Raw genomic sequence first — 56,594 nt, 5'->3', positions numbered from 1 at the left:
AGGGTGGTTTGTGGGATACCGTCAGCAATTTAAGTGACCATATGGGGAATGTCGGTTTTGCGATTATTGGCGTCTTTATCGGCTGCTGGATTATCTCTGCCGTAAATTACCGTTGGAAAAAATACGACGGGCTGACGTTTAGTTGACACAAAAGAAAGCCTTCCAGCAACAGGAAGGCTTTGATCTTTTTAGGACTGACTAATTCGCGTTCACGGGTTGTGGTTTTTCAGCACTCTTTTTCAGGAGCCTGTTAGCCAGCACGCCAGACATCATCGAACCGTTCACGTTTAATGCCGTTCTGGCCATATCGACGACAGGCTCGATAGCAATGAAAATCCCCACCAGCGCGACCGGGAAGTTCAGTGTTGAAAGGGCGATCAGCGCAGCAAATGTTCCGCCACCGCCTACACCCGCCACCCCAATAGAACCCAGCGCAATCGCAGGTAGCATGGCGAGCAAAAAATGTACTGATAGCGGATCAATCCCAATTGTTGGAGCAATCATCGCCACCATAATAGCCGGATAGATCCCGGCACAGCCATTTTGACCCATGCTGGAGCCGAATGAAGCCGCAATATTGGCAATGGTGTTTTGCACGCCAAATTTTTCTTGTGCGGAAATAGCCAGTGGAATAGATGCTGCACTGCTGCGTGAAACAAATGCAAAGGTTAAAACTGGCCAGACAGTTTTAAAATAGTGAACGGGATTATTACCGCTCAGAACCAGTATCAGTGCGTGGACGATAAACATCATCAGAATCGCAAGGTAACAGGCAGCAATAAAGCCTAACAGACTGGCAAATTGTTCAAATCGATACGCGGAAAATACGCCTGCCATTAATGCCATCACACCATAAGGGGTGAGAGCAATAACGATACGCACCATTTTCATCACCCAAATCTGGATAGCGTTAATGCCAGCACTTAATTTTTCACCTTCTTGCGGGGCGTCCTGTTTGACCTTTAATAATGCCATGCCGGCAAGTAGGGTGAAGATAACAATGCCAATGACGGAAACGCTTCTGGCCCCTGTTAGATCGAGGAAGATATTCGTGGGGATCAGAGATGTAACCAGTTTAGGCAGTGAAATGGCGGCTGTTTTATTTACATCGTCTGCCGTCAGCGTGGACTGCATATGAACAAACGCGCTGGCGTCCAGGCCTAATACATGCGCAGTCAACAGCCCAATAAAACCGGCAACCATTACCAGACAGAGCATGCATCCGACGATGGTTAACGACATTTTCCCAATGCCAGCGCTGTTTTCGAGCTTATTAATGGCTGAGAGAATAGAGATGAAAATCAGCGGTACCGCAACCAGCTTCAGTAAATTCACATAGCCGTTGCCGATAACATTGTACCAGTCGATAACTGTTTTTCTTTCGTCAGCAGCAATGAGATGCAGGGATAAACCGATAAGGGCACCCGTAAAAATAGCGATGAAGACGCTTTTTGAAAGAGAGTGACTTTTTTGGTTGATTCTGAAAATTGCCCATGAACAAACCAAAAAGAACGCGATATACGCGAGCGAAACGAACATATTGTAGCCTCTTGCCTCATTCAGCACCTGAAATGCCGGAAAGAGTTTTGTTAGTGCGAAAAAAACCGATGAACCATAAGGGTTCAGGACCGCGACGGATTATAGGGAGGGGGGAGGGTAACAGCCACACAAAAAGTGTGGAACGGCGTCGGATGGCGTTTGTATGCCTGTTCTGTAGACGATTTTAAGTGACAGTGTAACGTATTGTGAATAATCCAGCCGATCAATGAGATCGGCCCGATGGCATTACTTCTGTGGCTCGTCGTCCCAGGCGTGGGGTGCAAAGAGATAACCTTTGTTGCGCACTGTTTTGATTCGATAAGGTTCAGTCGCGTTATCGAGCAGTTTTTTGCGTAACCGGGAAATCGCGACATCTACGCTGCGATCCATGCCGTCATAGCTTACGCCACGTAGGTTCTTAAGCAACGCATCGCGGTCCATAATCTGCCCGGCATGGGTTGCCAACTCCCACAGTAATTCAAAATCAGCGGTGGAAAGAGAAACTTGCTCGCCGCCGAGCAGCACGGAGCGGTTGGTTGGGTCGATAGTGAGTGTGCCGAAGCGCAGCGTTGTGTGCGGTGTGATGGTCGCCGATTGAATGCCTTTAGACTGGGTAGAGTGCTCATTCTGACGCAGGTGCAGACGCAGGCGAGCCAGCAGCACCGCTGGCGGTGTGGTTTTCAGAATATAGTCACAGGCGCCCATTTCCAGTGCCAGGATATGATTCATGTCGCTGTCCAGCGAGGTGAGCAGGACAATCGGGCCTTGCCAGCGTCCGCGTAAATCTCGGCAGATAGTCATCCCGTCTTTGCCCGGCAGCATGATATCTAATAACACCAGATCGGGTTGAACGTGCAGGATTTTCTCCTCGGCCAAATCACCCCGAGGTTCAAGGATGACCTCAATATCATGCCGGGCCAAATAGGCTGCAATCAGTGAGCCAACTTCGGGATCATCTTCAACAAATACGATGGTGTTCATATCATTAATTTTTGAATATAAAACGCCAACATACACCGCCCTGATTTTTCCTTCCATTAATCTTTTCTAAACAAGAACGCTTCCGTTATGCTAGGGGCTGATGTTATTGATGTGTTAAGGCAGAGTGATGGGACTCGTTATAAAAGCGGCGCTCGGTGCGCTGGTGGTGGTGTTGATTGGCTTGCTGGCGAAAACAAAGAATTACTATATTGCCGGATTAATTCCGTTGTTCCCGACGTTTGCGTTGATTGCCCACTATATCGTAGCCAGTGAGCGTGGTGTCGAGGCGTTACGTACAACCATCATATTCAGCATGTGGTCGATTATTCCCTATTTTGTTTACCTCGTTTCACTGTGGTATTTCACCGGATTTATGCGCTTACCCGTTGCGCTCGGCGGATCAGTGGTGTGCTGGGGCCTGAGCGCGTGGTTGCTGATCTTTTGTTGGATCAAACTGCACTAACGCAGATGACGCCCGCCATCAAGGGCAAAACTACGTCCGGTGACAAAACAGCTGGTTAACAGATAGTCAATTAAATCAATGACCTCTTTTTCACCTGGTGCGGTTTTCATCAGTGATTTGTTCAGTGCCTGCTGGCGATACTCTGCATCATCACCCTCGTTAAACAGGATAAGTGAAGGGGCAATCGCGTTCACTTTCACTTCCGGTGCCAGTTTGCGCGCGAACGAGCGGGTCATATTATCCAGCGCCGCTTTGCTGGCAGCATAAGCAATGTGCTTGTCGCTGCCGCGCTCCACAACATAATCAGTAAAATGGATTATATCGCTGGCCGCGTGTCCATGACCGCGTAGCAACCCTTCCAGTGCATGGTTGAGCAGGTAGGGCGTATTGACATGAATCTGCATCATGGCTGACAGCACATCGGTCAGCGGTGTACCAGGCTTTTCTGCAAGCCAGGCACTGGCATTATGCACAATAGCACGCAAGCCATCCGTCTGAGCTTTGACCTCATCAGCAAAGGCCAGCACGCCTTCATCCGTGGAAAAGTCAGCAGGGATACAAATCGCGCCCGCTTCTCGCAGGCCGTCAATGGCAGGATAGTGCGTACGGTAGCTGACGATAACTGGCTGTTTTTGGTTCAGAAAGTGCCATGCGACGGCGAGGCCGATACGACGACCACCTCCGGTGATAAGAATTGGCAAAGGGTTTTTTTTACCCATCGTAATCTCCATATGTCGCGAACGATGGGTATAACGTTACCCCATCAGCATCCAGGTAGCCGGCACAGCAGCAACAAGCAGCAGGCCGATCAGCGCCATCTCCTGGCGTTTTAATACGTTTTCATGCGCGTGCGTTTTACGGGCATAAAGGAAAACCAGCAGTCCTGGCGCATACAGCACTACGGACAGCAGCAGGTGCATCGGACCTGACGCATACAATAACCATATGCCATAAATACTCGCCCCGATACCGACAGCTTTATGAATCGGACGGGTTGCAATTTTTAACAGAAATGCGCCGACCAGCAAATAGGGCACCAGAATCATCTCTGAGGCGATAGTCAATAACGTATTGTAGTCGGAACCAGTAAGCCAGATCAGCACCAGGCAGAGCTGTACGCAGATGTTGGTCAGCCATAGCGACGCCGATGGCGCGCCTTGCGCGTTCTGTCGCGCAAAAATGCGCGGAAACGCTTTGTGCGTGGAGGCGAGGAACGGCACTTCTGCCGCCATAATCGTCCAGCTTAGATAGGCGCCGCACACGGAAACAATCAGACCTGCGGCAATAATAATTTCGCCCCATGGACCCATCATTTTAACCATCAGACCGGCCATTGACGGGTTACGGATCTCCGCCAGTTCGGGACGTGCGACAACGCCCAGAGATAACAGGGTGACCAGCAGGTAAACGCCCAGCGCGGCAAGTACCGCCAGCAGCGTGGCGCGTCCGACATCGCGTTTGTTTCTGGCACGGGCAGAAACCACCACCGCGCCTTCCACACCGATGAATACCCACAAGGTGATGAGCATGGTGTTTTTGACCTGCTCCCAGACGGGAACGCCCAATGCAACGCCGGTAAAATCGAGAGTAAAGGTGTCGAGCTTAAACAGCATGAACGCCAGCACGATAAACAGACCCAGCGGCAGTAATTTCGCCAGCGTCGCGACCAGGTTAATACTGGCTGCCGTTTGCACACCACGCAGCACAAGGAAGTGTACGATCCACAGCAGCATCGATGCGCCCACAATCGACTGCCAGGTATTACCGTCGCCAAACAGACGTAACTCAGGCGTGTCGGTAAAGAAGCTGAGTGCAGAGAAGACAATGACCAGATACGAAACGTTGGCGATAACGGCACACAGCCAGTATCCCCACGCGGAGCAGAAGCCAATCAGCTCGCCAAAACCTTCACGCGCATAGGTAAAAATACCGCCATCCAGTTCAGGACGGATACGCGTCAGGATCAGCATGGCAAAGGCGAGCAAAAGAATACCCGCACCGGTAATCGCCCAACCAATCAGTAATGCAGCCGGGCTGGCTACTGCCGCCATGTTTTGTGGCAGGCTGAAAACGCCAGCGCCGAGCATTGAGCTTAAAACCAGCGCGGTCAGTGCGCTCAGACCCAATTTCTTTTCCATTTGTATCCAGTTACAAAAACGAGAGTGAGAGAATAATTATTTTGGCAAACCGCATAAAAATGGTGAAAGCCACTAAGGCGCGGGATTTTACGGAGAGAAGAGAATGCATGCAATGGGGATAGAGAGATTTGTGACTAATAGTGTGAAAAGTTGTCTTAATACTGCTGTTTTTGTTTTGTCTGGGAGCAGAACTGCGCGAAATTATCAGGTCTACAAGGACTGTAGACCTGATAATACATTGGGTATTACTTATACAGATCGGCGCTGATTGTCACGTTGTTACCACGTTCTGACCACTGGCGGGTGATGTGATAATACTTCGCGCCTTTTTTCGCTGCGCGTTTTGCTACCTGATAAGAAACTTCCGTCATGTTGCCGTAGTTACCGGTGAACTTGATGCTGTCGAACGGTACCATCATGGCGGCGGTCGCTTTGTTTAGTTCTTCAACTTTGGTTCCATCCGGTAGCGTGACAGTGTAACGTCCGCCTTTGGTGGATTGCGTTTCGAAGAAGCGACCGACTTCAGCACTCGGAGAAGCGGTAGTCGCAACGCCTGGGATCTCAACTTTCTTCGCGGCTTCGCCACCTGCTGCTAATGCGGCGCGTCCGGCATCAGAATCTGCTGGGATTGCATCTGGGCTTTGCACGACGCGTTTTTTCGCATCAGCTTTGTAGATGAATGCGGTAATACGCTGGTTGCCGCCCTGGTTGGCATCGACCTGACGCACGATATAGAAGGAATATGCACCTTTCTCTCTCGCAGCTTTGGTGATTGCATCGTTTACTTCAGGCTGGCTACGGTAGAAACCCTGTACCGTAACGGTATCGTAAGGTTCAATCAGAACGGCCTGATCTTTAGGCAATTCCATAACGCCGTTAATGATACGGTTTTTTGACGCTTCCGCTTTTTCAGCGTCAGCTTTATAGACGTCGGCAACAACGCGCCAGTTACCGCCGCTGCCAAAATCTGAAGTATCAACAACATAAAAGGAGGCTGCACCGTCTTTATCTGCACGGCGTGATACGGCAGCAACTGCATCACCGATAGCATTAAAACGACCGGTGACCACAATGCGGTCATAGGGTTTCAGGGCAGCCGCTTGCTCCGGCGTCAATTCTGTCGCTGCATTGACAGAAAAAGCAGTCGCAGAAATAAGTGCGGACGCCAGGAGAGTGTTCTTAAGCTTCATAAAAATAATCCTTCGCCTTGCGCAAACCAGGTACTGGTATTGTTATTGACTAGAAACGTCGCTGATTATTGCATTTAAATTGCGTCAGTGTCTGCGTCATTTTTCACTCATCGTGCCACCTGGCTTAACAACATCGATAACATTTTGTGATATGCCGAAAAATTCGGCGTTTGGTGACCAAAACTGATAAAGCAGTTGAATTTCATAAGTTAATTTAATGTTAATTAATTGTTTTTGGCAGGTACGTAATCATGTTTTGCCGCTTCGCTTAAGCGAATTATCAGCCTTTGTGGGCTATTTTTAGGGCATTTTATCTGTCTGAGGTTCGATTCATCTCTATTTTGCGAATTTCATAATAAATACTGTTTTTTGGCGCTAGATCACAGGCGTCATTTTCAGTAGGTTATACAGAGTTTGTTACTGTTTTATTTTATTGAGGTAACACTGACCTCTCTCGAGAGTGCGCGCATGCCTCGTGCGAACATTGATAAACCATCATCATAATTACAGATGGAAGGGAACATTATGCGAATTGGCATACCAAGAGAACGGTTAACCAATGAAACCCGCGTTGCAGCCACGCCGAAGACGGTTGAGCAGCTGCTTAAGTTAGGTTTCAGCGTCGCGGTTGAAAGCGGTGCAGGTCAACTGGCGAGTTTTGACGATAAGGCGTTTGTACAAGCAGGCGCAGAAATTGTTGATGGAAATGCAGTCTGGCAGTCAGAGATCATCCTGAAGGTCAATGCGCCGGAGGAGGCGGAAATTCCGTTACTCAATCCGGGCACGACGCTGGTGAGCTTTCTTTGGCCCGCGCAAAACCCTGAACTGTTGCAAAAGCTTGCAGAGCGAAACGTGACAGTTATGGCGATGGACTCCGTGCCGCGTATTTCGCGCGCACAGTCGCTGGATGCTTTGAGCTCAATGGCGAACATCGCCGGGTATCGCGCTATTGTTGAAGCTGCACATGAATTCGGTCGCTTCTTCACCGGCCAGATCACCGCCGCAGGCAAGGTTCCACCTGCCAAGGTCATGGTGATTGGTGCGGGTGTGGCAGGTCTTGCGGCGATCGGTGCGGCAAACAGCCTGGGCGCTATCGTGCGTGCTTTTGATACCCGTCCGGAAGTGAAGGAACAAGTGCAGAGTATGGGCGCCGAGTTCCTTGAACTGGACTTTAAAGAAGAAGCGGGCAGCGGTGATGGCTATGCCAAAGTGATGTCCGAGGCGTTCATCAAAGCCGAAATGGAACTCTTCGCTGCACAGGCGAAAGACGTCGACATTATTGTTACCACTGCGCTGATCCCGGGCAAACCGGCCCCGAAACTGATCACCCGTGAAATGGTCGATTCGATGAAAGCGGGCAGCGTAATTGTCGATCTTGCCGCGCAAAACGGCGGTAACTGCGAATATACCGTGCCTAATCAGGTGACAACCACCGAGAACGGGGTGAAGGTTATCGGCTATACCGACCTGCCTGGCCGTTTGCCAACGCAATCTTCCCAGCTTTACGGCACCAACCTCGTCAACCTGCTCAAACTGTTGTGCAAAGAGAAAGACGGCAATATCACCGTCGATTTTGACGACGTGGTTGTTCGCGGTGTCACGGTGGTTCGCGAGGGTGAAATCACCTGGCCTGCGCCACCTATCCAGGTTTCTGCTCAGCCGCAGGCTGCGCAAAAAGCCGCACCTGCACCGAAAGAAGAGAAAAAACCTGTCTCTCCGTGGCGCAAATATGCACTGATGGCGCTGGTGGTGATTTTGTTTGGCTGGCTCGCTGACGTTGCGCCGAAAGAGTTCCTTGGTCACTTTACGGTGTTCGCGCTTTCCTGCGTGGTGGGTTACTACGTGGTCTGGAATGTGTCACATGCGTTGCATACTCCGTTGATGTCTGTGACTAACGCCATCTCAGGGATTATCGTGGTTGGGGCGTTATTGCAAATTGGCCAGGGTGGCTGGGTGAGTTTCCTGAGCTTTATCGCGGTGCTTATTGCCAGCATTAATATTTTCGGTGGCTTCACCGTGACTCAGCGCATGCTGAAAATGTTCCGGAAAAACTAAGGGGTAACATATGTCTGGAGGATTAGTTACAGCTGCATACATTGTTGCCGCTATCCTGTTTATTTTTAGTCTGGCGGGGCTTTCGAAACACGAAACCTCTCAGCAGGGTAACAACTACGGTATCGCCGGGATGGCGATTGCGCTGATTGCCACGATTTTTGGCCCGGATACCGGCAACGTTGCGTGGATCCTGGTGGCGATGATCATCGGCGGCGCGATTGGTATTCGTCTGGCGAAAAAAGTTGAGATGACCGAGATGCCGGAGCTGGTGGCAATTCTGCACAGCTTCGTTGGTCTGGCAGCGGTACTGGTGGGTTTCAACAGCTACCTGTATCACGACACGGGCCTGGAGCCGATTCTGGTGAACATTCACCTGACGGAAGTGTTCCTGGGTATCTTCATCGGTGCGGTAACCTTTACCGGTTCTGTGGTGGCCTTTGGCAAACTGCGCGGCAAGATCTCCTCTAAACCGCTGATGCTGCCGAATCGTCACAAAATGAATCTGGCGGCGCTGGTTGTTTCTTTCCTGCTGCTGGTGGTATTTGTCCGTACCGAAAGCGTGGGCCTGCAGGTTCTGGCGCTGCTGGTGATGACCATAATTGCACTGGCTTTTGGCTGGCATCTGGTGGCCTCCATCGGTGGTGCGGATATGCCGGTGGTCGTTTCAATGCTCAACTCCTATTCAGGATGGGCGGCGGCGGCGGCGGGCTTTATGCTGAGCAACGATCTGCTGATCGTTACCGGTGCGCTGGTCGGTTCTTCTGGTGCGATCCTGTCTTACATTATGTGTAAGGCGATGAACCGTTCATTTTTCAGCGTTATTGCAGGTGGCTTTGGTTCTGACGGTTCTTCTACTGGATCAGATGAAGAAGTCGGTGAGCACCGTGAGATTACTGCGGAAGACACAGCAGAAATGCTGAAGAACTCGCACTCCGTGATCATCACCCCGGGCTACGGCATGGCAGTGGCTCAGGCACAGTATCCGGTCGCGGAAATCACTGAGAAACTGCGCGCACGCGGCATCAAAGTGCGCTTCGGTATTCACCCGGTAGCAGGGCGTTTGCCCGGTCATATGAACGTACTGCTGGCGGAAGCCAAAGTCCCTTATGACATCGTGCTGGAAATGGACGAGATCAACGATGATTTCGCTGATACCGATACCGTGCTGGTGATTGGTGCCAACGATACGGTAAACCCGGCGGCGCAGGATGACCCGAACAGCCCGATCGCCGGTATGCCGGTGCTCGAAGTATGGAAAGCGCAGAACGTCATCGTGTTCAAACGTTCGATGAACACGGGCTATGCTGGTGTGCAGAACCCGCTGTTCTTTAAAGAAAACACTCATATGCTGTTTGGCGATGCCAAAGCCAGCGTGGATGCGATTCTGAAAGCGTTGTAATCGTCAGTGAAAACTAAGACGGCCTCTGCGGAGGCCGTTTTGCATTTTACTCTTTGTTGAGATCGCTCAGTAACACCGCAATGCTTTGACCGCCAATGGTTTGCTCTAGCGCGATTTTCACAATGATGGTTAGCGGAACAGAAAGCAGCATCCCAACAGGGCCGAGCAGCCAGCCCCAGAAGATTAACGACAAAAAAACCACCAGCGTAGATAGTCCAAGTCCACGCCCCATGATCCGCGGCTCGAGGATATTCCCGAATACCAGGTTGATGACCAGATAGCCTGCCAGAACCACCAGCGCATCGTAAAGGCCGCTAAATACCAGCACCTGAGCAATAGGGGGAATGGCCGCCAATACCGAACCGATATTAGGGATGTAGTTCAGGGCGAAGGCCAGTAATCCCCAGACAAAGGCAAAGCGCACATCCAATGCAGCAAGCATGCCCCAGGCGACCAATCCGGTCACAATGCTGATTGCCGTTTTAAGCACCAGATAGTGAGAGACGCTGTCGATGGCGCGTTGAATCGCCGCCATACCTTCAATGGGGCGACTCATCATTTGTTTTAGTTTGTTGGGCAGTTGCGGTACTTCCAGCAGCATAAAAACTACCGTCAGTAGCAGTAAAAAGATCGATGACATAGCATTCGAAAGCTGCGCCAGCAAATTGGTCACCAGCGTCATTGCCGCGTTTGGATCGATATATTTGACGAGCTCATCCACGGAAACGCCGATCCCTGCGCGTTGTAACCATGGTTCAAGATTTTTTAGTGGAATAACCAGTGAAGAGCGATATTGCGGTAGCGTACGCGCAAGCTCATTTAAGGATGTGCCTAAATACGCTAACAGCAGTACCATTAGCATTACAATAATAACGATGAGCAATGACACCGCAAATACGCGCGGTATGCGAAGCTTGACCATCCGCTGCACCACGGGGTTCAGCACAACGGCTATAAATAACGCCAGAATAAAGGGGACGATGATATCTGCGGCAAAGCGAATGCCGCTCAGGATGATAACCAGCATGCCCAGCATAATGACTATTTTTAGACCGTTAAGCGTGATGATCGGTTTCGCCATGTGTATTCCTGCGTTTTTGATTTTTGAATCTGAATAATAGTGTGATTTGCGTCGAGCCGTTATAACAAAAATCAAACGGGGCAGGTAAAGAAGTGAAAAGACTTTGAGTTCGTATTGAAGCTATGATACAAATCATCTGTGTTTAACTACCGAGGACAATTATCATCCGCGATGATGAGAAGCAACACTGCGGATAATTGTAATATTATGGACAATATGTTCAGGATGTTTTTGCGTTTACCTTCACTTCTTCGTACCTCTTCCACTTTCTTGCTTGCGGGTGAGCAACACTGGCGCAACGCGCTTTAGTCCCTTCTTCTGCCTGAGCTGGCGCTGTGCGCTGAGCTAACTAATTTTATTTTTTGGTTTACTGCATGCAGTAGGCCCAAAGGACTATATTCTCAAGCAGGAGAAGCATCATGTTTTACTGGATATTATTAGGTCTGGCCATCGCGGCTGAAATTACTGGTACGCTTTCAATGAAATGGGCAAGCGTCGGCCATGGTAATTCGGGCTTTATTTTAATGCTGGTAATGATCGCCTTATCGTATATTTTTCTCAGTTTTGCCGTTAAAAAAATTGCCCTTGGTGTGGCCTATGCCCTGTGGGAAGGGATCGGTATTTTATTTATTACGCTGTTTAGCGTTCTGTTATTTGACGAAACCTTGTCCACATTGAAGGTGGCAGGACTGGCTTCACTGGTGGTCGGCATTGTGCTGATTAAATCCGGCACCCGAAAGCCTGTTAAACCGGGCAAAGAGGTGACCCATGCAACAGTTTGAATGGGTTCACGGTGCCTGGCTGGGTATGGCCATCGTGCTGGAAATCGTCGCTAACGTCTTTTTGAAATTTTCCGATGGTTTTCGCCGCAAGATTTATGGCGTGCTGTCGTTAGCTGCCGTGTTAGCAGCCTTTAGCGCGCTGTCGCAGGCGGTAAAAGGTATTGACCTTTCTGTTGCCTACGCCTTGTGGGGCGGATTCGGTATTGCCGCGACGTTAGCGGCAGGTTGGGTGCTGTTTGGTCAGCGCCTGAATAATAAGGGCTGGATCGGCGTGATACTGCTGCTGGCCGGAATGATAATGATAAAACTTGCCTGATATCCATGCTGCCCGTTAATGCGGGCAGCATGTGTTATTCCTGCGCTAACGCTTCCAGCTTCTCGCGAAAACCGGTCACGGATATGGCGCGATTATCTGCCCGCCAGCGATCTTTGGCTGCTGGAGCGGAGCTTTGCACACCAATCAACTGCCAGCCAGACTCTGTCTGCAACATCAATGGCGAACCGCTGTCGCCCGGGAGCGTGTCGCACTGGTGTGACAAGACGGTATTCTGCGCCCAGCCGGTCACCACACAATCCTGATGTGTGTACAGGTCGTCCAGATGATCTTCCGGATAGCCCGACTGCGTGACTTTACGATCTGCAGTTTTTAGCGCCGCGGTTAACGCGTCCTTGTCGCCATCAAACAGTGGCAGCGGTGTGATGCCAGACGGCGGATTACGCAGCACCACCAGACCAAAATCCCACGGGGCTGCGGCAGGCGGTACTATCCAGCCATCACCATCGGCTTTTAAACGTTTGGCAAGTGAGGGCGCAACCCGGCCTTCAATGTCGTGGATTTCATAGCGCCAGAGACCCTTTTTAGACACGAAGCGCAATGCGACGGCTTTGTCCGGCTTACCTTTCGGGGGGGTGAGTAAACAGTGTCCGGCCGTCAGGGCCAGATGTGGCGAAATGAGCGTGGCGGTACACAGGTTACCGCTGGCGGTTTCCAGTTGCCCGATAGCGTCCCACGGCGATTGTGTAGGGTCAGTCACCTTTATGCGATCGTCATGACCAAAAAACAGCGTTTTTATATTTTCTGCTTCAGCGCTGTCCGTTGCAGGCTTGTCCGCATGTGCAACGACAGGAAGTAAACAAAGTGAACCCAGTAATACAGCAATGGTTTTATGCATATCACGCTCTGGTGGGGAATTATGATTATTAACAGCAAACCCTCAGTTAATACTATAGACGGGACGACGTGAAAGTGGGAGTAAAATCAGATAACTACATTCAGGCAAGATAAAAACGCATGGCGATGATGGCGCAAATTATCAGCGTAATAAGAATTAACTCAAAGCGGTAATGTGACACCATTTTACCCTCCGAAAAGGCGGCGCTACATCAGGTCGATCTAGCGCCGTATGCTATGGCGTGGGGGACGCCATAGTGACTACAAATGCGTTATGCTGCAGGTTGAGCTGCTGGTTTAGCAGTGTCGTGTTTTACTGCTTTTTTGGTGTGTTTTTTAGCGGCCTGAGCTTTCTGCTCTGGCGCTTTTTGTTCTGCAGCTGGTTTGGTTGCAGCTTTTTTGGTGTGTTTTTTAGCAGCCTGAGCTTTCTGCTCTGGTGCTTTCTGTTCTACAGCCGGTTTTGTGGTGGATTTTTTAGCGTGTTTCTTGGCAGCCTGTGCTTTCTGCGGCGCTGCTTTGTGCTGTTTTTTATGATGCGTAGTTTTTGCCGGTGCAGCTTTAGTGGTTGCTGCAGCAGCCGGAGCGGTTGTAGCAGTTGTTTCAGCAGCAAATGCAGCAGAAGACAGACCCATAGCAGCGGCAACAACCAGAGCTAATACTTTTTTCATTCTCATACCCTCGATTTGGTTTTTCATTCAACCCCACTGCGGGGCCGTTGAAATAACTATATCGCTGTAATCACAGGGCTTCCGTGAGTCATTGGTATCGGCGTGTAACGATATGTACAATGACTCACGGTATGAGATTACAAATAGCGGGCTTCCAGGTGGGCGCGGAAATAACGGCTGCTAAGCGGCTCTCCGGTGGCCTGGGTAATAAGCTGTTCAGTGGTGAAACGGCTGCCATGCTGCCAGATGTTCTGAAGTAACCAGTCAAACAGGGGACCAAACTCACCTTGCGCAATAGACTGATTCAAATCAGGTAATGCGTGGTTAGCGGCACTGAACAACTGCGCCGCATACATAGCGCCCAAGGTATAGGAAGGGAAGTAGCCAAAGCCGCCGTCGGTCCAGTGAATATCCTGCATACAACCGTTACGATAGTTTCCGATCGTTGACAGCCCCAGCCAGGCCTGCATTTTCTCATTCCACAATGCCGGGATATCATCTACTTCAATATCGCCATTAATGAGCGCACGTTCGATTTCATAACGCAGGATCACGTGAGCGGGATAACTCACCTCGTCGGCATCAACACGGATAAACCCGGGTTTGACCTGCTGGTTCCAGGCGATGAAATTGCTTTCTTCAAATGCAGCCTGATCGCCAAAGTAGCGCGTTACAGCAGGAATTAACCGTGTCAGAAAGGCTTTACTGCGTCCCAGTTGCATCTCAAAGAACAGACTCTGGGACTCATGAATGGCAGTTGAGCGTGCCAGAGCGATAGGTTGCCCTGACCAGTTACGCGGAAGATTTTGCTCATAGCGGGCGTGACCGGTTTCATGGATCACGCCAAACAGCGCACTGAGTAATTCGTTTTCATCATAGCGGGTGGTAATGCGAACATCTTCTGGTACGCCGCCACAGAAGGGATGTGCACTGATATCCAGCCGACCAGCGGTAAAGTCAAAACCTAGCTGTGCCATTGTTTCAAGACCCAACTCTCGCTGTACAGCTGTTGGGAAGGGGCCTACCGGGGCGATGAGCGACTGTTGAGACTGCTTTGCCACTACCTTGTTTAGCAAGTCGGGTAGCCAGCTTTTAACGTCCGCGAAAAGGTTGTCCAACTGCGCGCTGGTCATTCCCGGTTCAAAGATGTCCAGTAACGCGTCATACGGCGAACAACCTTTAGCTTCTGCGCGCAGTCGGGCTTCTTCGCGGCTATACTTCACAACCTCTTTCAGGTTTTCGGAAAATCCTTCCCAGTCATTTGCCGGTCGCTGGCTACGCCAGGCATGCTCGCAGCGGCTTCCCGCAAGTGATTTTGCTTCTACCAACGATTCCGGCAACAAGGATGCCTGGTGATGCAGTCGCGACATTTCGCGCAGGTTCGCCTGTTCTACATCGTTGAGGTCTTCCTGTTGTGCTGCGGAGATCCACATTGCCACTTTCGGATCGGTTAACAGTTGGTGTTCAAGCACGCTCAGCTCGGCCAGCGCTTCGCCGCGGGCTTTGCTTCCTCCCGACGGCATCATGGTAAACATGTCCCAACTGGCGATTGCCGAGAGGTGGGAGAAGCGAGAGAGCCGCTGGAACGTGCGGGTGAGCTGATGGTAATTATCATTGTTACTCATTTTTTGTTCTCGTTCTGTTTAGGTGTGGTTAAGAAGTTTACCGTGATTCACTCACTTTTCATAAACACACCTTTATACCTGGTTTTTCGTAAAAGTTTTTTATAGCGAAAAGCCAACAGAACCACAAAACAGATGCCGTAGATAATAGGGAGCGGTGATAACACTTTTACCGACCACAGGTAATGTAGCGGTAGCAATATGGCGGTCAGGTAGACGTAGTTGTGCAATGTTTGCCAGCGTTTACCCATTTTACGCTGCGCGACTTGCGTGGAGGTCAACGTCAACAGGAATAAGATAATCCAACCGGTCATGCCCAGGGTTAGCCATGGGCGTGAAACCAGTTCACGACCCAACAATCCCAGATTTTGTATACCCAGTTCCAGCAGAGCATAGCTGGCCATATGCAGTGTGGCCCATGCAAAACACCATAAACCTAACAACCGCCGGGTACGAAATAACAAAGGTTGCTTTGCGTAGCGTGCAAGCGGGGATACCAGCAAAGTAGCAAGCAAAAACTTTAGCGCGGTAATGCCCGTAAAGTGCTGGATATCTTTTCCCGGGTCGGCACCCAACCCGCCATGCTGCGCGGCCCAAAAGAGCCATAGCAGGGGTAAAAAACCAGCGAGATGCAGCAGCACTTTCAGGCCGGTTATCTGTTTTGCGGTCAATCTCACTAAAAATACTCCCGAAGATCCATACCCCGATATAACGATGCCACCTCATCGGCATAACCATTAAAAGGTAACGTGGGCTGTCGCTGCACATCAAGAATGCCACCCGAACCGATAAACCGTTCAGTAGCCTGAGACCAACGAGGGTGATCGACCTGCGGATTTACGTTGGCGTAAAAACCGTATTCATTCGGTGCTGACATATTCCAGGTCGTCGGCGGCTGCTCACGCGTCAGCGTAATACTGACTATCGATTTAATGCCCTTGAAGCCGTACTTCCAGGGTACGGTCAGGCGTATCGGCGCCCCATTTTGCGGCGGCAATGCTTTGCCATATACGCCTACGGTCAGCAGTGTTAGCGGATGCATGGCTTCATCCAAACGCAGACCTTCAACATAGGGATATTTTAACCCACCGCCAATGAAGCGATCTTTCTGGCCGGGCATTTCATCAGGGGCGTAGCGAGTTTCAAAGGCGACGTATTTGGCGTGACTGGTTGGCTCAACCAGCGCCAATAATTTATGCAAAGGAAATCCGACCCACGGCACAACCATCGACCATGCTTCAACGCAACGCATCCGGTAAATACGCTCTTCTAACGGAAAGCGAGTGGTCAGCGCATCATGATCCAAGGTTAAAGGTTTGTTGACCTCACCGTTGATCGTCAATGTCCAGGGATCGGTTTTCAGACTACCGGCATTGGCGGCGGGATCTGCTTTATCCAGACCAAATTCATAGAAATTGTTGTAGCCCGTCACCTTCTCTTCTGGCGTCAGAGGCAGGCTGTTTTGCCAGCGCCCGGGCTTTGTAAATTCGAGCGCTTTGCCTGCGGGTGCTGGTGGACGATCGTTGCCTTTAAACCAATCCAACAAATTAGCCTGTGTAGGGGAAGACAGCGTGGCCGCCGCCGCGCCTATCCCAAGTGCTTTGAGGATTTGTCGTCGTTGCATAAAAAAAACTGATTCGGCTGTAACATCAGCTTCCCGAAGTGGACGTTTTTTCTGCATAACTTTTCCTTTTTATTTTCATGTTAAGGAAAACAAAGCGACGTTTCCCTGTTGATGCCTGGTGTGTCTATAACGACATACTGCGCGTATGCGTATCCCTGGATCCTCACGAAAAGTTAAAAATTTTGTGATAACTTCCGCCCCTTGCCTGAGGTAAGCTTTCAGCACGACGAGAGGGGGATGACACTGATGGCAGGCGCGAAAAAGATATTTTTGGTGGAAGATGACAGCGATATTGCCTCACTTTTGCAACTTAGCCTGAAGGATGAGGGTTACGAGATAGTTCATGAAGCGGACGGCACGCGAGCGCTTGAACAACTGGAGAAACACGTTTGGGATGCCGTTATCCTCGATTTGATGCTGCCGGGTGTCGACGGGCTGGAGATTTGTCGTCGCATTCGCCAAATGAGTTTTTATTTGCCCGTCATTATTATCAGCGCCCGCACCAGCGAAACGCACCGTGTATTGGGGCTGGAAATGGGGGCCGATGATTATCTGGCCAAGCCTTTCTCGGTGCTGGAGTTGATGGCTCGGGTGAAGGCGTTGTTTCGCCGTCAGGAAGCGATGAGTCAGAACCTGCGAATGGAGGCGGGGATTATCACCGTTCATGGCGTAGAGATTGACCCTTTAGCCCGGGAAGTTCGGCTGCATGGTAAATCCCTCGATTTGACACCGCGAGAATTCGATCTGCTCTATTTTTTCGCCCGTCATCCAGGCGAGGTCTTTTCGCGCCAGGCGCTGTTAGATCAGGTGTGGGGCTACCAGCATGAAGGGTATGAGCATACGGTGAACAGTCATATTAATCGTCTGCGGACCAAAATTGAAAAGGATGCTGCGGAGCCGGAAATTATTCTCACGGTTTGGGGACGAGGCTATAAGCTTGCTGCGGTTAATGCGGAGCATCAGCCATGATTTATCGCCTGTCGCTGAGCCAGCGTCTGACTCTGGTCTTTACCGCCATTATGCTGATTTGTGCGGTTGCCGTCAGTGCTGTCCAGGTTCGCAGTAGCAAACAATATGGCGACGCGATGGTGCAAAGGCTCTCGCTGGAGCTGGCGAGCAAGATTGTCAAAAGTGAGTCGCTTATTGATGCCAGCGGGCAGGTTAATCGCCAGACCTTAAAAGGATTGTTTAATCACCTGATGACGCTCAACCCCAGCGTGGAGCTGTATCTGGTTTCACCATCAGGTGAAATACTCGCTGATGCCGCACCGCCGGGGCATATCCAGCGGCAGAAAATTAGCGTGCAGCCGATTCAGGATTTCCTTAACTCAGATGCGTTGCCCGTATATGGCAACGATCCGCGCAGCAGCCAGCAAAAGGTATTCAGCGCCGCGCCGGTTTTATATAACGGTGAGCTGCATGGCTATTTGTACATTATTCTGCAGGGCGAAGATCTGAATATGTTGGCGAATACCGCCTGGCAAAAAACGCTCTGGAATACCGTGGCCTGGACGTTAATACTGGTTTTATTAGCCGGCGGAATGGCAGGTTTTCTGGTGTGGCGATGGGTGACGAATCCAGTGAAAAGGTTGACTGGGCAGGTGGTCAAACTGGAACAGGACAGCATTAGCGTCATCAAACAGCTGGCGCAAAAAAATCCCGATCCGGCCCCGGCAAATGAAATTGCGTTGTTGAACAATGCGTTTATCGAGTTAGCGCAGAAAATTGCGCAGCAGTGGGATCTATTAGCGGACAGCGATCGTCAGCGCAGAGAGTTTATAGCCAATATTTCGCACGATTTACGCACGCCGCTGACTTCATTGCTGGGGTATCTGGAAATGCTGTCGCTGAAAGCCGATACGATGACGCCGGAGGAAAACCGGCATTATCTTAGTATCGCGCTGCGCCAGGGACATAAAGTTCGTCATCTGTCACAACAGCTGTTTGAGCTGGCAAGACTGGAGCATGGCGGTATAAAACCGCAGCGTGAACGTTTTGCTATTGGTGAATTGATCCAGGATGTGGCACAGAAATTTGATCTCCCTGTTGCCACGCGTCATTTGCAGTTGCACCTTGACGTAATGGGGCCGTTACCGCTGGTGAATGCCGATTTATCAATGATAGAAAGAGTTGTGACGAATCTGCTGGATAACGCTATCCGTCATACGCCTGACGGAGGCGAAGTGCGGCTAAAAGTCTGGCGTGATGCAGACCGTTTATTAGCCGAAGTTCAGGACAGCGGGCCAGGGGTAGAAGAAGCTGTGCGAAAAGTATTGTTTCAGCGCCCGACCGCGTTAGTTCCCCGTGAGCAGAGGGCTGAGCGCGGCGGCCTGGGCTTACTAATCGTGCGTAGAATGCTCGAGCTGCATGGAGGGGATATCAGCCTGGTTAGCTCAACGGCAGGGGCCTGCTTCCGTTTTTCGTTGCCGCTGGCGGATTCTCCCCTGAGTAGTTGACGGTGAAGTTCCGGAGTAAAGAGGGTTTTGGCATTGTACCAATGGGCATTACGTAAAAGTTGGTAGGTTGTCAGTGATAATGAGAATTTTTATCATGTATCGGTAATTCATCAACTTATCTTCGATGAGCGCAAGGAGATTGTATGTCACAGGATGCCGACAACCTGTATATCGCCAGGACCAAAGCAGTAGCTGGCTGCTTTTCAATGTTTTTACTGATGTTTGGCCTCACGTTTACCCCGTTGTTTTTCCCCGCGAGTCAGGACCTGCTTGCCAAAGGGCTACTTTTCTCGCTGTTGTTTGCATTGGAATTTGTTGTGCTGGTTCCGCTGTATTACTTCTTCTTCAGAAAAAGAGAGGGGCTGGGCAAAGGCATTTTCAACGCCAGGTGGTTTACCATTTTGTTCGCGGTGCTGCTGTTTATTCAGCTTATCCTGCCATTGATTTTGGGTCTCAGACAAACCGAAGCGTGGGTGACCAGCCAAATATCCTTAAGTAGTTACGCATTGTGGTTATCTACGTTGACTCTGATATTTATTGCGCCAGTTTATGAAGAAATTGTTTTCAGAGGCTGTTTATTCAACGCGTTCCAGTACTGGTTCAATAATAAAACCTGGCTGTCGTCAGTGGTGGTATCGGTCATTTTTGCCATCATGCATACGCAGTATGTGGATCTACGGACGTTGCTGATGTTGTTTCTTGTGTCGCAGGTTTTGATCATCGCCAGACTGAAAAGCAACGGCCTGTTGATGCCGATCATGCTGCATATAGTGATGAACGGGACGGTTATTGCTCTGCAAATGGGAGCCCAGACGTTACTACCTGATTCATAAAGGCGATGCCCGGAATCCGGGCATCGGGGATTATACGTGCAGACGATGGTGCAAACGTGCGCCGACCAGCAACGCCAGCACCAGCATCAGGGCGATAAATCCGCCCACACCGTTCCAGCCATAGCTGTGCCAGAATACGCCGCCGAGCGTACCGGCAATACTGGATCCCAGATAATAGCTGAACAGATACAGGGAAGAAGCCTGGCCTTTAGCGCGTTTTGCCCGTGGTCCAATCCAGCTGCTTGCTACGGAGTGCGCGGCAAAAAAACCGGCTGAAAAGAGCAGCATCCCGGCGAAGATCAGCCATAGCGATGTGAACAGGGTCATCAACAGTCCAACCAGCATCACGCCAGTTGAAAAGAGCATTACCGGGCCACGGCCATTACGAGTGGTCATAGAACCTGCTTTTGGCGAACTCCAGGTCCCGGTCAGATACGCCACAGATAACAGACCGACAACCGCCTGGCTGAGCTCCCACGGAGAGAGCATCAGGCGGTAGCCGATGTAATTAAACAGCGTGACAAACGATCCCATCAGTAAAAAACCTTCCGCAAACAGCAGCGGCAAGCCTCTGTCGCGCCAGTGCAAGCGGAAGTTGATAAACAACGTTTTCGGGCGCAGCGACGTTGGTCTGAAATGACGAGATTCCGGCAGGATTTTCCAGAACATCAGCGCAGAGGCAAGGGCAAAACAGCCGATCGCCGCCAGCGCGATACGCCAGTTAAAAAAGTCGGTAAACACGCCGCTGATCAAGCGACCACTCATACCGCCAATCGAGTTACCGCTGATATACAAGCCCATTGAGAAGGCGACGAAACTAGGATGAATCTCTTCACTCAGATAGGTCATCCCTACCGCCGCGACCCCGCTCAGTGAAAGTCCTATCAGCGCCCGCATGATTAAAATACCGTGCCAGCTGGTCATCATTGTTGAAAGGAGCGTACAACAAGAGGCGAGCAGCAGTGCGGTAACCATCACCGGCTTGCGGCCAATAGCATCTGAAAGTGGACCGGTAAACAGTAACCCTATCGCCAGCATCGCCGTTGAAATGGAGAGCGAAATACTACTGCTGGCAGGAGAGACACCAAACTCGTGCGAAAGCACAGGCAGTATGGGTTGTACGCAATAGAGGAGGGCAAAAGTCGCCAGTCCGGCGGAAAACAGCGCCAGCGTGACACGCATAAATGGGGATGTTCCGCGTTTGATAAAACCATCCGGCGGGGTAACTATCTGTTCATCAACATCGCTTGTTGGCGCGGTATCGACAGTTGTTGTACGGCTCACTTGAAATCCTTGCTCATCCAATTACGTCTACAGGACCAGCCTTAAGAGTATGAAAATCACAATATTCTGTCTAATATATTAATAATCTCAAATAATATTTTAAAAATATGAATATCGAACTGCGTCATTTACGTTACTTTGTGGCCGTTGCCGAAGAGTTGCATTTTGGTCGGGCGGCAGCACGATTAAACATTTCGCAACCGCCGCTAAGCCAGCAGATCCAGATCCTTGAACAGCAGGTTGGCGCCCGGTTACTTGCCCGAACCAACCGTAGCGTGGCGCTGACCTCTGCCGGAAAGCAGTTTCTTGCAGACAGTCGGCAGATCCTCGGGCTGGTTAATGAAGCCGCCTCCAGGGCTGAGCGTTTGCATTTGGGAGAAGCAGGGGAATTGCGTATCGGCTTTACGTCGTCGGCGCCGTTTATCAAAGCCGTTTCAGATACGTTATCTCTGTTTCGTCAAAGCTACCCGGCAGTGCATATGCAAACCCGCGAAATGAACACACGTGAGCAAATTGCCCCGCTCAATGAAGGGACGCTGGATTTGGGACTTCTGCGCAATACGCAGCTTCCGGAAACGCTGGAGCGTGAAATCATTCTGCATGAACCACTGATGGCGATGATCCCACGCGCGCATCCGTTGGCGCAAAAACCCGTGGTCACGTTGGCCGAACTGGCGAATGAACCATTTGTCTTTTTTGATCCCCATGTGGGGACAGGGTTGTATGACGATATTCTTGGCCTGATGCGTCGCTATGGACTAAAACCGACGATTGCGCAGGAGGTTGGCGAAGCGATGACTATCATCGGGCTGGTAGCTGCAGGATTAGGGGTTTCTATACTTCCTGCTTCTTTTAAACGGGTGCAGCTATATGAAATGTGTTGGATCCCGATAGCGGAAGAAGATGCTGTCTCGGAAATGTGGTTAGTGTGGCCAAAGCATCATGAGCAAAGTCACGCCGCGCAACGTTTTCGTGAGCAGCTGCTGGCGGCCGTTCAGGCGATTAATTTAGTTTAAAAATGAGTGAAAATGTGCAGTAAATCACAAGGCTAAGTAAAAAGTTGACGGGAGCCATTGAAGTGCTTCACCATAGCCCGCAGATTATTTCGGAGCGCGAAAATAAAGGGAGTAAGTGGTGGTTGCTGATAGTCAGCCTGGGCATATCGATCAAATTAAGCAGACCAATGCTGGCGCGGTTTATCGCCTGATTGATCAGCTGGGTCCGGTATCGCGTATTGATCTCTCTCGCCTGGCGCAATTGGCGCCTGCCAGTATTACTAAAATTGTCCGCGAAATGCTCGAAGCGCACCTGGTGCAAGAGCTGGAAATCAAGGAAGCGGGCAGCCGTGGGCGTCCGGCAGTTGGGCTGGTTGTTGAAACGGAAGCCTGGCACTATTTATCCATCCGTATCAGTCGCGGCGAGATCTTTCTGGCACTACGCGATCTGAGCAGCAAACTGGTGGTAGAAGATTGCCTTGAAATGGAGCTGGTCAGTGAAACACCGCTTCTGGAACGTGTTATTACCCAGGTCGACCAGTTTTTCATCCGCCACCAACAAAAGCTGGAACGCTTAACCTCCATCGCCATCACCTTACCCGGCATTATTGATACTGAAAACGGTATCGTGCATCGCATGCCATTTTACGAAGATGTCAAAGAGATGCCGCTGGGCCAGGCGCTTGAGAACCATACTGGCGTACCGGTCTATATTCAGCATGATATTAGCGCCTGGACCATGGCTGAGGCGCTTTTCGGCGCATCGCGTGGTGCGCGTGACGTCATTCAGGTGGTGATCGATCATAACGTGGGTGCCGGGGTGATCACTGACGGTCATTTACTGCATGCAGGCAGCAGTAGCCTGGTGGAAATTGGCCATACGCAGGTGGATCCGTACGGTAAACGCTGCTACTGCGGTAACCATGGTTGTCTGGAAACGATCGCCAGCGTCGACAGCGTGCTCGAACTGGCGCAGGTGCGCTTGAAGCAGTCAATGAGTTCTTCTTTACACGGGCAACCGCTGACGGTAGACGCACTGTGTCTGGCGGCAATGCAGGGTGATTTATTGGCGAAAGATATCATTAGCGGCGTCGGGACCCACGTCGGCAGAATTCTTGCCATCATGGTGAATTTGTTCAACCCGCAAAAGATATTGATTGGGTCTCCGCTCAGTAAAGCGGCAGATATCTTGTTCCCCACCATCGCTGACAGCATTCGTCAGCAGGCACTTCCGGCTTACAGTCAGCATATAGTCGTTGAAAGTACGCAGTTTACCAATCAGGGGACGATGGCGGGGGCGGCGCTCGTTAAGGACGCGATGTATAACGGTTCTTTGTTGATTCGTCTATTACAGGGTTAACATTTTTTAACTGTTGTACGAAAAATTGCGCTATCTCAAGCTGATCCTGGTCGTCATACCTTAGACTTTCTCCACTGTTTTATTTTCCTGACTTATATTTTCAAAGCATAACGGTGGAGTTAGTGATGCTGAAGCGTTTCTTTATTACAGGTACAGACACTTCTGTTGGGAAGACCGTGGTTTCCCGCGCATTACTACAAGCGTTAGCGTCAGGGGGTAAAAGCGTTGCGGGTTACAAACCTGTAGCCAAAGGCAGCAAAGAGACGCCCGAAGGTCTGCGCAACAAAGATGCGCTGGTGCTGCAAAGCGTGTCCACTATCGAACTGCCTTACGAAGCGGTCAACCCGATTGCGCTCAGCGAAGACGAAAGTAGCGTAGCGCATAGTGGTCCGGTCAATTACACCCTGTTATCCAACGGTCTCGCAAGCCTCAGCGAAAAAGTCGATCACGTTGTCGTGGAAGGCACCGGAGGCTGGCGGAGCTTGATGAACGATCTGCGTCCGTTATCGGAATGGGTGGTGCAGGAACAACTGCCGGTGCTGATGGTGGTGGGTATCCAGGAAGGCTGTATTAATCATGCTATCCTCACCGCACAGGCGATTGCCAGCGACGGACTGCCGCTGATTGGCTGGGTCGCGAACCGAATCAACCCGGGGCTGGCACATTATGCGGAAATCATTGATGTGCTGGGTAAAAAATTACCTGCCCCGCTTATCGGTGAACTGCCTTATCTGCCTCGTGCAGAGCAGCGTGAGCTGTCGCAGTACATCCGTCTGTCAATGCTCGGCAGCGTGCTGTCGGTAGATAGAGTCGTGGCGTAACGTACGCGACAGCACCGACGCCAGGACACAGGCAATCAGTAATCCGGGGAGCAGGCGATACTCCCCGGTCATTTCACAAACCATCAAGGTCGACATTATTGGTGCATGCGTGGTAGCAGCCAGTAGCGTGGCCATCCCCGTTAAGCCCAGCAAAATAGCAATTTCATCCGAGCCCGGAAGCCATAATCCCCATACCTGACCCAGCAGCATGCCCACCGACAAGCCGACAAACAGCGTTGGCGTAAACACGCCACCTGGCGCACCGGATCCACTGCTGGCAAGCACCGCCAGTAATTTGCAGATAAAAATCCCGCTAACTACGGCCAGCAGCGGTGGCGAAAGTAAATATGACTGCACCACGCTGTAGCCATTACCCCAGACCGCAGGCGTGAGCAATGAAAGCAGGCCAACGATCAACCCACCAAGCGCCAGTTGCCACGGCGGCGAGAGTTTTAAGCGCAAAAAACCATTATGGCTGGTGGTCATCAGCCACATGAAGAGCGGTCCGCAGAAGCCAGCAGCCAAACCGGTGCTGACAATCATAACGTATTCCAGAGTATGCAATTCCCGAGACAGGTGAACGGTATACAGCAGCGCATTGCTGTCGCTAAGCAGATTGGTGGTGAGTAATGCGACTACGGCGGACACCACTACCGGTCCCAGTGATGCGAGGATCAGCGTGCCAAACAACACTTCGGCAATAAATAAACTGCCCGCCAGCGGGGCATGATAGGCTCCGGCCATACCCGCTGCGGCGCCGCAGGCAATCCATAACTTCCATTCTGTACGTGGGGTAAAGCGTTGAGCAAAGCAGGAAGCCGCCAGCGCCGCCAGTAAAATCATGGCACCTTCGCGTCCGATAGCGCTCCCGCTGGCGACAACCAGTAACGAGGCCAGCGATTTCACCAGGCTGGCACTGACGTCAAATTGTCCGTCGGTTTGTAGAGCTTCCATATAATCAGTGGGAGCCTGTGGGCGTAAACGGTTAAATTTTTGCCAGCCCCACAGTAGTAATCCTGCCGCCAGACCGCCGAGTGCAGGTGTCAGCATACGCCTTAAAGGCGAAAGGTTTGTCGCAGCGTTGACCAGACTCCCCGTGTTATTGCTCAGAAACAACCATTCGAGAAGCAGCATGGCATGACGAAATCCTGCGACGGCCAGCGCAGCAAGGACGCCAATCAACGCGGCGATCAGCAGACGGCGGAACATGGCGCGCAGGTCAGGATAAGCATGTAAATGATGCATGTGTGGCCAGAGAGGAAGTTTCAGACGTTTTATTTTGCGGCTATTTGACAACAGAAGCAAAAGCTCAGCGTGCGCAACAGGATGCACCACAGGCAGTATGCATCCTGCCTGTGACGAAATTAACGAAACAAAGGCTTATCGGCTACCGGGATCAATAACTGTGATTGCCACTGTGCCAGCGTCAGACGCGCCAACTCACCCAACGCCTGATAGAACGGGTGATCGGCTTTTTCGATAAACACATTAAGGAAGCGCGATGACCATGGGAAAAGATGCCAGGCCAGCAGCTGTTCGCACTCGGTGTGGCGTTCGTTCTCAGCAAGCCAGGCCGTCAGCAACAGTAGTGAACCAAAGTGATCTTCTGGCTCATTTTGCTGCATAGCAAACTGGATACCGTTGTCACGCATCCACTGACGCAGAGCCAGCGTGGAGTCGCCAAACAACACGTTTTCACGATCCAGCCAGACGGATCCCCAGGGCGGAGAAGGGAGCGCATAAGGGCCAACAAACAGACGTTGCCAGGCTTGCGGGAGAGACTCATCGGCCTCAGCCTGAAACTGTGCAACTAACGGCGAAAGCGTTGTCTTTTCAAGCGGCCACTGCGCCTGCCAACCATCGTTGCTTAACGCACTGACCAGTGCCGAAGCTTCGGCACTGTCTGGGGCATAGTAAAACAGCGCGCCGAGCACACGCGCTGCGGTGGAAAAGTTGTCACGTTGTGAAAAATGGGTCATGCAAACAATCCTGAACAGTGCGGGTTGCCCCGCACCCGAAAATTAACCTGCGACAGCCATTCCGACTGTCATATGTAAACCGTAAAACAAGCCGCGGCCAATGATTTCACCGGCGAGGACGGACACTAAGCCCAGCGCCAGTCCGCCGACGGACGGTTCTTTGCGACGGACAAGCGGGCATATCCAGCAGCCCAGCCCCGCAACCAGCAGGAGGATGCGCCAGACCTGCAGGCTTGCGTAGTCGGGCACCAGCGCGCCAGCGTTTTGTACCGAACTGTGGATTTCGCCGAGCGACAGTCCCTGCAGCACAACAACAGCCACGGTCACCAGCAGGGCCAGCACGCTGATACCAGCGAATCTGGCAGGGCTGCAGGAAACACCCGCAGCCCGCAGCAGCAGGGCGGCAAACAGCGGTCCACTGAGCAGCATCGTCATGAAAAACGCCAGTGTAGTATAGCCATTATACCAGGTTGGGACGGTGTCTATCTGGTAGACGTTGGTCATCGCATAGACAAATACCAGGCCCAGCAACATGCTCAACAGCAGCCAGATTTTACCTAACGTTGCGGGCATTTTACCGAGAAACGCCACCAGCCACCACAGGCCACCGACGGCGAAAAACAGCGAACCGCTGGCAATTTCGTTACTCAGCGCCGATGCGCCAATTCGGTTCAGCGAGTTAAACGCGCGCAGCGGCGAACCTAAATGCATGACTGAGGCGAGAAAGGCGATGCCCATCACCAGCCACAGAAAAAACATGCTGCGCACAATACGCTGCTTTACCGCATCGTCTTTAGTGGTTAGCCAGCCGTAGCCACTTACGATCAGCGCCCCGGCTACGCACTGGCCCAGCACCGTGAACAGTACCAGCGGCCATTCATGCCATCCATTTCCCATTTTACACCTCCTTTGGATTAGCCAGAAAACCCGTGGTATCCCCGGTCGGGCGGCAATTGGCGTTTGGTTTGATCACAATACTCGGTCTGGTGAAGTGCGCACCCGGCAGCGGGGCGACGGCTGCCAGCTCACCATGTTTTTCGCGCAGCTCATCAATGGGACCGAAGTCCAGCGCACGCAGCGGACAGGACTCGACGCAGACAGGCTTTTTGCCGTCTGCCACGCGGTCATGACAGCCATCGCACTTGGTCATATGCCCTTTGGCGGCATTGTACTGCGGTGCGCCGTACGGACAGGCCATGTGGCAGTAACGACAGCCAATACACACATCTTCATCAACGACCACAAAACCATCATCACGTTTATGCATAGCCCCGCTGGGGCAAACCTTGGTACAGGCCGGATCTTCACAGTGGTTACAGGCAATGGAGAGGTAGTAGGCGAAAACGTTCTGTCGCCAGACGCCGTTGTCTTCCTGCCAGTCACCTCCGGCGTATTCGTAAATCCGGCGGAAACTGACGTCGGGCGTGAGATCCTTGTAGTCTTTGCAGGCCAGTTCGCAGGTTTTGCATCCGGTGCAACGACTGGAATCAATAAAAAATCCATACTGAGTTGTCATGGGTTAGTCCTTAAACCTTCTCGATCTCGACCAGATTAGTGTGCTGTGGGTTGCCTTTTGCCAGCGGTGAAGGGCGCTGTGTTGTCAGCGTATTTACGCAGGCGCCATGATCAATTTTGTCGCCGGTCATATCGGCATCGTGCCATGCACCCTGGCCCATTGCGCTGACGCCGGGCAGGATCCGCGGCGTCACTTTGGCCGCAATACGTACTTCACCGCGGTCGTTAAAGACCCGCACCATATCGCCATTTGCAATACCACGCTTTTGGGCATCGACAGGGTTGATCCACACTTCCTGACGGCAGGACGCCTGCAGAACATCGATATTGCCGTAGCTGGAGTGCGTACGGGATTTGTAATGGAAGCCAAACAATTGCAGCGGAAATGCGCTGCGTTTCGGATCATCCCACCCTTCAAACGTAGAGGCGTAGACGGGAAGCGGGCTAATTACTTCGTCCTTTTGCAACTCCCAGGTGTTGGCTATTTTCGCCAGTCGACTGGAATAAATTTCAATCTTTCCGGACGGTGTTTTGAGCGGATTGGCCTGCGGATCGTCGCGGAATTTTTTATAAGCGACAAAATGCCCGTTAGGGTCTTTACGTTTATAGATCCCCATTTTTTTCAGCTCGTCATAGGAAGGCAGCGCGGGGTCTTTGGCCAGCATTTTTGCATACAAATACTGGAGCCACTGTTCCTGAGTACGGCCTTCCGTAAAGCGTTGATAGATATCATTGCCAAGGCGTTTGGCGACTTCGCTCATTATCCAGTAGATCGGTTTACGCTCGAACTTCGGTGACGTCGCGGGTTGAATAAAAATGAGGTATCCCATGTTGCCCGCATAGTCGTTAGGAATAATGTCTTCCTGTTCGACGGTCATTAAGTCCGGCAGCAGAATATCGGCATATTTGGCCGAGGATGTCATGAAGTTTTCGATGACCACTATCATTTCGCATTTCGTATCATCCTGAAGGATCTCATGCGTTTTATTGATATCTGAGTGCTGATTAGTAATGGTGTTGCCCGCGTAGTTCCAGATAAATTTAATCGGTACATCGAGCTTATCTTTCCCGCGCACGCCATCGCGGGTTGCGGTCATTTCCGGGCCACGAGCGATGGCGTCGGTCCAGCTAAAGCAGGATATCTGGGTCTTGATGGGATTCTCCGGCAGCGGCATGCGTTCAATCGTGATGGTGTAGGTTGATTCTCGTGCACCGCTATTGCCGCCGTTGATGCCAACGTTGCCGGTCAGGATAGGCAACATCGCGATCGCCCGTGAAGTCAGTTCGCCGTTAGCCTGACGTTGCGGCCCCCAGCCCTGACAAATATATACCGGTTTTGTGCTGCCGATTTCCCGAGCCAGTTTGATAATGCGATCGGCGGGGATCCCGGTGACATGCGAGGCCCATTGGGGCGTTTTAGCGATACCGTCATCGCCGTTGCCAAGTATATAGGCCTTGTAATGTCCGTTAGCGGGGGCATCGGCGGGTAGGGTTTTCTCGTCATAACCGATGCAATATGTGTCGAGGAACGCCTGGTCGACAAGATTTTCGTTAATCATAACCCAGGCAAGTCCCGCCACGAGTGCGGCATCGGTTCCCGGACGGATAGGGATCCACTCATCTTCACGACCCGCAGCGGTATCGGTATAGCGCGGATCAATGACGATCATCCGGGCATTAGATCGCTCCCGGGCCTGTTCAAGGAAGTACGTTATTCCGCCGCCGCTCATGCGCGTTTCGGCAGGATTATTGCCAAACATTACTACCAGTTTCGTGTTTTCGATGTCGGATGTGCTGTTACCGTCATTTGAGCCGTAGGTATAGGGCATTGCTGCCGCGATTTGTGCGGTGCTGTAAGTGCCGTAATGGCTCAGGAAACCGCCATAGCAGTTCATCAGGCGAGCGACCAGCGAGGCATAAGGAGAGGAGCGCGTAATGTTGCCGCCTACAATGCCTGAGGTGTAATTAATATAAACAGCTTCATTACCGTATTTCTCCACGGTATTTTTTAAACTGTCACTGATGGTATCCAGCGCTTCCTGCCAGGTTATACGTTCGAATTTTCCCTCACCACGTTTGCCTACGCGCTTCATCGGATAATTCAGGCGATCCGGATGATTGATCCGTCGGCGGATTGAACGCCCACGCAGACAGGCACGAACCTGGTGCTGACCATAAAGATCGTCTCCGGTCGTATCGGACTCCACCCATACGACTTCGTCATCTTTGACGTGGAGTTGCAGGGCACAACGGCTGCCGCAGTTCACGGAACACGCGCCCCAAACCACTTTCTCTTCAGCCGGTTGTATCGCCCGTTGTACCGCAGCGGCGGCGGTGCGCATTCCAAAAGGTAATGACAGCCCGCCTGCGGCAAGCGCCAGCGAACCGATAGCCGAGGATTTCACTAACGTCCTGCGGCTGATGCCTCCATATTGCTCAGTATCAGACATAACTCACTCCATTATAGTTATCGCTATATATTAATCTCTACAGCGAAATTAATAGCATGCTAATAATGTAGTGAGTTTACCCATTTATGAGTATGTCATCTTAATGCATATCAAACTGGAGTAACCCTCCGCGCACGGAGGGTGAGATTTATTGCGGTTCGGCGACGTGTCCGTCTTGTGCAGATGTGCTATTGGCGGGGGTGTTGCCGCTGTTGGTTCGGGTATAGAGAATTTTGTGCGTATCATTTGCACAATGTCCGACTACCAGTGAGTCAGGTTGATCGGCCTGATCGTTGGGGACAATATTCAGCGTGAAGCTGGATTCAGCAACACCATTATTGATGATGCGTTGTTCGATATCGCTTTTTACGCGTTCGCATGACGCGGGTGCCGCCAGAACCTGCGGGGAAGCGACTACCAATATGATCGCGGCAATTCCTGGTATGTATTTCATCATCAGCTCCTTTATGATCGACTTAAACTAAGATTAGCATTTCTGGTGTAAATAACTGTATTTGCTAATATGATTGAGAATTATCTTCTTATCCCGGTGAAAAATGTGAAGAAACAGACCCTGTTAGGTTTCCTGTGCGTCGTGCTGGTTGGGTGTGATAACGCCAAAGGGCTGGTTTCCTTTACGCCGGAAATGGCCAGTTTTTCCAATGAATTTGATTTCGACCCGCTGCGTGGGCCGGTGAAAGATTTCAGCCAGACGCTGCTCAATGATAAAGGTGAGGTCACTAAGCGTGTCGTTGGTACGCTGTCACAGGAAGGGTGTTTCGATACGCTTGAACTGCACGATATTGAAAACAATACCGGTATGGCGCTGGTCCTGGATGCAAACTACTACCGGGATGCCGAAACGCTGGAAAAACGGATCCGTTTACAGGGCAAATGCCAACTGGCGGAACTGCCTGCAGCAGGAGTGGTGTGGGATACCGACGATAACGGTTTTGTCGTTTCTGCCACGGGGAAAGAGATGAAGGTGCAATATAGATACGATGCGGAAGGCTACCCGCTGGGTAAAACAACCGTCAATAAGGACAATACCTTACAGGTTGATGCCAAACCGTCGGTCGATCCGTTGAAGAAGCTGGATTACACCGCGGTGAGCCTGCTCAACAATCATCCGGTAGGCAACGTCAAACAAACGTGCAAATACGATGAATACGCAAATCCGGTCAACTGCCAGCTCGTTATCGTTGACGAGAGCGTGAAGCCGGCAGTTGAACACCATTACTCAATTGAAAACACCATCGCGTACTATTAGTCAGGCTTTATTGAGCGGTAGGTTGCAGCAGGTTAGGACCTGACGTTTTATGTTCTGCCAGATACTGCTGCTGGAAGATACACATACGTATAGTGTTGCGGTATTGGCCGTTGATAAAGAATTCATGAATCAGTTCGCCTTCGACCATAAAGCCAAGTTTACGGTAGATGTGGATAGCTTTTTCGTTCTCTTTATCAACGATCAGATACAGCTTATATAAATTGAGTACGGTGAAGCCGTAATCCATCGCCAGCTTAGCAGCCCGGGAAGCCAGACCTTTGCCCTGATAATCAGGGGAAATAATGATCTGGAATTCCGCCCGTCGGTGCACATGGTTAATTTCAACCAGTTCCACGAGTCCGGCTTTTTCACCGTCGCATTCCACCACAAAGCGACGTTCGCTTTGGTCGTGAATGTGTTTGTCATACAGGTCTGACAGCTCAACAAACGCTTCGTAAGGTTCTTCAAACCAGTAACGCATTACGCTGGCGTTATTATCAAGCTGATGAACGAATCGTAAATCTTCACGCTCCAGCGGGCGCAACTTAACACTGAGGGCGCTAGTCATATCGTATCCTTTCAATATCCTTCAAAGTGCAATAATTATGGGGCAACGGTGCGGCCAGTCCGGCGATCAAGGCAGCGCAGTGTGTTAGGTTCCCAGTACGCATTAATATTAGCGCTCTGTTCGCATTTATCACGGCTATCAAAGGCTGTATCGGCTTTGTCCCACTCTTTCTCTGCACGTTTGTTGACTTTCTGGCGAAGCTGACGCGTATCGTTCCATTGTTCCTTTTCCATTGCTGCTTGTTGACGACTTTGCGCACTGTCCCCGGATTCAATGACCAGTTTACTGGTTTCAGCAAATGCGGAAGAGGTGTACACAGCCGCAGCCAGCGTCAGCATAGCCGTCAGGCACAGGCGTTTGGTCAGTGTAATTTTCATGGCGAATTCCTTTTATGGGAAAGGGTAAAAACGATAAAACAGGGTTAAATTCTACACTATTCCGGTTTGCGGGCATACCCACCCGGTGGATATGGATACGCTAACGAGATTCTGTCGTATCATAGTTAAACCGAAGGTAACTGAATAACATCAATGCTTAAGACCACATTTCTTTTTTTCGTCACCGCGTTATGCGAAATCATTGGCTGCTTTTTACCCTGGCTTTGGCTAAAGCGAGGGGCTACAGCCTGGTTGCTGATACCCGCCGGGATGTCACTGGCTTTATTCGTCTGGTTGCTGACACTCCATCCGGCAGCCAGCGGGCGTGTATACGCAGCCTATGGCGGTGTTTACGTGGTGACCGCGCTGCTATGGCTACGCATTGTCGATGGTGTAAAACTCAGTTTGTATGACTGGTCTGGCGCGCTGGTGGCGTTGTGCGGCATGTTGATCATTGTGGCTGGATGGGGGCGCGTATAGCGCCTTTTTTGTGATCAAACAGAGTTTTTTTGATCTCTATACTTGTATGGTAGTAGCTCAGTTGGGTAAATTTCATGCATCACAAGAACAGATGTAGGGAATAAGAAATGAAGATTGTTGGGGCTGATGTTTTTGTTACCTGTCCTGGGCGTAATTTTGTGACGTTGAAAATTACGACAGAAGATGGGATCACCGGGCTGGGAGATGCCACGTTAAATGGACGCGAGCTGTCCGTGGCGTCGTATCTGAAAGATCACGTGTGTCCGCAGCTTATTGGTCGCGATGCGCATCGTATTGAGGATATCTGGCAATTTTTCTACAAAGGCGCGTACTGGCGTCGTGGGCCGGTCACCATGTCGGCGATTTCCGCAGTGGATATGGCATTGTGGGACATCAAAGCGAAAGCAGCCAATATGCCGTTGTACCAGTTACTCGGCGGTGCTTCTCGTGAAGGAGTTATGGTTTATTGCCACACCACTGGCCATACCGTTGATGACGTACTGGAAGATTATGCGCGTCATAAAGAAATGGGTTTTAAAGCGATTCGCGTGCAGTGTGGCGTACCGGGCATGAAAACCACTTACGGTATGTCTAAAGGCAAAGGACTGGCCTATGAACCTGCCACAAAAGGGCAATGGCCGGAAGAACAGTTATGGTCAACGGAGAAATATCTCGATTTCACACCAAAACTGTTTGAAGCCGTGCGCGATAAATTCGGTTTCAACGAACATCTTCTGCACGACATGCATCACCGTCTGACGCCAATTGAAGCGGCGCGTTTTGGCAAAAGCATTGAGCAATATCGTCTGTTCTGGATGGAAGACCCAACCCCTGCTGAAAACCAGGAGTGCTTCCGCCTGATCCGCCAGCATACCGTCACGCCGATTGCGGTAGGGGAAGTGTTCAATAGCATCTGGGACTGCAAACAGCTGATCGAAGAACAATTGATCGACTATATCCGCACCACCATCACCCATGCGGGGGGTATCACCGGTATGCGCCGGATTGCTGATTTCGCGTCGCTGTATCAGGTACGTACCGGTTCACATGGACCTTCCGATCTATCGCCTGTGTGCATGGCCGCCGCGCTGCATTTTGATCTGTGGGTGCCGAACTTCGGCGTACAGGAATATATGGGCTATTCCGAGCAGATGCTGGAAGTGTTCCCACATAACTGGACCTTTGATAACGGCTATATGCACCCAGGAGACAAACCCGGCCTTGGGATCGAGTTTGACGAAAAACTGGCGGCGAAATATCCGTATGACCCTGCATATCTGCCTGTTGCTCGCCTGGAAGATGGCACGCTGTGGAACTGGTAAATATAAATTTTACGTACGAAAGATGTTGATTAACCCAATACCCTACAGAAGGTTAAACTTATGGTTAGTTCAGTCGATATTAAAAACAACGTAGATAATAAGCCCATTATTCGCCGAGTGGCTTCAGCATCCGCAATTGGTACTGCTGCTGAGTATTATGATTTTTTTGCATATGGCACAGCAGCTGTACTCTTTTTTGGCCATTTATTTTTCCCAAGTGATGATCCGTTAATTAGTACACTCGCGGCTTTTGCTACCTATGCTGTTGGTTTCCTCGCAAGACCATTAGGCGGAATTGTCTTTGGACATATTGGCGATAAAGTTGGACGCAAAAAAGCTCTGGTGATTACGATATTAATCGTTGGCTTAGGGACATTCTGTATTGGCTTGTTACCTACATACGAAAAAATAGGTGTATGGGCCCCAGCTTTACTTATTTTTATTCGTGTATTACAAGGCTTTGGTGTTGGAGGTGAACAAGCCGGTGCAGTACTGATGACTGCTGAATACTCTGAACCCAAGCATCGTGGTTTTTTCTCCAGTTGGGTTCAAATCGGCGCTCCGGTTGGCTTCCTTCTGCCTTTGGCACTCTTTGCGTTGTTGAATGCCACGCTTTCTCCAGAGGCAATGATGGATTATGGGTGGCGTATACCGTTCCTGTTAAGCCTGCTACTGGTTATTGTTGGGCTGTTTATCCGCTTAAAAATTGATGAGTCACCAGTCTTTGCTCAGATTAGGGAGACAAAAGCAGAAGAATCGCGACCATTAGTCGAAGTCATTCGTGATTTCCCTGGTATTGTTGTTAAGGGAGTGTGCGCTAAGCTTATTGAAGCTTGCACATTTGCTATGTTTACTGTGATTGTCCTTGCTTACGGTAAAGCAAATAATCTTGATGCAAATATCTTGATGGAGACAATGATTGTCGCAGTGATAATAGAAATTGTTGCCATACCTCTAATGGGATCGCTGTGTGACAGAATTGGGCGTAAACCCGTCTATATTATGGGTGCGCTTCTTCAGGTTGTTATGATTATTCCATTCTTCCTGGCAATTAATCAGGATAATTTCTGGCTAACACAGCTTGTGATGATTCTGGTTCTGAGTTTTGGACATAGTATGTGCTATGCGCCTCAGGCCTCTTATTTCCCGGAGCTTTTCCCTACGCACATTCGCTGTAGCGGTATTGCATTAATTTGGCAGTTAGGATCGCTGATAGGCAGTGGGATCCTGGGGCTGGTGGCTGTGAAGATTCTGCAGGTCACTGGTGGGCATTATTATGGACTGGCAACCTACGTGATTGTACTAGGCGTCATCTCAGTCATTGGTTTGCTAATGATGCCTGAAACCGCGCCGCAGAGACTAAAACGTGAATACCAGCAGTGGCAGAAACACTAATCTTCTTTGGCGGCAGTGTGCCGCCATATTCATCTTTCAGGTGGTATATAGCTTAGATATTGATGTCATACCAATCATAAAAAGCTTAATGCAAATCAAAACATACAACCATACAGGCGTTACTCTGGAACAGTCCTGATTTCATTTATAAGTAGGCCATACCATGCAAAACAAGCTCTTAGCGGCAAAGGCTGCACTTCCTGACTACGATCGTACAAAACTGGTTCCGCGTATTGTTCATCTGGGGTTTGGCGCGTTTCACCGCGCACATCAGGGGGTTTACGCTGACATTTTGGCTGCAGATCACGGCAGTGACTGGGGCTACTGCGAAGTGAATCTGATTGGCGGCGAGCAGCAGATTTTCGATCTGAAACAGCAAGATAATCTGTATACCGTTGCAGAGATGTCTGCTGATGCCTGGACTGCGAGAGTCGTGGGCGTGGTGAAAAATGCATTGCATGCACAGGTTGATGGTCTGGAAAGCGTACTGGCAGCGATGTGTGAACCACAGGTCGCGATCGTTTCCCTGACCATAACGGAGAAAGGATACTGCCATTCTCCGGCGACCGGTGAACTGATGTTAGACAATCCAATGATTGCCGCCGATCTGCAAAACCCAAAACAGCCAAAAACTGCGCCAGGCGTAGTGGTTGAGGCTTTGGCACGCCGCAAAGCGGCAGGTTTAGCCGCCTTTACTGTGATGTCCTGCGACAACATGCCTGAAAACGGTCATGTAATGCGTAATGTTGTCACCGCGTATGCCAGAGCGGTGGATGAAGAACTGGCTGCGTGGATCGAACAACATGTGACGTTCCCGTCGACTATGGTTGACCGAATTGTCCCGGCAGTTACCCCAGAGACTCTGGACAAAATTGAACACATCACTGGCGTACGCGACCCGGCAGGTGTGGCATGTGAGCCTTTCCGTCAGTGGGTTATCGAAGATAACTTTGTTTCCGGTCGTCCTGAATGGGAGAAGGCAGGAGCGGAGCTGGTAGCAGATGTCATTCCGTTTGAAGAGATGAAACTGCGTATGCTCAACGGCAGCCACTCTTTCCTGGCTTATCTTGGTTATCTGGCCGGTTATCAACACATTAATGATTGTATGGACGATGAAAGCTATCGTCTTGCAGCTCGTGCGCTGATGTTGCAGGAACAAGCACCCACGCTGAAAGTAAAAGGTGTAGATCTACAGCGTTATGCCGATCTGTTAATTGAGCGTTACAGCAACCCGGCACTGCGTCATCGTACCTGGCAGATTGCTATGGACGGAAGCCAAAAATTGCCGCAGCGTATGCTTGATTCCGTTCGTTGGCACATTGTAAACGGCAGTCACTTTGATTTACTGGCGCTGGGCGTGGCGGGCTGGATGCGCTACGTCGGCGGTGTGGATGAGCAGGGCCAGGCGATTGAAATTAGCGATCCGCTGTTGCCCGTGATCCAGAATGCGGTGCGTAGCAGTAACGAGGGCGAAGAGCGCGTTCGGGCGCTGCTGGCGATCGATGCTATCTTTGGTCGTGAACTGCCGCAGGTTGAATTGTTCAAAAACCAGGTTACACAAGCATATCTTGCTTTACTGGCTGAAGGGGCGAAGGCGACGGTTGCGAAGTATGCAGCAAAACTGAAGTAACGAAGATTATGTTTTATTTCGCCATCTGGCTTTCAACGGGCCAGATGGCGCTGTGTTTTCTGGCATTCACACCAATTAGTTCATGCCTAAACGAATCAGCTCGAGGGGGGCATATTTGCCTTCACACCCTTCGATTTCCACTGTTTTTCCGCGGCGAATCTGCTCAGCGGTCAGGCCATCGGTATCTATCGCTGTAATGCGGCCTGTGAGCCCGGTGTCGCTGATCATGACGCGGCTGCCAGTGGTGATTGCGTTACGGTTACGATCGTATGTTTTCATGGTGTTTTCTCCTTTCCAACTTACCGTCAAAGCCCGTGGGCTTTTAGTCCCACGTAACGGGCGCAATATAAATACGCTTCTCGTTAAGGATTTTTTTTGTTTTCGATCAAAATCACAGCTTTTTTTATGCAGTTATGCAGGCGAGGGGAAAACGCAGGAGAAACTCACCCCGGTGTGAGGCGAGCGTAGTATTAATCTTCGCTGAACCAGTCGCTATTTTCCTGACGAATAAGCTGAACGGACTCACCAATTTCCTGGAGATGGAGCATCATTGCGTGCTCGACCGCATCGCCATCATGCTTCTCAAGGGCGGCAAAGATATCGTGATGCTGGCGTAACAGCATTTCAGGTGGGGAAATATGATCCAGGCTCATATAACGAACGCGGTCAATTGTAGCCTTTATATTCTCAACGGTATCCCAGGCGAGTTGGCACTCGGCGATTAAAGCCAGTTTCTGATGAAACTCATCATCAAGCTGGAAGAAATCATTGATCTGTTTTCGGTCAATTGCGATGCGCTGCTGATGCAAATTTTGTTCAAGCTGATAGCACTGTTGGTCGTTGATCAGCGATGCGGCGCGGCGTACCACGGCACATTCAATCGCCTGGCGGACAAAACAACCATTTTGCACCTGCGACAGCGAAATTTTGTTCACATAGCTGCCACGCTGTGGGCGGATCTGAATCAGACCGTTTTCTGCCAGTTTGATGAATGCTTCTCGTACCGGCTGGCGTGACACATTAAAGCGTACGGAAACCTCTTTCTCAGACAGCGGTGTACCGGGTGCTATCAGACAATGCACGATATCACGGCGAAGAATACGGTAAATCTGTTGATTTACTGGCTGTGTAGGGTTGAGCTGCGTTTCTACGGTCATTCATTCTTACTTTTTAGAGAGTTAACCCGGATATTTTATCACTTCTTTCAGGCTATCTATACCCGGCGCAAGGCCGGGCAGATAAATTAGCTCCGATGAATACTCAGCCCGGCAAAAGACTGTGTGACAGGCATCATTTCAAGGGTGTTGATATTGACATGAGCCGGTAAAGAAGCCACCCACCATACCGCTTCTGTGACATCTTGCGGGGTCAGCGCCGTGGTATTTTCGTAGGTTTTTTCAGCTTTGGCATCATCACCTTTGAAACGGACATTAGAGAATTCCGTACCGCCAACCAGACCCGGTTCGATGTCGGTAACGCGAATGGCAGTGCCGTGTAAATCAGTACGTAAATTCAGGCTAAACTGGCGAACAAATGCTTTGGTCGCACCGTAGACGTTACCGCCAGCGTATGGCCAACTGCCTGCTGTAGAACCGATATTGATAATATGACCGCGGTTGCGTTCAACCATGCCTGGCAGAACGGCACGGGTCATATAAACCAGCCCCTTGTTGTTGGTGTCGATCATATTTTCCCAGTCTTCAACGCTGGCCTTATGGGCAGGCTCAAGGCCCAGCGCCAGACCTGCGTTGTTGACCAGAACATCAATATTGCGCCATTCAGCAGGGAGGGCGTCCAGCATCTCTTCAATTGATGCACGATTACGTACGTCCAGTTGCGCGGTATAGAGGCGGTCACCCAATTCCTCTTTCAGTTCCTGCAGGCGCTCCTGGCGGCGTCCGGTGGCAATAACTTTATGCCCATTCTCAATAAAACGACGCGTAATGCACTCACCAAAACCTGCGGTTGCTCCGGTTACTAAAACGATCATCTCACTGTTCCTCAACGCTTTTTATGTAGTACTACCATAGCACGTCATTTCCGTTCAGAGCTATTCCTGCGTAACGCGATTGCGGTTGATTCCTGGGAAGTCTACTCTGGTAAACAAATCGTTTTCAGGAGTGAAAGATGTCGTTAACGAATCCTTTTTTACGTCACAGCACGTTGCCGTACCAGGCCCCGCAGTTTGATCAGATAGAGGTGCAGCACTATCGCCCGGCGTTCGATGAAGGCGTGCGGCAAAAACGTGCAGAGATCGAGGCGATTGTGCAAAACCCGCAAGCCCCTGATTTTGCCAATACGTTGCTGGCGCTTGAACAAAGCAGCGCTTTGCTGACACGCGTAACCAGCGTTTTCTTCGCGATGACGGCGGCGCACACCAACGATGAACTACAGCACCTTGACGAAGAGTTTTCCGCAGAACTGGCGAGCCTTGCCAATGATATCTATCTCAATGAAGCACTCTTCTCGCGCGTTGACGCTGTCTGGCAACGGAGAGGTTCTCTGAGGCTGGAAAGTGAATCATTACACTTGCTGGAGGTCATCCACCAGCGTTTTGTACTGGCCGGCGCATGTCTGAATGAGACTGATAAAGCGAACCTTAAAGCGCTCAATACAGAGTCCGCCACGCTGACCAGCCAGTTTAACCAACGGCTGCTGGCAGCGAACAAGTCCGGTGCTCTGGTGGTGGATGAAGCACGTTATCTGGAGGGACTCAGCGCTGAGGAAATTGCCGTTGCCGCTGAAGCTGCAAGGGAGAAAGGGCTCGACGCGCGTTGGGTTATCCCGCTATTGAACACGACTCAGCAACCGGCGCTTGCGGCGTTACGCGATCGCCATACCCGTGAAAGTCTGTTCACCCGCGCATGGAAGAGAGCAGAAAACAATGACGCTAACGATACTCGGGCTATTATTCAGCGACTGGTCGAGATCCGGATGCAGCAGGCGAAACTACTCGGTTTTGCCAATTACGCTGCATGGAAAATTGCCGACCAGATGGCAAAAACACCGGAAGCTGCACTGACTTTCATGCGGGCGATTGTTCCTGCCGCGCGAGCTCGGGCACTAGATGAACAGGCCGAAATCCAGAATGTTATCAATCACGAACAGGGGCAATTTAACGTCGAGGCCTGGGACTGGGCATTTTATGCTGAGCAGGTTCGTCGTGAGAAATATGCTCTGGATGAGGCGCAGCTCAAACCTTACTTTGCCCTTGATACGGTGCTGAACGAAGGCGTTTTCTGGACGGCAAATCAACTCTTTGGCATAAAATTTATAGAACGGTTCGATATTCCTGTTTATCACCCGGATGTTAGGGTATGGGAAATATTTGATCACGATGGCGTAGGTCTGGCGTTATTTTACGGTGATTTCTTTGCCCGGGAATCGAAAAGCGGTGGTGCCTGGATGGGCAATTTTGTTGAGCAATCGCAACTCAATGAAACCCGGCCGGTTATTTACAACGTGTGTAATTATCAAAAACCGGCAAAAGGTCAGCCTGCATTGTTATTGTGGGATGATGTTATTACGTTATTTCATGAGTTTGGGCACACGTTGCACGGTCTGTTCGCCACTCAGCGTTACGCCACGCTTTCAGGGACCAACACTCCGCGTGATTTTGTTGAATTTCCTTCGCAGATTAACGAACACTGGGCGAGTCATCCGCAGGTCTTCGCTCGTTTTGCTCGTCATGTTGTTACCGGGGAGCAAATGCCGCAGGCGTTGCGAGATAAAATGCAGCAGGCCAGCCTGTATAACAAAGGTTACGACATGACCGAACTGCTCAGTGCTGCATTGCTGGATATGCGCTGGCACGGTCTGGAAAATAGCGCGTTATCTCTTTCGGTCGATCAATTTGAACAGCAGGCGCTGGCAGCAGAAGGTTTGGATCTCAAGGCCGTGCCACCACGATATCGCAGCAGTTATTTTGCCCATATCTTCGGCGGCGGTTATGCCGCGGGTTATTACGCCTATCTGTGGACGCAAATGCTGGCCGATGACGGCTATCAGTGGTTTGTAGAGCAGGGCGGATTAACCCGTGAAAACGGGCAGAAATTCCGCGAAGCGATTTTGTCCCGCGGAAATAGCACTGATTTAGCTGAACTCTATCGGCAGTGGAGCGGACGCGATCCACGAATGGAGCCAATGCTGGAGCATCGAGGTTTGAGCGCGTAAGGTTTGTTCAGATAGTGAGAAGAACCGGGTTTGATGCCCGGTTTTTGCGGGTTTAAATATCTGACTTTTTTTATTGCCTTTCCCTAATGGTATTGGTCCAGGCAGTCAGTTAATAATGTCAGGATACTATTTTTTACCTGATGCTGAAAATATTGCTACAGTACCGGTTACTTGCGTATTAACATGTTCGAAATGCGCTGACAGAATCTGTTTCAGTCCTTCTTCAGAATCATCTGAGTTCGAGAAAATACCTTTCTTATTGTAGATGCCCATGAGTTTTTTTCCGAAAGTGTTGTGTATAACACCATCGCCAAGAATAGTTGCGCCATACAGCGTACCCGTGTCTGTTAAAGCCCGTGCGGCATTCTCTATCACACAGGCTTTTGCTGATATATTGCCAGGCAAGCAGTGCAGGAGATAAAACATGGAAATGGAATCAAACTCATTGTGCAAATCCGTAGGGTAAGATTCGAACACATCATGCTTAATTTTGCGCTGAATTTTCGCTTCCCCGATTCTTGATGCTGCAGCGTCCAGGCTGGCTTCATTCAAATCCATTAGCGATATTACACAGTCGTCAGGTGCGTGATAGAGGTAAAATCCTGTTCCAACGCCAATATCCAGATGTGATTTACTCAAATGCTGGAGAAAATGGGGAAGAAGGTGTTCCCTGGTCGGACACTTCCAGGCATATTGATTCGATACTCCTAGCACCCACCAGTCATAAAGTTTTAGCGTCATTGGTGTGTAAATTTTAGCGCCATCATCAGTTATTTTATTCATTAGTTTCTGTCTGTTATTGTTTTGATTGGGGATTAAATCAATTATTACGATAAATGGCAAGTGCTATAACGCCATTGATTTCTATAACTAAATTTACATAAATTTTCTTTTTTATGGTTAAAATTCCGGTTCTAAGTGTTCATTCAGGGAAGGAAACCGTGATGATGAAAAACACAGCGGAAATAGATGCAATCATAAATGAGTTGAACAACTCAATTGATGCCCACTACAAATGGCTGGTAAAAATTTTCCGCTGCGCTGTGTCCTCAGATGTTACTCATCCCGATATTACGGGTGACAACGCTCATTCTGTTTGTCGATTTGGGAAATGGATAAATGATCAATCGCTGAACAATGAGGATGGTAGTAGTTATGTGAGCAAGATTTATTCTGCTCATGAAAAAATGCATGTAATAGGAAAGGAGTTGCTATTGGCAATAGTGGAGAATCGTAGCCATCCATGGCATTTCGACAACTTCCAGGACGCGCTATTGGCATTTACGTCTGCTGTAATGGACTACAAGATATATTTATTGAATATCCGCAGTAATATCGATGTATTAACAGGTTTACCTGGCAGAAGAATGCTCGATGAGTCTTTTGAGCGGCAGTTGCTCGATGCCGAACCGCTTAATCTCTATATATTGTTGTTAGATATCGATCGTTTTAAATACGTTAACGATACCTACGGCCATTTGGTTGGTGACGTTGTATTGCGGGCTCTGGCATCAAATTTATTGTCATGGACGCGATATGATGAGGTGGCGTACCGCTACGGTGGAGAAGAGTTCATTATCATCATCAGAACAAAAACGGACGAGCAGGCATGCCAGGCGGGTTTGAGACTTTGTCGTTTGATTGGTCAGAAAAAAATTCCCTACTCTGATGGAGAGATCGCTATCACGGTAACGGCTGGCATAACCCGGGTTCAACCGGGTGAAACGCTGGATACCGCGCTTGGTCGGGCTGACAGGGCGATGTATCAGGGGAAACAGACCGGCAGAAATCGCTGTATGTTTATGGATGAAAATGAGCAGATCGCGTTGGTGGACACCAATGACGGGACCTCGTATCCCCTCAGTGCGTGAGTTTTCGAAAACGCTTTGAGGTAGTTGCGTTTCGTTTAACTTTCATTGGGGTTGTTGATGATAGGTTAGCTGACTATCCGTTATCTTCGCAGGGAATTGCCAGATAGCGTATAAAAGCAAAACACAAATCTATCCATGCAAGCATTTACCGCTGGTTTATCCGGCGGTTTTTTTTATCTGTAAATCAGGAAAAAGGTACCACGAGCGCGATTTGGGCAAAAAAATGGCCCCTTGTGCAGCTACGCAACAAGGGGCCGGGTCGGTGCAGGACTATCTCCGTTCATCAATCATCCCATCTGTGGCTAAAATACGCGGCCAGGAAACCGGAAAATAAAATAATTCCCAGAACAGCCATAAAAATATTCATATTACCCAGCATAGTAAATGCTCCTTTATCTGTGAGTTTCCTCTCTTACCTTAAGTTCACCTCGCTTATGACTATAGTAGCAATTCAATCTTAAACAAAGGCTGAACTGTGTGATTATTTCGGCTGAAAAGTAAATTTTTGACATGAGCACGTCGAATAAAATAAATAATAGTGACGAGACACATTTATCTGCGCACAAATAATCCTGTTTTTAAACCCTGAGACGCTGCTATGACAGTGTGCTGCTGACACAGATTGTTGCACGTTTATAATGCAGAGTTGTCTCATGGTGGTTCAATTTTTCCTTTGATTAACCCGTTTGGTGGGAAAATGTAATACTGATTTTTGTGCGCGAGATGCTAATTTATTGATTTTATATGATGTTTTAATATCTGGCATCGTTTTTGCCTTATCACTTCTGAACACCTTTAATTTGCACCGTTTTGTCTGCCCGGCTGCACCGGAGCTTTCAGCAAGTTTAATTTCAGGAGTGAAACTATGCAGCGTCGTACATTTTTAAAAGCTTTTGCACTTTCTGCCTCTGTTGTAGCAATGGGCGTGAGTTTTAGCGTTCAGGCAGCTGACACCATCAAGGTTGGCATCATGCATTCTTTATCCGGCACGATGGCCATATCCGAAACGCCGCTAAAAGATGTGGCGTTGATGACCATCGATGAAATTAATGCTCAGGGCGGGGTGTTGGGTAAAAAGCTGGAACCGGTGGTGGTTGACCCGGCCTCGAACTGGCCCTTATTTGCTGAAAAAGCAAGGCTGTTGCTGAGTCAGGATAAGGTAGCGGCAGTTTTTGGCTGCTGGACATCGGTTTCGCGTAAATCGGTTCTACCAGTATTTGAAGAATTGAACGGTCTGCTGTTTTACCCAGTGCAATATGAAGGTGAGGAGATGTCGCCTAACGTCTTCTATACCGGCGCAGCCCCCAACCAGCAGGCGATCCCTGCGGTTGAGTATCTGATGAGTGAGGACGGCGGCAGCGCGAAACGCTTCTTCCTGCTGGGCACGGATTATGTTTATCCACGCACGACCAACAAAATTTTACGCGCCTTTTTGCACTCAAAAGGAGTTGCCGATAAAGACATCGAAGAGGTGTACACCCCATTCGGACACAGCGATTACCAGACCATTGTCGCCAGTATTAAAAAATTCGCCGCAGGGGGAAAAACGGCGGTGGTATCAACCATCAACGGCGATTCTAACGTTCCATTCTATAAAGAGTTGGCCAACCAGGGCCTGAAAGCTACCGATGTTCCTGTGGTGGCATTCTCCGTGGGTGAGGAGGAGTTACGCGGTATTGATACCAAACCGCTGGTGGGCAACCTTGCAGCCTGGAACTACTTTGAGTCCGTCGATAACGCTGCCAACAAGAAGTTTGTCGCGGATTACCGGGCGTATGCCAAAGCGCACAAATTACCAAATGCTGAATCGGTGGTGACAAACGACCCCATGGAAGCTACGTATGTTGGCCTCCATATGTGGGCGCAGGCGGTAGAAAAAGCCGGAACGACCGATGTGGATAAAGTTCGCGCTGCAATGGCGGGGCAATCCTTCGCTGCGCCATCAGGCTTTACCCTGACCATGGATGCGACCAACCATCACCTGCATAAACCCGTCATGATTGGCGAGATTGAGGGCAATGGCCAGTTTAACGTGGTGTGGCAAACCGATGAGCCAGTCCGCGCCCAGCCGTGGAGCCCGTACATCGCTGGTAATGATAAAAAATCTGAACAGCCTGTGAAAACCGCCAGCAACTGATCGTGTGCCCTCCTGCGGGAGGGTAACGCTTTGGAGAACGCTCATGAAAGCTATGCGCTTTATTCGTGGTGTGTTGTTGCTGACGTGGTTTTTGCCGTGGATAGCGCAGGCATCAGATGCCGATACCTTTACAGCCGCAAATCGAACTCAGCAGGCCGCCTTGCTCGAACAGTGGTCGATCAATCCCGACATTCAGCGTTTGCCGATGCTCAACGCGTTGCGCGAGGAGCATCTGCTGACTGATAACGCGAAAAATACCTTCATCATGAACGGCTCGCACGCACAGCCGTTAGGAACAGCGACAACCCCAAACGGCGAGCTAAAAAAAATTCGCCTGACTAACCGCCTGCGCAATCTGGTTGCCGGAACGCAGGCCGTTCATCAGCTTTTAAGTGACAGTGTCACATTAAGGTTAGAGGCAGCTCGTACATTACAGCGTGAGGCACAGCCGGGTATGCTGCCGTTTTTACAGCAACGACTGGCTCAGGAGTCAAATGGTGATGTGAAATCCGCGCTGGCTATTGCACTGGCAAATCTGCAGCTGAACAGTTCCTCGCCGGAGGTCAGACGTCAGGCAATCGAACTATTAGGGGCGTCAAATGATCCTGAAACTCAGGCGCGCCTGCAACCATTCACCCGGGCTGAACATGAACCCGATACCCGCGTGCGTGCTGCCGCTGGCGAAAGCCTGAATTCCATCGCACATCGTATGAAGGTTGGGGACCTTCTTGGACAGGCCTTTATGGGGCTATCGCTGGGTTCTATTTTGCTGCTGGCGGCATTGGGTCTGGCTATAACCTATGGATTACTTGGCGTCATTAATATGGCGCATGGCGAGATGTTAATGCTCGGGGCTTACTGTACCTGGATGGTACAACAACTGATGAGCCAGTTTTTCCCGCAATGGCTAGCCTGGTATCCGGTTATTGCGCTGCCGGTTGCCTTTTTACTTACCGCGGCGGTGGGAATGCTGCTTGAGCGCGGGGTGATCCGCCATTTATACGGGCGTCCTCTCGAAACGCTGCTGGCGACCTGGGGGATCAGCCTGATGCTCATCCAGTTGGTGCGTATGTCCTTCGGCGCGCAAAACCTGGAAGTCGCCAATCCGGCATGGCTTTCAGGGGGGATTCAGGTTTATGCCAATCTGATTTTACCGTGGAACCGAATTGTGGTGCTTGGCTTTGCCATTCTGGTGCTGTTTTTCACCTGGCTGTTGTTGAATAAAACGCGTCTGGGGCTGCGCGTACGTGCCGTGACGCAAAATCGCAATATGGCGGCCTGCTGCGGCGTACCTACCGGACGCGTCGATATGCTGGCCTTTGGCCTTGGTTCAGGCATTGCCGGGCTGGGGGGCGTAGCGCTCTCGCAGTTGGGCAACGTAGGACCGGAATTGGGGCAAAGCTACATTATCGATTCGTTTCTGGTTGTGGTGCTGGGCGGCGTGGGACAACTCGCCGGGAGCGTGGCCGCGGCGTTTGGACTGGGGATCTTCAATAAAATTCTGGAGCCTCAGGTGGGGGCGGTTCTAGGCAAAATCATGATTCTGGTGCTGATTATTCTGTTTATTCAGAAACGTCCGCAGGGGTTGTTCGCGCTAAAAGGGAGGGTTATTGACTGATGACGATGCCAATGACATTAACGCTGGCGCGTAAAGCGCCACGCGCGACGCGCATCCTGGGGCTGGGGTTATTGCTGGCGTTGATTACTCTGCCGTTTCTTGCGCTGTTACCTGCGGACCATCCGCTGGCTATATCGGTGTGGACGCTAACGCTGGCCGGGAAAATTCTCTGTTATGCCATTGTCGCGGTCGCGCTGGATCTGGTGTGGGGCTATGCCGGCATGCTCTCGCTGGGACACGGTATTTTCTTTGCGCTGGGAGGGTATGCGATGGGAATGTACCTGATGCGCCAGGCCTCTGGCGAAGGATTACCGGCCTTCATGTCATTCCTGTCGTGGAGCGAGTTGCCGTGGTTTTGGTGGGGGACGCAACATTTTATCTGGGCGCTCCTGCTGGTCGTTCTGGTTCCTGGCCTGCTGGCGCTGGTATTCGGTTGGTTTGCCTTTCGGTCAAAAATCAAAGGGGTCTATTTCTCTATCATGACCCAGGCCCTGACTTTCGCAGGAATGCTGCTGTTTTTTCGCAACGAAACGGGTTTTGGGGGAAATAACGGTTTTACCGGCTTTACCACCATTCTGGGATTCCCGGTAACCGCCACCTCAACCCGTATCGCGCTGTTTCTGGCGACGGTCATGCTGCTGGTGCTGGCATTATGGCTGGGACTGGCGCTGGCCCGCAGTAAGTTCGGTCGTATTTTGACTGCCGTGCGGGATGCAGAGAACCGTCTGATGTTCTGTGGTTACGATCCGAAAGGTTTCAAGTTACTGGTGTGGACGCTTTCCGCTGTACTGTGCGGCCTGGCAGGGGCGCTGTATGTTCCGCAGGTGGGGATCATTAACCCCAGCGAAATGTCGCCGACCAACTCGATTGAAGCGGCGATTTGGGTTGCCCTCGGCGGACGTGGAACCCTGATCGGCCCGGTATTCGGCGCCGTGTTGGTGAACGGTGCGAAAAGCCTGTTTACGGTGATTATGCCGGAATACTGGCAGCTGTTTCTTGGCCTGATCTTTATTGGCGTTACGCTGTTTTTACCCCGAGGGGTAATTGGTCTGTTTCGCAAGGGAGACAAATAATGCAACCAGATGAAGGGCTATTTACTCGCCAGATGCCGGGGGATCGGTTTCGCAACCAGACTGATCCGGTGCTACAGCTGGAAAAAATTAACGTTAACTTCGATGGATTTCAGGCGCTAACCGATCTCACGCTCAATATTGGGGTTGGGGAACTGCGTTGCATCATCGGGCCCAACGGCGCCGGAAAAACGACGTTAATGGATGTCATTACCGGCAAAACCAGGCCGCAAAGTGGTCGTGCGATATACGATCAGTCGACCGACTTAACGACGCTGGATCCCATTGCCATTGCGCGTCAGGGGATTGGTCGGAAATTTCAAAAGCCCACGGTATTTGAAGCATTAACGGTGGAAGAGAACCTGGAGCTGGCGCTGAAAAATGATAAATCTGTCTGGGGTTCTCTACGGGCACGACTCTCAGGCGAACAACGGGATCGTATTGATGAAGTACTGGCGCTGTTGCGGCTGGGTAATGAGCGGGCCCGCCGCGCCGGTCTGCTTTCGCATGGGCAAAAACAGTTTCTCGAAATTGGCATGCTGCTGGTACAGGAGCCGCATTTACTGCTACTGGATGAACCCGCGGCGGGGATGACGGATGCGGAAACGGAATACACGGCGGAGCTGTTTCGCCAGCTTGCCGGTAAGCACTCTCTGATGGTTGTTGAGCACGATATGGGATTTGTCGAAACCATTGCCGATCGCGTCACAGTATTACATCAAGGACGTGTCCTGGCTCAGGGGAGTCTGCGTGAAGTGCAGGCCAACGAGCAGGTTATTGAAGTTTATCTCGGGCGTTAAGGAGTGCAGATGCTGCAGGTGAAAGAACTCAATCAATATTATGGCGGCAGTCATATTCTGCGCGGGGTGAACTTTGAAGCGCGTATCGGTGAGGTGACATGTCTGCTGGGGCGTAACGGCGTGGGGAAAACAACGCTACTTAAGTGTCTGATGGGGCTTATTCCGGCCCGCAGCGGAAGCGTGCTCTGGCAGGAGAAAAATGTCACTCACTGGAAGCCGCATCAGCGGGTCAGGGCCGGTGTGGCGTATGTCCCGCAGGGGCGTGATATTTTTCCTCGTTTGACGGTAGAAGAGAATCTGCTGCTCGGCCTTTCCCGTTTTTCAGCACCGGAGGCACGACATGTGCCGGATGATATTTACGCGCTCTTTCCGGTTTTACAGGAAATGAAGCATCGGCGGGGCGGAGATTTGTCCGGCGGGCAGCAGCAGCAACTGGCGATTGGACGAGCACTGGCAAGTCGCCCACAATTGTTGATCCTTGATGAGCCTACCGAGGGGATCCAGCCGTCGGTGATTAAAGAGATTGGTCAGGTGATTTCCCAACTGGCGCATCGCGGCGATATGGCCATTTTGCTGGTGGAGCAGTTCTATGATTTTGCCGAGCAGCTCGCCGACAAATACCTGTTGATGTCGCGGGGCAGCATTATTCAAAGCGGCGACGGTAAAAATATGGAGGCCGAGGGCGTTCGGGGACTGGTTGCTATCTGAGGTATGCGACAGAGCGACTGTGGCTCTGTCGCGAACATAATAACTAGCAGACCGCCGTCTGGCCCCAGGGTTTGGCGCGCATGCCTTTTATCATTAGCGCCCAGGCAAGAACGATCGCCACTATCAGCGCCACAAACAGCGACCATGGTGGCAATGTGGTTAAAATGACGCCGCTGACTAATGGGTTAACCGCTGCGCCAAGCCAGCCTAACGACTGGGCGGAAAAATAGCTGGCTTTCATACCTGCTGGTGCGATGTTGTCGATAAGCATGTATTCACCCGGTGCGTAAATGACTTCGCCGATAGTGAAAAAGGCAGCAGAAATTCCCCATAACAACAGACTGTTGCCGGAGAAAGCGAAACCGACCAGGCCAACGACAAAGAAGACTGTACCCATTGTCATTAACGGGCGGATATTCGTGGCGGTGAGCCTGCGACCAAGTGCGTATTGCAGTGATACTACGATGGCGGCGTTAACGGGCAGGACCACCGCGACGACTTTCTCGGCAAAATCGCCATCGGCGACCACCATAACGTATTGCGAAATACAGGATGCAAAGGCGCCGCCAACGAATGATGCCAAAAATGCTGACAGCGTAAACCAGAATAATGCTCTGTCGCGCAGCAGTACTGAAGGGGACCAAACAGCGGCATTTACACCTTCTGCGGTTGCCGGTGAACGTTTTACCCACGTCTGGATAAACACCAGAGGTAGCGCAGAACAGGCGGCAGCCAGCCAGAACGGCAGGTTAATGCTTTGCATAACCAGCAGCGTGCCCAGCGGCGGACCAACGGTCCAGCCGATGTTCAGCACGGTATAGTTAAGTGAGAAAATTTTCGTTTTGTTGGTCGCAGACAAGTTATCGGCAAACCAGGCTTTCAGCACCGTGGCGAAGACGGAGTAGGCGCAGTTGATCAGGGCAAAGAGCAAAACCACTATCACGACGTTATGCACCAGCGGAATAGCAATAAAGCCGGAGGCAAAGCCGCAGATAGCCAGCAACATATAGCGTTTTTTATCGAACTTGTCGGCCAGAATACCAAAGCCAAGGCTGAAGACGACGCCTATGGTCAGTGCAACCGTCATCGCATAACCGATCAGGTCGACGCTCAGTTGATACTGTCGACTGAGGTAAATCGTCATAAATGGCAGCGTGGCGCCACGACCAATGGTTAATAACAAAGATGACGCGAGTAACGCGAGAGTGGACCTTCTCAGAGAGATATTCATTTTCCTGCCCGACAATGCATGTTGTTATGTTTTTTTTAGATATCAGAAACAAATAGCATGCTAAAAGTGTGATGTACACCCAATAAGTTGTCCGAAAATGCCCTGTGTAGCCTACCTGAATTAATGATCTGTTACGGTACAACGATTTCCGTTACTTTAACTTGTTTACAAAAATTTAATATTTGCAGGGGCGGTGGTATGTCGCGTAAAGACGGGTTATTGGCGTTACTGGTCGTTGTGGTTTGGGGACTGAACTTTGTTGTCATTAAAGTGGGTTTGCACAATATGCCGCCGTTGATGTTGGCAGGGTTACGCTTTTTGTTGGTGGCGTTCCCGGCGATTTTTTTTGTTGCCCGCCCGAAAATTCCGCTTTCGCTTTTACTCGGCTACGGCCTGACAATTAGTTTTGGACAGTTCGCGTTTCTCTTCAGCGCCATCAAATTCGGTATGCCTGCCGGGTTAGCTTCTCTGGTATTACAGGCTCAGGCGTTTTTCACCATCATTCTGGGGGCATTCGCCTTTGGCGAACGTCTGCAGGGTAAACAGCTGGTAGGAATTGCGCTGGCGGTATTTGGTGTGCTGGTACTGATTGAAGCCAGTCTGAACGGTCAGCATGTTGGCATGCTCGGTTTTATGCTGACGCTGGCGGCGGCGCTAAGCTGGGCCTGCGGCAATATTTTTAACAAAAAAATCATGCAGCATACATCGCGTCCGGCCGTTATGTCGTTGGTGGTATGGAGCGCGTTAATCCCCATTGTTCCGTTCTTCCTGGCCTCATTACTTCTCGATGGTCCAGCGCAAATTACCCAAAGTCTGGTGGCGATAGATTTGACGACCATTCTGTCACTGGTGTATCTGGCGTTTGTGGCGACCATTGTGGGTTATGGCATCTGGGGTTCGTTACTCGGACGCTATGAGACCTGGCGGGTAGCGCCGCTATCGCTGTTGGTGCCGGTTGTCGGTCTGGCGAGTGCGGCCGTACTGCTGGACGAAACGCTTAGCGGATTACAGCTACTTGGCGCGCTACTGATCATGGCTGGGCTGTATATCAATGTGTTTGGTTTTCGGTTGCGTAAAATTGCGTCGGTGAGGGGCTAAAAAAAGCCCCGCGGTTGCGGGGCAATATAATTATAGGTTGCGCAGATTGTAATAAGGCACACCTAATTCGTCGGACTTGTCGCTGCCTGCACCCATATGATTAAAATCGAACGGGGACTGATCGTGCGCAGGGGGCATAATCATCGCGTCGCGACTGTTCTGTGTGGCAGGTTGCGCGGTCTGTTCCGCCATGCTCTGACCCGAAACAACAAACAGCAGGGCCAGCATCGCATAAGACAGAAGTTTCATGATTTCCTCGGTTACGTCGTTAACTGGCGATTAGCAATTACATTGATTGAGTGGAAGCAAATAGCGCGATTCGCCATGCATATTCGTCATACGGTATTTGTGCGGCGGAACATCAAAATAATTTTTGAATGTCCGGGTCAGCGTCTGCTGAGACTCAAAACCGTAACGCTCTGCCAGATAAAGAATGGGCTCGTTACTCTCTTTTAATTTTTGCGCTATTTCAGTCATTTTACGGCTGCGAATGTATTGACCCAGTGAATGACCGGTTTCTTTTTTAAACATCCGTTGCAGGTGCCATTTGGAGTAACCTGAACGCTCAGACACTTTTTCCAGCGAGAGCGGCGATTCAAGGTTATTTTCGATCCAGTCCAAAATGCTATGAATAGTGATTGTGTCAGTATTGCGTCTGGACATCGTCATACCTCTTTCTGTTTACGGCAGGATTCTCTTAAGCAAGTGCTCAAGTGTGGCTACTTCATCCGCCGTTAAGTTTTTTGTTAGTTCCTGGTGCAGGTCTTGCCCTACTAATTGATGACACTGCTCGCAAATTGCTGCGCCATGATCGGTGAGTTTCACCAGCACGCCACGCTTATCATGTGGATTCGGAAGCCTTTCTATCCAGCCTTTACAGGCCAGTCTGTCCAGCATCCGCGTCAGGGCGCCAAGGTCGACAGACAGCACTTTTTTCAATTCGACAGGGGTGATGCACACCGCGCAACGGATGGAGCAGAGCACCTTGAACTGCGATGCCGTGATATCCAGCGGTGACAGATAGTCGTTTAGCAAACGATCTTTTTTCTGATTAACCATATAGATCAAACGACCCAGTGGGATGATTTCGTTAAACAGATCACTGGTGTTTTTCACAATGGTTGCCCTGGCAAGTAGTTAGTCACGGCTGATATTATTGCTTAGGCAAATATAAGTCAAACGAATGGATCCGCAAATGCCACGTTTTGCTAAATCATCAGACTCAATACCTGGCAAGTGGAATTTTAACGGTTTGATAATTATGGTTTATACGTGCGGATGAAAAATGAATCCTTACATCACGAAAATGGCTTATCTCGCGGATTTCACCGTATACTTGCCGCTGACGATTAACGCACAGGAAAGATGACATTATGATGGACTTGTTTAAAGCAATAGGACTGGGGCTGGTAGTCCTGTTACCGTTGGCAAACCCGTTAACCACCGTGGCGTTGTTCCTTGGCCTAGCCGGCAATATGAACAGCGCAGAGCGTAACCGTCAGTCACTCATGGCATCTGTCTATGTATTTGCCATTATGATGGTGGCGTACTACGCCGGGCAGGTGGTAATGAATACGTTCGGGATTTCGATTCCCGGGTTACGTATTGCGGGTGGGTTAATCGTTGCGTTTATCGGCTTCCGGATGCTGTTTCCACAGCAGAAGGCGCATGATTCTCCGGAAGCGAGAAGCAAGTCTGAAGAGCTGGAAGACGAACCGACGGCCAATATCGCTTTTGTACCGCTGGCTATGCCAAGCACTGCCGGTCCGGGGACGATTGCGATGATCATCAGCTCCGCGTCAACCGTGCGTCATGGCTCCGAATTTCCGGACTGGGTGATAATGATCGCGCCGCCGATTATTTTTGCGGTTGTCGGGATTATCCTGTGGGGCTGTTTGCGCAGTTCCGGGGGGATCATGCGGCTGGTCGGTAAAGGTGGTATCGAAGCGATTTCTCGTTTGATGGGCTTCCTGCTGGTGTGTATGGGCGTGCAGTTTATTATTAACGGCGTGCTGGAAATTATCAAAACCTACGCTTAAAACACTATGCCCGGTAATATTTACCGGGCATATTTTTTATGAATGCTGAGGCTGTTCTTCCAGTGATACCGGCCATTTACGAAAGATAATCACCGACCATATCAACGCGGCAACGGCAGGCACTGCGCCGACGTAACCAATCGTAGACATCGACCAGTGCAAACTCACCTGATTGCCTACCAGTGCGCCAGCGCCAATACCGATATTAAAGATTCCGGAGAACAGCGCCATTGCGACGTCAGTCGCATCCGGAGCAAGTGCCAGCACTTTCACCTGCATACCCAGGCCTATCAGCATGATGGCGACGCCCCAGAAAATACTCAGGATGGCAAGGTGCATTTCGCTGTCAGCGGCGGGAAGTAACAGTACCAGGCATATCGTCAACAGGGCAATGGCACTGCTAATCAGTACGGACGCATGCAGATTACCCAGCTTACCGAAAATGACGCTACCGACAATTCCCGCACCACCCAGAACCAGCAACAGGACAGTAGCAAAGTTTGCGCTCAGGCCCGCGACGGTCTGCACAAACGGTTCGATATAGCTATAGGCCGTATAGTGCGCGGTGACCACAATCACCGTCAGTAGATACAGACTCATCAATGCCGGGCGATGGAATAACACGGGCAGGCTTTTTAAAGAGCCGGAGTGCTCACTGGGTAGTTTGGGCAGGAGCTTAATCAGGCAAAGCAGGGTAACTAACGCCCCCATACCGATGGCGAAGAAGGTTGTGCGCCAGCCAAAATACTGACCGACGATACGCCCGATGGGCAGCCCCAATACCATCGCCAGCGCAGTGCCAGTGGCAATCAGGCTGAGAGCCTGTGCACGTTTCCCGGCAGGAGCCAGGCGAATTGCCAGCGATGCGGTGATCGACCAGAAAATAGCGTGCGCAAAGGCAATACCAATACGGCTAATTACCAACACGGTAAAATTCCATGCCAGGAAAGAGAGCACATGGCTGGCGATAAACACAACAAACAGACAGATCAGAAGTTTTCGGCGCTCCACCTGACTGGTAAGTAACATGAAGGGGAGCGACATCAAGGCAACAACCCAGGCGTAGATCGTCAGCATGATCCCGACCTGAGCGGTCTGCATATTGAAGCTTTGCGCGATGTCGGAAAGCAAACCGACAGGGACAAACTCTGTGGTATTGAAAATAAAACCGGCAATGGCAAGCGTAACTACCCGTAGCCACGCGACCTTGCGGGAAACAGTGTCTGTTGTCATATCAAATAAGAGGATTAGCTGCGAAAAGGTAAGGCCACGATCTTAAAACGTTTGCTGGCGAAAATACAATCATTTTGTGATGCGGATCTCATTTCATTGGTAGGGCGCTATAATTTACTGCCGAACATTCCTCATATTTTTAAGTATTTCAATAATAATGAAATTCCGGGCGTATGACTTCACCCGGATATACAGTTATTCATGTTCTTTGAGGATCGCCAGTTACTCCGGGCTTTGTGATAACTGAGGGTTCAACACCTCAATAAACGCTTCTAACTGCCGCGTCATTGCACCTCTGCGCCAGACCAGCCATGTATTCAGCCAGCGCCAGTTCTCGCTTAGCGGCCAGGCGTTGACCTGATGATGCCCTGGCATGCTCTCCAGCATCGAACGCGGGATCAGTGCGATACCCGCTCCGGCAATGACGCAGGCCAACATACCGTGATATGACTCCATTTCGTGAATGGTGCCGGGCATGGCGCGATCGGCATGAAACCAGCTTTCAAAATGGCGGCGATAGGAACAGTTGGCGCGAAAGGCGTAAATACTGCAACCGTTGACGTCGCTGGCCCGCTGAATGGGGGGATGACCGTTAGGAGTGACAATCATCATCTCTTCACGGTAGACCGGCATTCCTTCAAGGCCTGGATGGGTAATTGGGCCATCGACAAAGGCAGCGTTCAATGTACCGTCGAGCACGCCGTCCAGCATTGTGCCAGAAGGACCTGTCGCTAACGCGAACTGAATTTTGGGGTAACGCTGGTTATATTCAGCCAGCGTGGCGGGGATGCGTACTGCTGCCGTACTTTCAAGCGAGCCGAGAGAGAAGAGTCCTTGCGGCTCATCCCCGGCGACGACCATCCTGGCTTCCTCAACCAGCGCGAGGATCCGCTGGCTGTAGCGCAAAAAGTTGTGCCCGGATGGGGAAAGCCGCAGACGCTGGTTTTCACGAATAAACAGATCAACACCCAGGTCGGCTTCAAGCTGACGTATACGGGTGGTGAGATTAGATGGCACGCGATGAACCTTCGCAGCGGCCTGCGTAATACTGCCAGTTTCCGCGACGGCATTAAACATTTCCAGCTGCGTCAGATCCATGATTTTCTCTATTCGTGAATGGTATGGTTAATATTATTCATTTTTCAGAAAGAGTAAATATGCTCATGAT

59 protein-coding genes (1 of these 59 cut by a window edge) are annotated in these 56,594 nt (G+C 50.7%); 27 read left to right on the top strand and 32 right to left on the bottom strand.

Going from position 1 to position 56,594, the window contains the following annotated elements; all coding sequences use genetic code 11:
* Positions 1 to 146, top strand: partial view of a HoxN/HupN/NixA family nickel/cobalt transporter gene (locus OGV98_RS09875; RefSeq protein ID WP_061549078.1) — the end only. It extends 883 nt beyond the left edge of the window; 146 of the gene's 1,029 nt are visible here — the last part of the coding sequence; its start codon lies off the left edge, out of view; the stop codon is at positions 144 to 146.
* 52 nt (positions 147 to 198) lie between these two features.
* Here the strand turns inward: OGV98_RS09875 and OGV98_RS09870 are convergent, their stop codons facing one another.
* Entirely contained in the window at positions 199 to 1,539 is a 1,341-nt protein-coding gene (locus OGV98_RS09870) for an L-cystine transporter (protein WP_202580471.1), read from the bottom strand.
* 246 nt (positions 1,540 to 1,785) lie between these two features.
* On the bottom strand, positions 1,786 to 2,529 hold the full coding sequence (gene rstA, locus OGV98_RS09865; RefSeq protein WP_170926231.1) for a two-component system response regulator RstA: 744 nt from the start codon (positions 2,527 to 2,529) through the stop codon (positions 1,786 to 1,788).
* Positions 2,530 to 2,647: 118 nt separating this feature from the next.
* On the opposite strand from rstA, the gene OGV98_RS09860 reads away from it, so the two are divergent.
* A complete protein-coding gene (locus OGV98_RS09860; protein WP_044712364.1) occupies positions 2,648 to 2,983 on the top strand; it encodes a GlpM family protein in 336 nt (111 codons plus the stop codon).
* Here OGV98_RS09860 and folM read toward each other — a convergent pair.
* The 3 genes from folM to ydgH form a co-directional block, all read right to left on the bottom strand.
* On the bottom strand, positions 2,980 to 3,702 hold the full coding sequence (gene folM, locus OGV98_RS09855) for a dihydromonapterin reductase (RefSeq protein WP_016150208.1): 723 nt from the start codon (positions 3,700 to 3,702) through the stop codon (positions 2,980 to 2,982). The genes OGV98_RS09860 and folM overlap by 4 nt on opposite strands.
* A 36-nt stretch (positions 3,703 to 3,738) precedes the next feature.
* Positions 3,739 to 5,121, bottom strand: coding sequence for an amino acid permease (locus OGV98_RS09850; RefSeq protein ID WP_003843569.1), 1,383 nt, complete (start codon positions 5,119 to 5,121; stop codon positions 3,739 to 3,741).
* Positions 5,122 to 5,366: 245 nt separating this feature from the next.
* The gene (gene ydgH, locus OGV98_RS09845) at positions 5,367 to 6,311 is read right to left on the bottom strand and encodes a DUF1471 family protein YdgH (protein WP_003028946.1); all 945 of its coding nucleotides are present in this window, start codon (positions 6,309 to 6,311) and stop codon (positions 5,367 to 5,369) included.
* A gap of 525 nt (positions 6,312 to 6,836) precedes the next feature.
* Between ydgH and pntA the strand changes: the two genes are divergently transcribed.
* On the top strand, positions 6,837 to 8,366 hold the full coding sequence (pntA, locus tag OGV98_RS09840) for a Re/Si-specific NAD(P)(+) transhydrogenase subunit alpha (RefSeq protein ID WP_016150210.1): 1,530 nt from the start codon (positions 6,837 to 6,839) through the stop codon (positions 8,364 to 8,366).
* A gap of 10 nt (positions 8,367 to 8,376) precedes the next feature.
* Positions 8,377 to 9,765: a Re/Si-specific NAD(P)(+) transhydrogenase subunit beta gene (gene pntB / locus OGV98_RS09835; protein ID WP_032935797.1), complete on the top strand. Its 1,389-nt coding sequence runs from the start codon at positions 8,377 to 8,379 to the stop codon at positions 9,763 to 9,765.
* 46 nt (positions 9,766 to 9,811) lie between these two features.
* On the opposite strand, the gene OGV98_RS09830 is transcribed toward pntB, so the two are convergent.
* Entirely contained in the window at positions 9,812 to 10,846 is a 1,035-nt protein-coding gene (locus OGV98_RS09830; RefSeq protein WP_149911648.1) for an AI-2E family transporter, read from the bottom strand.
* 138 nt (positions 10,847 to 10,984) lie between these two features.
* Between OGV98_RS09830 and OGV98_RS23630 the strand changes: the two genes are divergently transcribed.
* From OGV98_RS23630 to mdtI, 3 genes are all read left to right on the top strand, one after another.
* Positions 10,985 to 11,155 carry a protein YdgV gene (locus OGV98_RS23630; RefSeq protein WP_085951052.1) on the top strand — a complete coding sequence of 57 codons (171 nt, stop codon included), beginning with the start codon at positions 10,985 to 10,987 and terminating at the stop codon, positions 11,153 to 11,155.
* 107 nt (positions 11,156 to 11,262) lie between these two features.
* Complete coding sequence (gene mdtJ, locus OGV98_RS09825; RefSeq protein ID WP_161799268.1) at positions 11,263 to 11,628, top strand: multidrug/spermidine efflux SMR transporter subunit MdtJ; 366 nt, start codon at positions 11,263 to 11,265, stop codon at positions 11,626 to 11,628.
* Positions 11,615 to 11,944 (top strand): multidrug/spermidine efflux SMR transporter subunit MdtI, encoded by a 330-nt coding sequence (mdtI, locus tag OGV98_RS09820; protein WP_003028939.1) that lies wholly within the window; start codon positions 11,615 to 11,617, stop codon positions 11,942 to 11,944. The genes mdtJ and mdtI overlap by 14 nt, the downstream gene beginning before the upstream one ends.
* A 34-nt stretch (positions 11,945 to 11,978) precedes the next feature.
* Here the strand turns inward: mdtI and OGV98_RS09815 are convergent, their stop codons facing one another.
* From OGV98_RS09815 to msrP, 6 genes are all read right to left on the bottom strand, one after another.
* Positions 11,979 to 12,800: a trypsin-like serine peptidase gene (locus OGV98_RS09815; protein ID WP_003836367.1), complete on the bottom strand. Its 822-nt coding sequence runs from the start codon at positions 12,798 to 12,800 to the stop codon at positions 11,979 to 11,981.
* A 100-nt stretch (positions 12,801 to 12,900) separates the two neighbouring features.
* Entirely contained in the window at positions 12,901 to 12,984 is an 84-nt protein-coding gene (gene ydgU, locus OGV98_RS23625; RefSeq protein WP_085954017.1) for a small membrane protein YdgU, read from the bottom strand.
* Positions 12,985 to 13,071: 87 nt separating this feature from the next.
* Complete coding sequence (gene asr, locus OGV98_RS09810; RefSeq protein ID WP_003028934.1) at positions 13,072 to 13,467, bottom strand: acid resistance repetitive basic protein Asr; 396 nt, start codon at positions 13,465 to 13,467, stop codon at positions 13,072 to 13,074.
* 137 nt (positions 13,468 to 13,604) lie between these two features.
* Positions 13,605 to 15,092 (bottom strand): carboxypeptidase M32, encoded by a 1,488-nt coding sequence (locus OGV98_RS09805; protein WP_202580470.1) that lies wholly within the window; start codon positions 15,090 to 15,092, stop codon positions 13,605 to 13,607.
* A 47-nt stretch (positions 15,093 to 15,139) separates the two neighbouring features.
* Entirely contained in the window at positions 15,140 to 15,766 is a 627-nt protein-coding gene (msrQ, locus tag OGV98_RS09800; protein ID WP_200018130.1) for a protein-methionine-sulfoxide reductase heme-binding subunit MsrQ, read from the bottom strand.
* A complete protein-coding gene (gene msrP / locus OGV98_RS09795) occupies positions 15,766 to 16,770 on the bottom strand; it encodes a protein-methionine-sulfoxide reductase catalytic subunit MsrP (RefSeq protein WP_044699866.1) in 1,005 nt (334 codons plus the stop codon). Before msrP ends, msrQ begins: the two co-directional genes overlap by 1 nt.
* Positions 16,771 to 16,959: 189 nt before the next feature.
* Here msrP and OGV98_RS09790 point away from each other — a divergent pair, with 189 nt between their 5' ends.
* The 3 genes from OGV98_RS09790 (at position 16,960) to OGV98_RS09780 (ending at position 20,002) form a co-directional block, all read left to right on the top strand.
* Positions 16,960 to 17,682 (top strand): winged helix-turn-helix domain-containing protein, encoded by a 723-nt coding sequence (locus OGV98_RS09790; protein WP_003028928.1) that lies wholly within the window; start codon positions 16,960 to 16,962, stop codon positions 17,680 to 17,682.
* Positions 17,679 to 19,169, top strand: a complete 1,491-nt coding sequence (locus OGV98_RS09785; RefSeq protein WP_149911645.1) for a sensor histidine kinase — start codon at positions 17,679 to 17,681, stop codon at positions 19,167 to 19,169. The genes OGV98_RS09790 and OGV98_RS09785 overlap by 4 nt, the downstream gene beginning before the upstream one ends.
* A 143-nt stretch (positions 19,170 to 19,312) precedes the next feature.
* Complete coding sequence (locus OGV98_RS09780; RefSeq protein WP_171862743.1) at positions 19,313 to 20,002, top strand: CPBP family intramembrane glutamic endopeptidase; 690 nt, start codon at positions 19,313 to 19,315, stop codon at positions 20,000 to 20,002.
* Positions 20,003 to 20,032: 30 nt separating this feature from the next.
* Here the strand turns inward: OGV98_RS09780 and ynfM are convergent, their stop codons facing one another.
* Positions 20,033 to 21,286 carry a multidrug efflux MFS transporter YnfM/SxtP(Kp) gene (gene ynfM, locus OGV98_RS09775; RefSeq protein WP_202580469.1) on the bottom strand — a complete coding sequence of 418 codons (1,254 nt, stop codon included), beginning with the start codon at positions 21,284 to 21,286 and terminating at the stop codon, positions 20,033 to 20,035.
* Positions 21,287 to 21,393: 107 nt separating this feature from the next.
* Between ynfM and ynfL the strand changes: the two genes are divergently transcribed.
* The 3 genes from ynfL (at position 21,394) to bioD (ending at position 24,462) form a co-directional block, all read left to right on the top strand.
* Positions 21,394 to 22,302 carry a multidrug efflux transcriptional activator YnfL/SxtR(Kp) gene (gene ynfL, locus OGV98_RS09770; RefSeq protein ID WP_061549085.1) on the top strand — a complete coding sequence of 303 codons (909 nt, stop codon included), beginning with the start codon at positions 21,394 to 21,396 and terminating at the stop codon, positions 22,300 to 22,302.
* Between the two features lie 118 nt (positions 22,303 to 22,420).
* Positions 22,421 to 23,641, top strand: a complete 1,221-nt coding sequence (mlc, locus tag OGV98_RS09765; protein ID WP_003028923.1) for a sugar metabolism global transcriptional regulator Mlc — start codon at positions 22,421 to 22,423, stop codon at positions 23,639 to 23,641.
* Positions 23,642 to 23,766: 125 nt separating this feature from the next.
* A complete protein-coding gene (bioD, locus tag OGV98_RS09760) occupies positions 23,767 to 24,462 on the top strand; it encodes a dethiobiotin synthase (protein ID WP_003028922.1) in 696 nt (231 codons plus the stop codon).
* Here the strand turns inward: bioD and clcB are convergent.
* The 6 genes from clcB to OGV98_RS09730 all read right to left on the bottom strand — a co-directional run bounded on the left by clcB (position 24,418) and on the right by OGV98_RS09730 (position 30,863).
* Positions 24,418 to 25,707, bottom strand: coding sequence for a voltage-gated ClC-type chloride channel ClcB (clcB, locus tag OGV98_RS09755; protein WP_032941314.1), 1,290 nt, complete (start codon positions 25,705 to 25,707; stop codon positions 24,418 to 24,420). The two genes, bioD and clcB, sit on opposite strands and share 45 nt — an antisense overlap.
* Positions 25,708 to 25,826: 119 nt before the next feature.
* Positions 25,827 to 26,441, bottom strand: a complete 615-nt coding sequence (gene dmsD / locus OGV98_RS09750) for a Tat proofreading chaperone DmsD (RefSeq protein WP_003028918.1) — start codon at positions 26,439 to 26,441, stop codon at positions 25,827 to 25,829.
* Between the two features lie 42 nt (positions 26,442 to 26,483).
* Positions 26,484 to 27,338, bottom strand: a complete 855-nt coding sequence (locus OGV98_RS09745) for a dimethyl sulfoxide reductase anchor subunit family protein (RefSeq protein ID WP_003843594.1) — start codon at positions 27,336 to 27,338, stop codon at positions 26,484 to 26,486.
* Between the two features lies 1 nt (position 27,339).
* Complete coding sequence (locus OGV98_RS09740) at positions 27,340 to 27,957, bottom strand: DMSO/selenate family reductase complex B subunit (protein WP_016150219.1); 618 nt, start codon at positions 27,955 to 27,957, stop codon at positions 27,340 to 27,342.
* 10 nt (positions 27,958 to 27,967) lie between these two features.
* Positions 27,968 to 30,406 (bottom strand): selenate/tellurate reductase subunit YnfE, encoded by a 2,439-nt coding sequence (gene ynfE / locus OGV98_RS09735; protein WP_248890809.1) that lies wholly within the window; start codon positions 30,404 to 30,406, stop codon positions 27,968 to 27,970.
* Between the two features lie 148 nt (positions 30,407 to 30,554).
* Entirely contained in the window at positions 30,555 to 30,863 is a 309-nt protein-coding gene (locus tag OGV98_RS09730) for a DUF1161 domain-containing protein (protein WP_088902325.1), read from the bottom strand.
* 102 nt (positions 30,864 to 30,965) lie between these two features.
* Between OGV98_RS09730 and OGV98_RS09725 the strand changes: the two genes are divergently transcribed.
* Positions 30,966 to 31,676, top strand: a complete 711-nt coding sequence (locus OGV98_RS09725) for a YnfC family lipoprotein (RefSeq protein ID WP_003843601.1) — start codon at positions 30,966 to 30,968, stop codon at positions 31,674 to 31,676.
* Between the two features lie 7 nt (positions 31,677 to 31,683).
* Here OGV98_RS09725 and speG read toward each other — a convergent pair whose 3' ends face one another.
* Positions 31,684 to 32,244 (bottom strand): spermidine N1-acetyltransferase, encoded by a 561-nt coding sequence (speG, locus tag OGV98_RS09720; RefSeq protein WP_003032379.1) that lies wholly within the window; start codon positions 32,242 to 32,244, stop codon positions 31,684 to 31,686.
* 35 nt (positions 32,245 to 32,279) lie between these two features.
* Positions 32,280 to 32,621, bottom strand: coding sequence for a DUF1283 family protein (locus OGV98_RS09715; RefSeq protein WP_003032382.1), 342 nt, complete (start codon positions 32,619 to 32,621; stop codon positions 32,280 to 32,282).
* A 153-nt stretch (positions 32,622 to 32,774) separates the two neighbouring features.
* On the opposite strand from OGV98_RS09715, the gene OGV98_RS09710 reads away from it, so the two are divergent.
* From OGV98_RS09710 to OGV98_RS09695, 4 genes are all read left to right on the top strand, one after another.
* Positions 32,775 to 33,101 (top strand): YnfA family protein, encoded by a 327-nt coding sequence (locus tag OGV98_RS09710; protein WP_060855336.1) that lies wholly within the window; start codon positions 32,775 to 32,777, stop codon positions 33,099 to 33,101.
* Between the two features lie 107 nt (positions 33,102 to 33,208).
* On the top strand, positions 33,209 to 34,423 hold the full coding sequence (gene rspA, locus OGV98_RS09705) for a starvation-sensing protein RspA (protein WP_003032386.1): 1,215 nt from the start codon (positions 33,209 to 33,211) through the stop codon (positions 34,421 to 34,423).
* Between the two features lie 60 nt (positions 34,424 to 34,483).
* A complete protein-coding gene (locus OGV98_RS09700; RefSeq protein ID WP_003836325.1) occupies positions 34,484 to 35,818 on the top strand; it encodes an MFS transporter in 1,335 nt (444 codons plus the stop codon).
* 163 nt (positions 35,819 to 35,981) lie between these two features.
* Positions 35,982 to 37,448 carry a mannitol dehydrogenase family protein gene (locus OGV98_RS09695; protein ID WP_200024669.1) on the top strand — a complete coding sequence of 489 codons (1,467 nt, stop codon included), beginning with the start codon at positions 35,982 to 35,984 and terminating at the stop codon, positions 37,446 to 37,448.
* Positions 37,449 to 37,523: 75 nt separating this feature from the next.
* On the opposite strand, the gene ydfZ is transcribed toward OGV98_RS09695, so the two are convergent.
* The 3 genes from ydfZ to ydfG all read right to left on the bottom strand — a co-directional run bounded on the left by ydfZ (position 37,524) and on the right by ydfG (position 39,438).
* A complete protein-coding gene (ydfZ, locus tag OGV98_RS09690; RefSeq protein WP_003032393.1) occupies positions 37,524 to 37,727 on the bottom strand; it encodes a putative selenium delivery protein YdfZ in 204 nt (67 codons plus the stop codon).
* Positions 37,728 to 37,918: 191 nt separating this feature from the next.
* Complete coding sequence (locus tag OGV98_RS09685; protein WP_121540057.1) at positions 37,919 to 38,605, bottom strand: GntR family transcriptional regulator; 687 nt, start codon at positions 38,603 to 38,605, stop codon at positions 37,919 to 37,921.
* Positions 38,606 to 38,691: 86 nt separating this feature from the next.
* Positions 38,692 to 39,438 (bottom strand): bifunctional NADP-dependent 3-hydroxy acid dehydrogenase/3-hydroxypropionate dehydrogenase YdfG, encoded by a 747-nt coding sequence (ydfG, locus tag OGV98_RS09680; RefSeq protein ID WP_202580467.1) that lies wholly within the window; start codon positions 39,436 to 39,438, stop codon positions 38,692 to 38,694.
* A gap of 137 nt (positions 39,439 to 39,575) precedes the next feature.
* Between ydfG and dcp the strand changes: the two genes are divergently transcribed.
* On the top strand, positions 39,576 to 41,621 hold the full coding sequence (gene dcp / locus OGV98_RS09675) for a peptidyl-dipeptidase Dcp (RefSeq protein ID WP_286551347.1): 2,046 nt from the start codon (positions 39,576 to 39,578) through the stop codon (positions 41,619 to 41,621).
* A 126-nt stretch (positions 41,622 to 41,747) separates the two neighbouring features.
* On the opposite strand, the gene OGV98_RS09670 is transcribed toward dcp, so the two are convergent.
* Positions 41,748 to 42,404 (bottom strand): class I SAM-dependent methyltransferase, encoded by a 657-nt coding sequence (locus tag OGV98_RS09670; protein WP_202580465.1) that lies wholly within the window; start codon positions 42,402 to 42,404, stop codon positions 41,748 to 41,750.
* Between the two features lie 161 nt (positions 42,405 to 42,565).
* Here OGV98_RS09670 and OGV98_RS09665 point away from each other — a divergent pair, with 161 nt between their 5' ends.
* A complete protein-coding gene (locus OGV98_RS09665) occupies positions 42,566 to 43,492 on the top strand; it encodes a diguanylate cyclase (protein ID WP_202580464.1) in 927 nt (308 codons plus the stop codon).
* Positions 43,493 to 43,775: 283 nt separating this feature from the next.
* On the opposite strand, the gene mgtS is transcribed toward OGV98_RS09665, so the two are convergent.
* Positions 43,776 to 43,871 (bottom strand): protein MgtS, encoded by a 96-nt coding sequence (gene mgtS, locus OGV98_RS09660; protein ID WP_003032406.1) that lies wholly within the window; start codon positions 43,869 to 43,871, stop codon positions 43,776 to 43,778.
* A 486-nt stretch (positions 43,872 to 44,357) separates the two neighbouring features.
* Between mgtS and urtA the strand changes: the two genes are divergently transcribed.
* Genes urtA through urtE form a run of 5 tightly spaced genes read left to right on the top strand, consistent with a single transcriptional unit; the run spans position 44,358 to position 49,825 of the window.
* A complete protein-coding gene (urtA, locus tag OGV98_RS09655) occupies positions 44,358 to 45,629 on the top strand; it encodes an urea ABC transporter substrate-binding protein (RefSeq protein ID WP_279278947.1) in 1,272 nt (423 codons plus the stop codon).
* 43 nt (positions 45,630 to 45,672) lie between these two features.
* Positions 45,673 to 47,247, top strand: coding sequence for an urea ABC transporter permease subunit UrtB (gene urtB, locus OGV98_RS09650; RefSeq protein ID WP_044712395.1), 1,575 nt, complete (start codon positions 45,673 to 45,675; stop codon positions 47,245 to 47,247).
* Complete coding sequence (gene urtC, locus OGV98_RS09645; protein WP_016150227.1) at positions 47,247 to 48,320, top strand: urea ABC transporter permease subunit UrtC; 1,074 nt, start codon at positions 47,247 to 47,249, stop codon at positions 48,318 to 48,320. Before urtB ends, urtC begins: the two co-directional genes overlap by 1 nt.
* A complete protein-coding gene (urtD, locus tag OGV98_RS09640) occupies positions 48,320 to 49,117 on the top strand; it encodes an urea ABC transporter ATP-binding protein UrtD (RefSeq protein WP_032935768.1) in 798 nt (265 codons plus the stop codon). Before urtC ends, urtD begins: the two co-directional genes overlap by 1 nt.
* Before the next feature lie 9 nt (positions 49,118 to 49,126).
* A complete protein-coding gene (gene urtE / locus OGV98_RS09635) occupies positions 49,127 to 49,825 on the top strand; it encodes an urea ABC transporter ATP-binding subunit UrtE (RefSeq protein ID WP_003032416.1) in 699 nt (232 codons plus the stop codon).
* Positions 49,826 to 49,868: 43 nt separating this feature from the next.
* Here urtE and ydeE read toward each other — a convergent pair whose 3' ends face one another.
* Positions 49,869 to 51,056, bottom strand: coding sequence for an efflux MFS transporter YdeE (gene ydeE / locus OGV98_RS09630; protein ID WP_003843627.1), 1,188 nt, complete (start codon positions 51,054 to 51,056; stop codon positions 49,869 to 49,871).
* 198 nt (positions 51,057 to 51,254) lie between these two features.
* Here ydeE and eamA point away from each other — a divergent pair, with 198 nt between their 5' ends.
* The gene (eamA, locus tag OGV98_RS09625) at positions 51,255 to 52,154 is read left to right on the top strand and encodes an O-acetylserine/cysteine exporter (protein WP_003032420.1); all 900 of its coding nucleotides are present in this window, start codon (positions 51,255 to 51,257) and stop codon (positions 52,152 to 52,154) included.
* A gap of 30 nt (positions 52,155 to 52,184) precedes the next feature.
* Here eamA and marB read toward each other — a convergent pair whose 3' ends face one another.
* Genes marB through marR form a run of 3 tightly spaced genes read right to left on the bottom strand, consistent with a single transcriptional unit; the run spans position 52,185 to position 53,270 of the window.
* The gene (gene marB, locus OGV98_RS09620) at positions 52,185 to 52,403 is read right to left on the bottom strand and encodes a multiple antibiotic resistance protein MarB (protein ID WP_003032422.1); all 219 of its coding nucleotides are present in this window, start codon (positions 52,401 to 52,403) and stop codon (positions 52,185 to 52,187) included.
* Between the two features lie 30 nt (positions 52,404 to 52,433).
* Positions 52,434 to 52,817 carry an MDR efflux pump AcrAB transcriptional activator MarA gene (marA, locus tag OGV98_RS09615; protein ID WP_003032424.1) on the bottom strand — a complete coding sequence of 128 codons (384 nt, stop codon included), beginning with the start codon at positions 52,815 to 52,817 and terminating at the stop codon, positions 52,434 to 52,436.
* 18 nt (positions 52,818 to 52,835) lie between these two features.
* Positions 52,836 to 53,270, bottom strand: a complete 435-nt coding sequence (gene marR / locus OGV98_RS09610) for a multiple antibiotic resistance transcriptional regulator MarR (RefSeq protein WP_003032426.1) — start codon at positions 53,268 to 53,270, stop codon at positions 52,836 to 52,838.
* A gap of 257 nt (positions 53,271 to 53,527) precedes the next feature.
* Between marR and OGV98_RS09605 the strand changes: the two genes are divergently transcribed.
* A complete protein-coding gene (locus OGV98_RS09605) occupies positions 53,528 to 54,193 on the top strand; it encodes a MarC family NAAT transporter (protein WP_003032428.1) in 666 nt (221 codons plus the stop codon).
* Between the two features lie 36 nt (positions 54,194 to 54,229).
* Here the strand turns inward: OGV98_RS09605 and OGV98_RS09600 are convergent, their stop codons facing one another.
* A complete protein-coding gene (locus OGV98_RS09600; protein ID WP_003032430.1) occupies positions 54,230 to 55,426 on the bottom strand; it encodes a sugar transporter in 1,197 nt (398 codons plus the stop codon).
* A gap of 222 nt (positions 55,427 to 55,648) precedes the next feature.
* On the bottom strand, positions 55,649 to 56,524 hold the full coding sequence (gene ptrR / locus OGV98_RS09595; protein WP_003032431.1) for a putrescine utilization regulator PtrR: 876 nt from the start codon (positions 56,522 to 56,524) through the stop codon (positions 55,649 to 55,651).
* Positions 56,525 to 56,594: the final 70 nt, after the last annotated feature.

This window comes from Citrobacter sp. Cf136 (assembly GCF_030333815.1).
In the GTDB taxonomy this organism is placed as follows: Bacteria; Pseudomonadota; Gammaproteobacteria; order Enterobacterales; family Enterobacteriaceae; genus Citrobacter; species Citrobacter freundii.
The sequence above is the reverse complement of the archived record's forward strand: the minus strand, read 5'-3'. Positions and strand labels throughout refer to the sequence as shown.

Bases quoted from the DNA above. Each gene is read 5' to 3' on its own strand.
- urtB (WP_044712395.1), top strand. From the start codon at position 45,673: ATGAAAGCTATGCGCTTTATTCGTGGTGTGTTGTTGCTGACGTGGTTT.
- OGV98_RS09600 (WP_003032430.1), bottom strand. From the start codon at position 55,426: ATGACAACAGACACTGTTTCCCGCAAGGTCGCGTGGCTACGGGTAGTT.
- OGV98_RS09685 (WP_121540057.1), bottom strand. From the start codon at position 38,605: ATGACCGTAGAAACGCAGCTCAACCCTACACAGCCAGTAAATCAACAG.
- speG (WP_003032379.1), bottom strand. From the start codon at position 32,244: ATGACTAGCGCCCTCAGTGTTAAGTTGCGCCCGCTGGAGCGTGAAGAT.
- ydeE (WP_003843627.1), bottom strand. From the start codon at position 51,056: ATGAATATCTCTCTGAGAAGGTCCACTCTCGCGTTACTCGCGTCATCT.
- asr (WP_003028934.1), bottom strand. From the start codon at position 13,467: ATGAAAAAAGTATTAGCTCTGGTTGTTGCCGCTGCTATGGGTCTGTCT.
- clcB (WP_032941314.1), bottom strand. From the start codon at position 25,707: ATGCATCATTTACATGCTTATCCTGACCTGCGCGCCATGTTCCGCCGT.
- OGV98_RS09670 (WP_202580465.1), bottom strand. From the start codon at position 42,404: ATGAATAAAATAACTGATGATGGCGCTAAAATTTACACACCAATGACG.
- ydgU (WP_085954017.1), bottom strand. From the start codon at position 12,984: ATGGTGTCACATTACCGCTTTGAGTTAATTCTTATTACGCTGATAATT.
- urtE (WP_003032416.1), top strand. From the start codon at position 49,127: ATGCTGCAGGTGAAAGAACTCAATCAATATTATGGCGGCAGTCATATT.
- OGV98_RS09745 (WP_003843594.1), bottom strand. From the start codon at position 27,338: ATGGGAAATGGATGGCATGAATGGCCGCTGGTACTGTTCACGGTGCTG.
- OGV98_RS09780 (WP_171862743.1), top strand. From the start codon at position 19,313: ATGTCACAGGATGCCGACAACCTGTATATCGCCAGGACCAAAGCAGTA.
- urtD (WP_032935768.1), top strand. From the start codon at position 48,320: ATGCAACCAGATGAAGGGCTATTTACTCGCCAGATGCCGGGGGATCGG.
- pntB (WP_032935797.1), top strand. From the start codon at position 8,377: ATGTCTGGAGGATTAGTTACAGCTGCATACATTGTTGCCGCTATCCTG.
- ydgH (WP_003028946.1), bottom strand. From the start codon at position 6,311: ATGAAGCTTAAGAACACTCTCCTGGCGTCCGCACTTATTTCTGCGACT.
- ynfL (WP_061549085.1), top strand. From the start codon at position 21,394: ATGAATATCGAACTGCGTCATTTACGTTACTTTGTGGCCGTTGCCGAA.
- eamA (WP_003032420.1), top strand. From the start codon at position 51,255: ATGTCGCGTAAAGACGGGTTATTGGCGTTACTGGTCGTTGTGGTTTGG.
- urtA (WP_279278947.1), top strand. From the start codon at position 44,358: ATGCAGCGTCGTACATTTTTAAAAGCTTTTGCACTTTCTGCCTCTGTT.
- mgtS (WP_003032406.1), bottom strand. From the start codon at position 43,871: ATGCTGGGTAATATGAATATTTTTATGGCTGTTCTGGGAATTATTTTA.
- mdtI (WP_003028939.1), top strand. From the start codon at position 11,615: ATGCAACAGTTTGAATGGGTTCACGGTGCCTGGCTGGGTATGGCCATC.
- OGV98_RS09830 (WP_149911648.1), bottom strand. From the start codon at position 10,846: ATGGCGAAACCGATCATCACGCTTAACGGTCTAAAAATAGTCATTATG.
- OGV98_RS09805 (WP_202580470.1), bottom strand. From the start codon at position 15,092: ATGAGTAACAATGATAATTACCATCAGCTCACCCGCACGTTCCAGCGG.
- OGV98_RS09715 (WP_003032382.1), bottom strand. From the start codon at position 32,621: ATGAAAATTACACTGACCAAACGCCTGTGCCTGACGGCTATGCTGACG.
- bioD (WP_003028922.1), top strand. From the start codon at position 23,767: ATGCTGAAGCGTTTCTTTATTACAGGTACAGACACTTCTGTTGGGAAG.
- OGV98_RS09730 (WP_088902325.1), bottom strand. From the start codon at position 30,863: ATGATGAAATACATACCAGGAATTGCCGCGATCATATTGGTAGTCGCT.
- OGV98_RS09815 (WP_003836367.1), bottom strand. From the start codon at position 12,800: ATGCATAAAACCATTGCTGTATTACTGGGTTCACTTTGTTTACTTCCT.
- OGV98_RS09790 (WP_003028928.1), top strand. From the start codon at position 16,960: ATGGCAGGCGCGAAAAAGATATTTTTGGTGGAAGATGACAGCGATATT.
- dmsD (WP_003028918.1), bottom strand. From the start codon at position 26,441: ATGACCCATTTTTCACAACGTGACAACTTTTCCACCGCAGCGCGTGTG.
- OGV98_RS09785 (WP_149911645.1), top strand. From the start codon at position 17,679: ATGATTTATCGCCTGTCGCTGAGCCAGCGTCTGACTCTGGTCTTTACC.
- OGV98_RS09695 (WP_200024669.1), top strand. From the start codon at position 35,982: ATGCAAAACAAGCTCTTAGCGGCAAAGGCTGCACTTCCTGACTACGAT.
- ydfG (WP_202580467.1), bottom strand. From the start codon at position 39,438: ATGATCGTTTTAGTAACCGGAGCAACCGCAGGTTTTGGTGAGTGCATT.
- ynfE (WP_248890809.1), bottom strand. From the start codon at position 30,406: ATGTCTGATACTGAGCAATATGGAGGCATCAGCCGCAGGACGTTAGTG.
- OGV98_RS09850 (WP_003843569.1), bottom strand. From the start codon at position 5,121: ATGGAAAAGAAATTGGGTCTGAGCGCACTGACCGCGCTGGTTTTAAGC.
- ptrR (WP_003032431.1), bottom strand. From the start codon at position 56,524: ATGGATCTGACGCAGCTGGAAATGTTTAATGCCGTCGCGGAAACTGGC.
- OGV98_RS09870 (WP_202580471.1), bottom strand. From the start codon at position 1,539: ATGTTCGTTTCGCTCGCGTATATCGCGTTCTTTTTGGTTTGTTCATGG.
- OGV98_RS09710 (WP_060855336.1), top strand. From the start codon at position 32,775: ATGCTTAAGACCACATTTCTTTTTTTCGTCACCGCGTTATGCGAAATC.
- dcp (WP_286551347.1), top strand. From the start codon at position 39,576: ATGTCGTTAACGAATCCTTTTTTACGTCACAGCACGTTGCCGTACCAG.
- ydfZ (WP_003032393.1), bottom strand. From the start codon at position 37,727: ATGAAAACATACGATCGTAACCGTAACGCAATCACCACTGGCAGCCGC.
- folM (WP_016150208.1), bottom strand. From the start codon at position 3,702: ATGGGTAAAAAAAACCCTTTGCCAATTCTTATCACCGGAGGTGGTCGT.
- OGV98_RS09860 (WP_044712364.1), top strand. From the start codon at position 2,648: ATGGGACTCGTTATAAAAGCGGCGCTCGGTGCGCTGGTGGTGGTGTTG.
- OGV98_RS09740 (WP_016150219.1), bottom strand. From the start codon at position 27,957: ATGACAACTCAGTATGGATTTTTTATTGATTCCAGTCGTTGCACCGGA.
- urtC (WP_016150227.1), top strand. From the start codon at position 47,247: ATGACGATGCCAATGACATTAACGCTGGCGCGTAAAGCGCCACGCGCG.
- msrP (WP_044699866.1), bottom strand. From the start codon at position 16,770: ATGCAGAAAAAACGTCCACTTCGGGAAGCTGATGTTACAGCCGAATCA.
- OGV98_RS09665 (WP_202580464.1), top strand. From the start codon at position 42,566: ATGATGAAAAACACAGCGGAAATAGATGCAATCATAAATGAGTTGAAC.
- OGV98_RS09700 (WP_003836325.1), top strand. From the start codon at position 34,484: ATGGTTAGTTCAGTCGATATTAAAAACAACGTAGATAATAAGCCCATT.
- marA (WP_003032424.1), bottom strand. From the start codon at position 52,817: ATGTCCAGACGCAATACTGACACAATCACTATTCATAGCATTTTGGAC.
- pntA (WP_016150210.1), top strand. From the start codon at position 6,837: ATGCGAATTGGCATACCAAGAGAACGGTTAACCAATGAAACCCGCGTT.
- OGV98_RS09605 (WP_003032428.1), top strand. From the start codon at position 53,528: ATGATGGACTTGTTTAAAGCAATAGGACTGGGGCTGGTAGTCCTGTTA.
- rspA (WP_003032386.1), top strand. From the start codon at position 33,209: ATGAAGATTGTTGGGGCTGATGTTTTTGTTACCTGTCCTGGGCGTAAT.
- marB (WP_003032422.1), bottom strand. From the start codon at position 52,403: ATGAAACTTCTGTCTTATGCGATGCTGGCCCTGCTGTTTGTTGTTTCG.